The sequence below is a fragment of the Noviherbaspirillum sp. UKPF54 genome (genome assembly GCF_007874125.1).
In the GTDB taxonomy this organism is placed as follows: domain Bacteria; phylum Pseudomonadota; class Gammaproteobacteria; order Burkholderiales; family Burkholderiaceae_D; genus Noviherbaspirillum.
Genome location: NZ_CP040128.1, coordinates 2334040 through 2389967, shown reverse-complemented (window position 1 = coordinate 2389967; position 55928 = coordinate 2334040). Strand labels below are relative to the sequence as shown.

The following is a 55928-nucleotide window of genomic DNA, read 5'->3' as shown; positions in this document are numbered from 1 at the left end:
TTGACCATGCCGCTTCTGCTTTGGGCCGGAGGGTGCGCATGGTCATCGGTTCATGTCCGGCCCTGGAGTTTTCATGGAAGCTTTCCTCGTCTCATCCGGCATCGTCGCCCTGGCCGAAATGGGCGACAAGACGCAACTGCTGTCGCTGCTGCTTGCCGCCAAGTTCCGCCGTCCGATTCCGATCATCCTCGGTATTTTCGTCGCAACAATATTCAACCATGCGTTTGCCGGTGCCGTCGGCAACTGGATCACTGCTTATGTGGGCAAGGATGCCATGCGCTGGGTGCTCGGCCTGTCCTTCCTCGCGATGGCGGCGTGGATGCTGGTGCCGGACGAGCTGGATGATGTGGAAGCCAAGCCGGCGCGCTTCGGCGTGTTCGGCGCGACCGTGATCGCATTCTTCCTCGCGGAAATGGGCGACAAGACGCAGATCGCCACCGTTGCACTGGCGGCGAAATACGAGCAGTTGTGGGCGGTCGTGGCCGGCACCACGTTCGGCATGATGCTCGCTAACGCGCCCGCCGTGCTGCTCGGCAGCAAAATCACGAAGGCTGTTTCGATGAAGCTGGTGCACGCGGTTGCGGCGGCGATTTTCGCGGTGCTGGGCGTGCTCACCCTGCTCAATGTCGGCAGCTTGTTCTAGTTATTCCCGGTAGCCGAGGCGCTGCGACAGCTGCCGCGCATGCGCCCTGGTTTGTTGCGCGACCGGGCCTTCCCACTCATGGTCGATCTGGGCGGCGGAACCGACCACCGTCAGTGCGAAGCGCATCCTGCCCTCGTGGTCGAACACCGGGGCGGAGAAGGCGTTGAAGCCGGCGATCAGGCGTTCCGCGGCACGCGTGCGGCCGGGTGCGCGCGCTGCCGCCGGATCGAGATGGCCGATCATGCGCGCCATCCCGTGCTGCCGCGTTTCCTGCAATAGCGGCGCGAATTCCTGTTCCGATTGCGGCGCATCCAGCTGCTCGCGGCGATTCTGCATCAGTTCGGCGTGCAACAGTTCCTTCGTTTCATCTTTCGGCATGAATGCCGCAAAACACAGCCCGCTGGCGGTGTACGTCATCGGCATCACGCTGCCGATCTGCAGGTTGATTGCGACCGGCCGGCGCGACTGCAGCAAGCGGATATAGGTCGGGCCGAAAGTGCCCCAGGCCGACAAGGCGACCGTCTCGCTGGTGGCATCGCGCAATGCCTCCAGTGTCCGGTCCGCCAGCCGCACCGCATCCAGCCTGCCCAGCGAAACCAACCCCAGTTCGAGCGCGAGCGTCCCAAGGTCGTACAGTCCGCTGGCCGCATCCTGCTCGACCAGGCCGATGCGGATCAGGCTGACCAGATACCGGTGGGCCTTGGCGGCCGGCATGCCGGCGCCTTTCGCCAGCGCGGAGAGCGCAAGCGGGCCGGGCGCCTTGGCCAGCGCCAGGAGCAGCGGGCCGGCCACTTCCACCGACTGGATGCCTTGACGCGCGTTAACGGCGTCGGTTTCGGCTGGCGTGACCGGCGAGAGGGTGGTTGATTTCATGCTGGAGCGGGATTACGATATGGTGAATTAATTTAATAATACGTAATTGTCGCAATGGTAAAGCAGTTTGCCTCTACACGCTACCCTGCGCCACCTTTCAAGGAGACCGGATGAAACTTGCCACACTTAAAGACGGCACCCGCGACGGCCAGCTTGCCGTCGTGTCGCGCGATCTCAAGTCGGCGCATATCGCCGACGGCATCGCGCCGACGCTGCAGCGCGCGCTGGACGACTGGGGCTTCGTCGCGCCGCAACTGGAGCGGATTTACGAACAGCTCAATGCCGGCAAGGCGCCGCGTGCCTTTGACTTCGATCCGAAACGCTGCATGGCGCCGCTGCCGCGCGCCTTCCAGTGGGCCGACGGCTCGGCCTACGTCAACCACGTCGAGTTGGTGCGCAAGGCGCGCAATGCCGAGATGCCGGAATCGTTCTGGCACGATCCGCTGATGTACCAGGGCGGCTCCGACGACTTCATCGGCCCGGCTGACGATATCGTACTGGCGTCGGAAGAGTGGGGCATCGATTTCGAGGGCGAGGTGGCGGTCGTTACCGACGACGTGCCGATGGGGACGACACCGGAACGGGCGTTATCGCACATCAGGCTGCTCATGCTGGTCAACGATGTCTCGCTGCGCAATCTGATTCCGGCGGAGCTGGCGAAGGGCTTCGGCTTCTTCCAGTCCAAGCCGGCTTCGAGCTTTTCGCCGGTTGCGGTCACGCCGGACGAGCTTGGCGAAGCCTGGAAGGAGGGGAAGGTGCACCTGCCGCTGCGCGTGACCTGGAACGGCGCGCTGGTCGGCCAGCCCGATGCCGGCGTCGACATGGTATTCAATTTTCCGCAGCTGATCGCGCATCTGACCAGGACGCGCAACGCGCGCGCCGGAACCATCGTCGGTTCCGGCACGGTGTCGAACAAGGATGCGAAGAAGGGATACAGCTGTATCGCCGAAAAGCGTTGCCTCGAAATGATCGCCGACGGCGCGGCCAAGACGCCGTTCATGAAATTCGGCGACCGGATTCGCATCGAGATGCTCGACGCGAACGGAAAATCGATTTTCGGCGCGATCGACCAGCAGGTTGCGCCGGCTGAGCTAACCCGGAAGTAAGGAGGCGTCATGGACTCGGTAACCACTACCCAGATCGGACTGCCGGCTGCCTTGCCGGCCTCCGTGCCGGTTCACGGACTGCATCATTTCGCCTACCGCTGTCGCGATGCGGAAGAAACGAGGCATTTTTATGAAGACATCCTCGGCCTGCCGCTGTTTCACTACATCCGCTCCGACATCGTGCCGTCGACCGGCGAATACTGCCCGTACGTGCATATCTTCTTCCGCATGACGGACGGTTCCTGTCTCGCGTTCTTCGACCTGGGCGACGACGTGGCGCCCGCGCCATCGCCAAATACGCCGGCCTGGGTGAACCACATTGCGTTGCGCGTCGACACCGTCGAGCAGCTGGAAGCGATGAAGGCGCGGCTGGAAGCGCATGGCATCGAGGTGCTCGGCGTGACCGATCACCGCGTGTTCAAGTCGATCTACTTCTTCGATCCGAACGGCATCCGCCTCGAATTGTGCGCGCAACTGGCGTCCAATTCGCAGATGTTTGCCGAGCAGAAGGGCATTCGCGACAAGCTTGCCGCCTGGTCGAAGGAAAAGGCGGAGCGGCTCGCCAGCAAATAAGCAATCCGTGGCGCGGCGCTTTGCCGCAGGAACGCGGTGTCGAGCCGGAGCGTGAAGCCGGGCGCGCGGTGTGGCATCATCGGCGGGAATGGAAAATTCGGAGAACCGAGATGAGCGAACTGTTCCCTGCATGGCCGCTGATGGCGGCATTTTTCGTGGCGAGCCTCGCGCTTACCCTGACGCCCGGACCCGCCGTGATTTACGTGGTCACGCGCACGCTGGCCCAGGGGCGGCCGGCCGGGCTGGCTTCCGTGGCGGGCGTCGCGCTGGGCAACCTTGGCAATGCCGTCGGGGCCGCGATCGGGCTGGCCGCGCTGTTTGCGATTTCATCGCTGGCATTCACCGTGGTCAAGTACGCCGGCGCGGCATATCTCATTTATCTGGGGATAAAGGCCTGGCGCGCGCCTGCGCAGCAAGCGGCCCAGACGCAATTCGCTCCGGCGCGCCTGACCAGGATTTTTCGTGATGGCTTCGTGGTCGCGCTGTTCAATCCGAAAACCACCATTTTTTTCGCTGCGTTCCTGCCGCAGTTCATGCAGCCGGGGGCTCCGGCCATGCCGCAGAGCGTGCTCCTGGGGGCGATCTTTGTCGTCATCGCGGTGGCGACCGACTCGATTTATGTGCTGGCCGCCAGCATCGTCGGGCCGTTGCTGACGCGGGTGCGCAGCGCAGGAGCGATCGGCCGCTATGTAACGGCCGGCGCTTTCATCGGACTTGGCGTATTTACTGCTGCAGCCGGCGGGCGCGGCGCAAAGTAGGCGGGGTAGCGTCCTGCCGGCATTGGCGGCAGGACGCGCGGGCGCAGATTTATGCAGCCAGCCGGTTGGACATGATCTTGCAGCCGTCCAGCAGGAAGGCGAGGCTGATCACCAGCACCAGTTCGCCTTCGGCGGAACGCGCCGTGCCGTTGACGCCCGGGACTGCCAGCGCGGTCAGCGGCTTGATCACGAGATCGGCCGTGCCGTCCACGCCTTCCACCGCGAGAATGTAGGGGTGCGGCGCGGCGATCACGATCCCGACCTTTTCACGGCACGGTTCGTAGCCGAGGATTTCCGCCAGCGAGCGCACCGCCAGCGGCCGGCCCTGGTCGCGCAGCACCGGCGCGCCGCCGACGGCGGAAAATTCTTCCGGCAGTTCGACCACGCGCTGCACCACTGCCATCGGCATCGCCAGCAGGGCGCCGGAGGTGCGTACCAGCATGGTCGGCACGATCGACAGCTCGATCGGCAGGCGGATCGTGAAGCGGGTGCCTTCGCCCAGCTCGGAATCGATGCGGATGGCGCCGCGGTGCTTTTCCACCGCCGTCTTCACCACGTCCATGCCCACGCCGCGTCCAGAAACGCTGGAAGCGACTTCCTTGGTCGAGAAACCCGGCAGGAAGATCAGCTGCAGCGCCTCTTCCTTGGTCTGCGCCGCGTTGTCGCCGATCAGTCCCTTGGACAGCGCCTTGGTGCGCAGGCGGTCGGGATCCATGCCCTTGCCGTCGTCCGACACCTCGATCATCACGCTGCTGCCTTCCTGCCAGGCTTTCAGGCGGATGGTGGCTTTCGCGGCCTTCGGCGTGGCGGCGCGCTCGTCGGCGGTTTCGATGCCGTGGTCGAGCGCGTTGCGCAGCATGTGCACCAGCGGATCGTACAGGCTGTCGACAACGACGCGATCGACTTCCGTTTCCGCGCCTTCGATCACCAGATCCACGTCCTTGCCGAGATCCTTCGCCAGCTCGCGCACCAGGCGCGGGAATTTCTGGAACAGGCGACCGACCGGCTGCATGCGGGTGGACAGGGTGGCGCGCTGCAGTTCGGTCGAATAGCGCGACGCCCGCGCCAGGGTTTCGGCCAAGGTCGACATGAGCGCGGCGGCCTGGCCTTCGAACTTGAACTGCGCCAGCTTTTCCAGCAGCACGGCGGCCTGGTTCGCGGCCTGCACCGATTCGCCGGCGACTTCCAGCAGGGCGTCGAGCTTGACCGCATCGATGCGGATGGTGTCTTCCTTGACCTGCGCGATGACCGGTTTGGCGCCCTCTTCGGTCGCGGCCTTGGCAATCGGCGTCACGGTCGCCGCCGCAGGTGCGGCCGGCGCCTGCGGGGCGGGCAGCGTGCCTGCCGGGACAACCGCGCGGTACAGCGCTTCCCAGTCCAGCTCGCCGCCGGGCAGGGTGGCAGCCGCTGGCGCGGCCGTGGCCGGGGCGGCCTGCGGCGCTTCGGCCGGTGCCGCTGCGACTGCCGCCGCGGCCTTGCCTTCGATGGCTTGAGTCAGGATATCCTTGAGTGCGTCCGGCATCGCCGGCAACGTTTCCGGCGCGGCGCCGTTGGCCAGCTGTTTCAACTGGTCGCCGACAAACCCGCTGGCCTGCAGGCCGGCTTCGATCGCTGTCGGCGTCACCGGCACCTTGCCGGTGCGCAGGCCGTCGAACAGGTTTTCGGTCAGGTGGCAGGCGGATACGATGGCCGGAAGGTTCATGAAGCCGGCGCCGCCCTTGATGGTGTGGAAGGAGCGGAACAGCGCGTTCAAGGTATCCGTGTCGTTCGGATGCCGTTCCAGCGAGAGCAGGTGCTCTTCCACGTTCGTCGCGAGGTCGAGCGCCTCGACGACGAAATCCTTGAGCATGTCATCCATTAGAACCCCAGATCGGCAAGCAAGCTGTCGACATCGTTTTGCGCCAGCGCCGTCTCCGGCGCCGACGGACCTTGCATCAGTTCGACCGGCTTCTGTTCCGCGATCGCGGCCTTCACCTCCGGCGGCGCATTATCGCGCAGCAGCTGCGCCAGCTCGAGCTCGACGGTGTTCGTGATGGCGATAATCTTCTTGATCAACTGGCCGGTAATGTCCTGGAAATCCTGCGCCATCATGATGTCGAGCAGCCGCGCCTTCTCGGCGTCGCTGGCCGCCAGCACGGCGGTGGCGAACTGTTTCGAATCGCCGGCCAGCACCTTGAATTCGTCGATGCTGAGCTTGCCATCGAACAGCTGCGCCCAGCGGCCTTCCATGTCCGAGGCTTTCTTGCCCAGTTCTTCCTGTTCCGGCATGCAGGTGTCGACCGTGTTGAGCACCTTGTTGGCCGCCTGCTCGGTCAGCGCGGCGATGTGGTCGAGGCGACCCTGCGCATCGCTGATCTGGTCGGCGACGTTCGACAGCGAGCGGTCGTAGCCGAGCTGGCGCAGCGAGTCGTGCAGCATGCGCACGATGCCGCCCAGGCGCTCGTACATCGGCTTGCCCGACTGGTCCTGTACAACGCATGCCGCATCGCCGTCCTGCAGTTCGGCGCTGACGGCGCATGCGACATCGACGGCGACGGGTTCGGCGGCCTGTTCCGCCGCTGCGGGGGCTGGGTCGGGTACTGTCTGCGCGCGCTGTGCGGCTACCTGGTCAAATAGTGCTTCAAGATCATCTGCAGCGTCGGTCATGTCAGTGCTTTCCCAATATGGATGTCGGCGTTGTTCTTACAATCGACCCTGTCGCAGGTCTGTGTCCGGCATTTTGTAACGTTTTGAAACACGATTATCAGTCACGAGTTGACTATTCGCAACTTCGTATTTGCCACATCATAATACTGGCCGTCTGGCACGGCCAAGGACACGCTTTAAATCTGTTGTACCGATGCTTCTTCGCCGGCAGGACGGACGCATCCGGCGTCGGAAAACAGCGCGATGCTGGCTTCATGCAAGGGGTGTCCCGGTGTGGCGAATGCATCGCAGATGGTGAGGTGATTGGCGTCCGGCAGCGCGATATCCGCGCGGTGATTCGCTTGCCAGGCATTTGCGATGAGGCCGGTCTGGCGCTTGAATTCGTCCGATTCGAGGCCGCCGACGGCCGTGATGAACGGCGCCGCATGCGCCTGCGGCATGGCGCTGGGCGACAGGGGCGCGATATCGTCTTCCGTCAGTTTCAGGTCGACGTTGACGAAGCCGGCATGCCGTACCGGCTCCAGATCGTAAATGCCAGACATCAGCACTGCAGCCTTGACCAGGTCCGGCGGCAGTTCCGGATCGAACGTCGGCCATAGCGCCGCGAGCATCATCGCGGTCAGATGGGCGCCGGCCGAATGCCCGGCAACCACGATGCGCTGAGCATCGAAATCGTAGGCGTCGGCGTGCCGGTACAGCCACGCCAGGGCACGCAACTGCTGGCGCACGATCTCGGCGATCGGGACTTCCGGCGCCAGCGAATAATTGGTCAGCGCGACATTGAACCCGGCGCGGGTAAAGGCCGGCGCAATGAACGAGAAATCCGACTTGTCGAGCGAACGCCACCAGCCGCCGTGGATGAATACCAGCAGCGGCGCGCCGCTCTTCGGCGCCGGGAAGAAATCCAGCCGCTCGCCGCTGGCCTCGCCATAGGCAAGGTCGAACAGCGCCGCGTGACTGCGCCGCACGGTCGCCGAATCCTTCAGCCAGCGGGTGAAGATGCGCGGATGATCGGGGATCGCGGCGCGGGCGTTGTATTGCTGGCTATAGTATTCGGCTTGATTTATTGACATGGATATGCGGCATCAATCGGAAAAATGAAGGCGCATAGTTTACTGGTTTGTCATGAGACAGGCCATGTGTTTGTCAGCGCTGTCGCAACGACCGGAGAAGAATTGTTCATTTGACTCGACGTCTTGTGGCACGTAAACTACGCGCGTTTTGGTGCCCGCGCCCATGTTCATGAGCGCAGTTAAACGGGAAACACGAGGCTTGTCATATAGCTAACGTGTGCTGCCCCCGCAACGGTAAACAAGCGTCACCCTGAGGTGACAGGCGATCTCTCGACACCACTGTGCAAGCTGCATGGGAAGGTGGATTGCTTTGGCTTGTTAGCCCGGATACCGGCCAGGACAAGGAGGAAGTGCTGCGACGGGGAGGTTCGCGAACGCGCGCTGGTTTGCCGGCTAAGCCGGTACCGGTTCTGGTTCATTCGTTTTCGATCATCCCGTCGGGACTTCTGTTGAATTCGGTGTGCGGGGAAGCATGCCGAAAGCCTTTTTCGAAAACACCATCATGACTTTTTTCACCTCACGTCCAGTCAACGCGGCATGGACGCCGATCGCGCTCGTTTCCGCATTGACCGTCGCGCCCGTTTACGCTCAGACAGACAGCGAAAAGACGCTGGCTCCGGTCGTAGTGACTGCGTCGCGCACCGAGCAGCTGCAGACCGAAGCGTTGCCGCATACGACGGTGCTGACTGCACAGGAAATCCGCAATTCGCAGGCAGTTGACCTGCCTGCGCTTCTCAAGCGCGAAGCGGGCGTTCAAATAACGCAAAACGGCGGCCCCGGCCAAGCCAGCGGCATGTTCGTGCGCGGCGCTGAAACTCGGCAGACGTTGGTGCTGATTGACGGTGTGCCGCTGACCAAGCAGGACGCTACCGGCACGGTCAGCATCGAGCACCTGATGCTCGACCAGATTGACCGGATCGAGATCGTGCGCGGTAACGTCTCGAGCATTTACGGCTCCGGCGCCATCGGCGGGGTCATTCAAGTCTTCACTAAACGTGGAGAAGGAGCGCCGAGCCTCAACGTCAACGCGGAAGCGGGATCGCGCGGCACGACGCGGGTATCGGCAGGTGTCAATGGCTCATCAGGCGCTACGCGTTATTCGCTTGCAGCTTCCGACTTCCGGACTGACGGATTCTCGGCGCTGAATCATGACCAGATTGCGAGCGCCAACCCCGACAAAGACGGCTACCGGAATACCAGCGTCAGCGGAATGGTTTCCCAGGAGTGGTCGAAGGGGCAGGAGCTGGGCCTGCGCTTTTCAAGCGCGGAGGGTAAATTCGATTTCGACAGCAGCTTCGGCGCCCCGACCGACGTCCATTTCGGCAAGACCAATGTCGACACTTTCACACTGTTTACCCAAAACCGATTTGCCTCGAACTGGTCTTCCCGCGTGATGTACTCCGAGTCCCGCGACAAGAACGCAAATCACTACGATACGGCATTCGGCGTTTCGGATGACCGCTTCGTCAGCAAGACGCGCAGCCTGCAATGGAATAACGAAATCACCTTGTCGCCCACTTGGACCGCAACGGCGGGAGCCGAGCGGCAGTGGCAGGCGCTGGACAGCGACGACGGATTCGGTACCGTGTTTGCAACGAACCGCAATGCCAACAGTATCTTCGCCGGGTTGCAAGGCAGACTGGATGCGCATCAGTGGCAAGTGAACGTGCGGCACGATCAGACCGATAAGGTCGATTCGGCGACCACGGGATATCTCGGTTACGGATTCAATTTCACGAAGGCGTTCAAGGCGACCGCTAGCTTGTCTTCCGGATTCAGCGTGCCTCCGCTCGGTTACCTGTACTCGCCGTTCTTCGGCAATCCGAACCTGAAGCCGGAGCATTCCCGCTCGGCAGAACTCGGTCTGCAGTACGCAACTTCGGCTGCATTGCTGCGCGCGACCCTGTTTAAAACGCGTGTTACCGATCAGCTGCAATACGACCTGGTGGCGAACCGCTTCGAAAATGTTGCGCGTGCCAGCAACGAGGGCCTTGAGCTGAGCGCCAGCGGTACCTGCCTTGATACCGATTTGCGCGCGAGCCTGACCCTTCAGGATCCGCGCGACGATACGACCGGCCAGCGTTCGCGTCGACGCGCACGGACGCTCGCGTCGCTCTCCGCGAACAAGACTTTTGGTCATTGGCAGGTGGGCGGAGATCTGGGCTATACCGGGGTTCGCCAGGATGGAACACGCGAGCTGGGCGCGTATTGGATCGGCAACCTGACTTCAAGGTATGAGATCAAGAAAGGGCTTTCGCTGTTCGGGCGAATCGAAAATCTGTTCGATCGTGATTACCAGACCGCTTACGGCTACAACCAGCCTCCGCGCGGCGTATTCGTCGGCGTAAACTGGCAACCTTTGTAACCTGGTACCGGACAAGACGATGCGACAGGCGAACTTCCTCATGGCTGTGCTGGCCCTGCTGGCCTGTGGCAGCCTATTGTTCGCCAGTGTCGTCGGTTCGGTTGCCACCCCTGTCCCCGATTTAATTGCGGCATTCGGCGAGATCCTGCGCGGCCAACCTTCTTCGCTCACCGCCACTCTCCTGGAGTTGCGCCTGGGCCGCGCCCTGTCCGCCTTCGTCACCGGCGCCGCCCTGTCGCTGGCCGGCGTCATGATGCAGGCATTGCTGCGCAATCCGCTGGCCGATCCCTATGTGCTAGGGGTTTCCGGCGGCGCCGCCGTGGGAGCGCTGGGCGCCATGCTGTTGTTCGGCGCTGCCTGGATCGTCGATGCCGCGGCCTTTGGCGGCGCCGTCGTGGTGGCGCTGCTGCTGTTTCTCCTTGCGCGCCGCGACTTGCGCGGCGGCGCGGAAGGCAGCGCGCCGATGCTGTTGCTGACCGGCGTCATCGTGTCGTCCGGTTGCGCCGCGCTGGTTACCTTGATGTTGTCCATCGCGCCGGAAAACCGCCTGCGCGGCATGGTGTTCTGGCTGATCGGCGACCTGTCTTCGACCCAGCCACGCCTTCTGCCATGGCTGATCTGGCTGGCCGCGCTCGGATTTGCGCTGCGCATGGCGCGCGCGATCAATGTCGTCGCGCTGTATGCGGAAGCGGCGGCGACGCTGGGAATCCGCGTCGATCGATTGCGGAAAGGGCTGTTCCTGTGCGCAGCGCTGCTGACCGCAAGCGCGGTGAGCAGCGCTGGCAGCATCGGCTTCGTCGGCCTGATCGTGCCGCATGCCTGCCGCTTCGCCTGGGGCTCCGATCACCGACTGCTGCTGCCGGCCGCCACCCTGGCCGGCGGAAGCTTCCTGGTGCTGGCCGATACGCTGGCGCGCACCGTCGCGGCGCCGCAGCAACTGCCGGTCGGCGTGATCACCGCGCTGATCGGCGTGCCGGTGTTTCTGTTACAGCTGCATCATGTCCAGAGGAGGGCATGATGCAGGCCGCCGGTTTATCGCTGCGCGTCCGCGGCCGCCTGCTGGTCGATGCGCTGGACTGGCAGGTCCGCCCCGGGGAATGCTGGTGCGTGATCGGCCGCAACGGCGCCGGCAAGAGCACGCTGCTGCGCACGCTGGCCGGCTTGCGCGAGCCGGACGGCGGGCGCGTATGTGTCGGCGGCCGCGATCTGGCCGCGTGGCCATTACTGGAGCTGGCGCGCCAGCGGGCTTATCTGCCGCAGAACCGCAATGACGCGTTCGGTTACCGCGTCATCGAAACCGTGCTGGCTGCGCGACACCCCTATCAGGATGCGCATTACTGGGATGCCGAGCAGGATCACCAGAGAGCGCACGCAGCGCTGCGCGCGCTCGATGTCGATGCCCTGGCGCAGCGCGACATCCGCACGCTGTCCGGCGGCGAGCGGCAGCGCGTCGCGATTGCGGCGGCGCTCGCCCAGGACACGCCGCTGCTGCTGCTGGACGAGCCGGCCAATGCCCTCGACCTGGCGCACCAGGTGGGCGTGATGGAGCTGATGGCGAGCCTGTGCCGCCGCGACAACAAGTCGATCGTCATGGTCAGCCACGACCTGAACCTGGCCCACAGCGCAGCCACCCATGCGCTGCTGTTGATGGGCGACGGACGCTGGATTGCGGCCGATGCCGCCAACGCGATGAAACCGTCGCTGCTGAGCGCCTGCCTCGGGTATCCGATCGAAACCGTCCAGCATGGCGGACGGACCATTTTTATTCCAACGCAGCGCTCCCATCATGAATGAATACGCAAGCGGGCAGGCCTGTTACCGCCGCATCGTCTGCCTGTGCACCGAGGCGGTCGAAACGCTGTACGCGCTCGGCGCGCAAGATGCGATCGCCGGCATTTCCGGGTTCACCACGCGGCCGGCGCGTGCTCGCCGGGAAAAGCCCAAGGTCAGCGGCTTTTCGTCATCGCGCATTGAACGCATCCTGGCGGTCGAGCCCGATCTGGTGATCGGCTTTTCCGACATGCAGGCCGAGATCTGCCGCGATCTGGCTGCGGCGGGTGTGGAAGTGCACTTGTTCAACCAGCGCGATATCGCCGGCATTTTTCATATGGTGCGCGTGTTGGCCATGCTGGTCGACCGGCAGGAGCAGGGGCGGGAACTGCTCGCCGGACTGCAGGCGCACATCGACGCGGCGCGCTTAAGCGCGAGCCGATGGACTGCCCGGCCCAGGGTTTATTTCGAGGAATGGAACGATCCGCTCATCAGCGGCATCGGATGGGTTTCCGAGCTGATTTCTATCGCCGGCGGCGACGATGCGTTTGCCGAGCTTGCCAGCCACGCGGGCGCGAAGGAGCGCATCATCGCCGATCCCTTCGAGGTGGTGCGGCGGGAGCCGGATATCATCATCGGCTCCTGGTGCGGCAAGAAGTTCCAGCCCGACAGCGTGCGCGGACGTCCCGGATGGGACTGCATCCCGGCGGTGCGCAACGGCATGGTTGCGGAGATCAAGTCGGCCGACATCCTGTCGCCGGGACCGTCGGTCATCACTGAAGGATTGCCGCAAATCGCCGCCCTGGTCGAGCGCTGGCAGCGCGCGCAACTATGACGTTCCCGTATCACACCCTGATGGTGCAGGGCACGACCTCGGATGCGGGAAAAAGCACCCTGGTCGCTGCGCTGTGCCGTCTGCTGGCGCGCGAAGACGTAAGGGTTGTACCGTTCAAGCCGCAGAACATGGCCCTCAACAGCGCCGTCACCATCGACGGCGGCGAGATCGGCCGTGCGCAGGCGCTGCAGGCGCAGGCGGCCGGGCTGGCGCCGCATACCGACATGAACCCGGTGCTGCTCAAGCCGTCGAGCGACACCGGTGCGCAGGTGATCATTCACGGCAAGCCGTGCGCCGAGATGGAAGCGTGCGACTACCATCGGTACAAGACCGTGGCGATGCGGGCGGTGCTTGCATCCTATCGACGGCTGTCCTCCGCTTACGATGCCGTGATCGTCGAAGGCGCGGGCAGCCCGGCCGAAATCAACCTGCGCGACCGCGACATCGCTAACATGGGATTTGCGGAAGCGGTCGACTGCCCGGTGATCCTGGTCGCCGACATCGACCGCGGCGGCGTGTTCGCGCATATCGTCGGCACCTTGGACTGCCTGTCCGAAAGCGAACGCAGGCGCATCATCGGCTTCGTCATCAACCGCTTTCGCGGCGACATCCGCTTGCTGGAGCCGGGGCTGGAGTGGCTGGAAAAGCGGACCGGCAAGCCGGTGCTGGCCGTGCTGCCCTACCTGCACGGGCTGCAGCTGGATGCGGAAGACGCGATCGAGCAGGCGCAGGGCGCGCGCGGGACGTTCCGCGTCGTGGTTCCCGTGCCGCCGCGCATCAGCAACCATACCGATTTCGATGCGCTGCGGGCGCAGCCGGAGATCGATCTGCATTTCGTCGGTCCGGGTCGGCCGATTCCGCCGGCCGACCTGATCATCCTCCCCGGCAGCAAGAACACCCGCGCCGATCTCGCCTGGCTGATGGAACGTGGCTGGCGCGACGCGCTGTTCAAGCATCTGCGCTACGGCGGCAAGGTGATCGGCGTGTGCGGCGGCTACCAGATGTTGGGGAAAACCATTACCGATCCATCGGGCGTGGAAGGAAATCCCGGCGTGTCGCAGGGATTCGGCCTGCTTGATATCGACACGGAACTGACGCGGGACAAGCGGCTGGCGCAGGTCGAAGGCCGTTGCGCGTTCGCCGATGCGACGGTGAGCGGATACGAGATCCACATGGGCATCACCCGGGGCTCCGCCACGGCGAATCCCGCCTTCCGTATCGCCGCTCGACCGGAAGGAGCGCGCTCGCCGGATGACCAGATCCTGGGGACTTACCTGCATGGCCTGTTCGACCGTCCGCAGGCGCTTCGCGCATTGCTGAACTGGGCCGGGCTGACGCAGGTGACGCCGGTCGACCTGGCGCAACTGCGCGAGCAAAGCATCGACCGCATCGCCGACGCGGCTGCGCCGGTGCTGCAGGCGCTCCGGAAATAAGGGCGGGCGGCCGCGCCCGCCGCCGATTTTTACGCCGCTTCCTGCGTGCGCCGCTGCAGCACGAAGATCGGCTGCGCCCAGTGCGTGTCCTTTTTCTTCTTGCTCGTAATGAGCGTCAGTTCGGACGGATCGTAGACGTCGGTGTTGTGGGTGAGCGGCGTCGTCATCAGGTACTGCGCATCGGTGTTCTTCAGGAACTCGCCGACCAGCTGGATGTTGCGGATGTCCAGGTGGGCGAACGGCTCGTCGATGAACACGAAGCCGCCGGAGCCGTCGTCCGACTTCAACAGGCCGATCAAGAGGATCAGCGACTTCATCACCTGCTGGCCGCCGGAGGCTTCGCCGTCGTTCAGGCCGATCGGGCCCTTGCCGTCGAACTTGAAGCGCACGTGCAGGCCGGCCTGCGCCAGCTGCACATCGTCGTTTTCCAGCCGCACCGGATCGGTATGCACCTCGATGCCGGCCAGTTCGCCCAGCTCCTTGATGTTGCGGCTGTAGGTCTTGATCGTGTAGCGCAGGCGCTCGATGTAGGCGCCGCGCGCATTCTCGGTCGCTTCGCGCGCACGGTTGTTCTGGTAGCGGCGCTCCTCGGTTTCCGCCTGGCGCCCCTGCAGCAGCGCGGTCAGGCGCACATGCTGATCGACCACGGTGGAGTCGGTTTCCCAGTCGTCGCGCGCCAGGTCGGTGGCCAAGTGTTTCAGGCGCAGCTCGACCTGGTGCGCATTCTGATGTTCTTCCACCAGTTCCAGGCGGCGCGCCGGCTTGCGCCAGGCGTGCGGCAGGTGGCGCCAGGTCTGGCGGATTTCGCGCAAGACCTTGCCATGCGCTTCGCGTTCCTCGCGCTGGCGCTTCTGCGACTGGCGCAGGTTGGCTTCGCCGTCGGCCAGCGCGCGCTTGGCGTTTTGCCAGGCGTTGTCGGCCAGCGTGCGGTCTTCCGTCGCTTTCTTCGTCAGCGGGAACAGCTCGCCCAATCGGCTGCCGACTTCGGTGCGGGCCGCCTTCAGCGGTGCCGCGCCGTGCGTGGCTTCGTCGAACTCCGCCTGGCGCGCCACCAGTTCCTTGGCCGCGTCGACGCCGGCGATGCGCGCCTTCAACGCGCTGACTTCGCCGGCGAGCTTGTTGATCTTCAGCGTGAGCTGGTCTTCCTGCGCTTCCAGCTTGGGCAGCGACTGCAGCAGCGCCGCCAGGCGCTGCGCGCGGCCTGCCTGGCCGAAGCGGTAGCGCGCGGCCTCCACGAACAGCGAACGGCCGCCGCGGCGCTCATGATGATAGGCTTCCGGCGTGATCCATTCGTCGCCGGAGCGCTGCTTCATGCCGGCGTCGACCGAATCGACGCGGGCGATGCGCGCGAGCTGGTCGATCAGCCAGGACGGCGCCGGCGCGGTAAAGCGCACTACCGACAAGAGGCTCTGGTCCTTCACCTCCGGCGCGCGCACGCGGTCGGATACGATGAAGTGGCCGTAGCGCTCCTTCTCGCCGATGCGGTAGGCCGCCGACGCGTCGCGCGCATTTTCCAGCAGCACGACCGAGGTATAGCCGCGCAACACGCCTTCGACCGCGCCTTGCCAGCGCGGATCGGTCACTTCGACGATATCGGGCAGCATTGCATGCTCGATCTTCGCGTCGGCCAAGGCACGGCGCATCGAACGCACATGTTCCGGGTCGGGCAGGGCGGATTTGCCCTCCAGCGCGGCAATCGCGGCGCGCTCGCCTGCTATGCGCGCGGCAAGCTCGTCGCGCGACTGGCGCAGGCGCATGTACTCGGCTTCCTTCTGCTCCAGTTGCGCGGCCACGTCGGCGATGTCGGCGCCTTCATCCGCCGCCAGCTTTTGCAGGCGCGCCTTTTGTTCGAGCAGGCTTTCCAGCGGCTTGAGCTTGGCGTTGAGTTCGCCGAGGCGCTTTTCCAGGACAGACTTTTCCTCTTCCAGCGCCGTCTCTTGCTGATGCGCGGCGGAGAGCGCGTTGGCGCGCTCGGCCAGTTCTGTGCGTCGTTCGGACAGCTGGACATCCTGCTGCGCCATCGACGCCTTCGACTCTCGCAGCATGCGGCTGGTCGCGCTCGCCTTTTCGCGCACTTCGTGGTACTGCAGCGTCGGCAGGATTTCCTCCTGCAGGTCGCGCTGTTCCTTGTTCAGTCCTTCCCATTGGTGGAAGTTGGCCGCGCGCAGGCGCAGCCGCTCCAGGTTGGTCTGCGCCGCTTCCAGCTCGGTCTCGAAGCGCTGCAGCTCGATTTCGGTGTCGTGCTGGTGGCGCTTTGCTTCGTCATAGGCATCGAGCACTTCCTTGTCGCCGAACACCTGGAACACCAGGTCCAGCAGCTGGCGCGGCGCGTATTCGCACAGCTTGTCGGTTTCGCCTTGCTCGAGTGCCAGCACTTTTGCCATCGCGGGCGAGAGACCTGCGTTGGCCAGACGCTTGCGATAGGTTTCCAGGCCCAGCCAGTCGTTCGCTTCCCGCACTTCCTCGATGTCGACCACGCCGCCGCGCATCAGGTACTGGCGCTTCCAGTCGCCGCCGTTCTTCTGGATCTGGCAGAACAGCGTCACCTCGTCTTCGCTGAAGAAACCGGACGAGCGGAACGGTCTATTCGACAGCTGCCGTCCGACAGGGCGGTTGTCGACCACCGCGCGCAGCCAGGAAGTTTGCTGGCCGGCGTGGCGCGCATAGTGCTTGTACGAGCGGCCCATCGAGCAGTCGAGGCCGAACAGGGTGCGCAGCGCGTCCAGGAGCGTGGTCTTGCCCGAGCCGTTCTGGCCGGCGATGGTGATGATCTTCGCGTCCAGCGGAATGTTCTTGACGCGTTGCCAGTAGTCCCAGTGGACCATCTCCAGCGATTTGATATGAAACATGCGTATCCTGTCTGCTTATTGTTCTGCTTGCGGGAATGTGAGGATGGCCGCTTCCTTGGGCGGCGGGCGATGGAAGATGTCGGCTAGCGCGCCGTTGATGATGCGGTCGCGCAGCGTGTCGGTATCCATCATCAGGTCCAAGAGCGGCCCTTCCACGATCATGTCGCCGCGCCGCTCGATGAAGCCGAGCTTGTTCAACTGGCCAAGGTTCATGTCCATGCGCGTCTTCTTGCCCAGCTTGTCGCCGAAATCGGCCAATAGCGCCTTGTAGGAAATGCCCATCGACGCGTCTTCCGCGCGCGGCATCGGTTTCTCCTTGCCGAACATGTCTTCCTGGTCTTCCAGCGCGGCCTGATGCGCTTCCTGGCGCTCGCGCTTGGGCAGGATAATCATCGCCCACAGCACCACCAGCAAGGCGACGCCGTCGCGCGCCAGGCCCATGTTGTTGTTCTGCCAGACTTCGCGCGAGCCGAAGATCTTCGGCTCGATCTCGCGCGCAAGCGCAAGCGTGACGTTGTCCGCGTAGACGTTGTCGACGAACTTCATGCCGCAGGCGGCCAGCCGCGCATCGAGGTCCTGGCGGAACAATTCGTCGGTCAGCGCTCGTTTCACCAGCTTGTTCTCGCGCGCCAGGGTCTGGTGCGTGAGCAGCTGCGCGATCAGGATTTGTGCGTCATCGGTCATTCTGTGTTTCCGTATCTGATGTCGGTGTCAGGGTGGCCATCGAGATGGCCGCCACGTGCGGGTCTTTCAGCTTCACCATGTCGTCCTGCGGCGCGAACTCCAGCGGCAGGCGCGCCATGGTCGCGGTGCCGCCCTGCAGCGCCGCCTCGCTCTCGTCGCCCAGCAATGGCAGAAGCGAAGCGCGGTAGGAAGCGATCGCGAAGGTCGCGGGCAGCAGCGTGTCGTGCACCGTGGAGGCGGAACCGGTGGACGAGGCAAAGGACGTCAGGCGTGTCAGCCAGGTATCGAGTTCCACCGGAATGGCCGCAGCCTCGCTTTGCGTGACGTGCGCATTTTCGCCGGTCGGCAGCACGTCGTCGGCGCGGTTGTTCTTGTCGGCGAAAAGCTCGGCCTCGGCCACGTCGATCATCTCGGACGGCGTGATGAACATCGGCGTGACCGGCAGGGCAACGGCACTGCTGGCAAGTCCCGCCAGGTCTTCGTGCTGCATCAGCCAGGTCTTGATGTCGGTGGTCGACAGGCCCGACTGGCCGAGATGCACGCGCTGGCGCTCGATCTGGTTGAGCGCGCGCGAGAACATGCCCTGCATGTTGAGCAGGGCGCTTTGCGCGCGGCCGATCGCCTGCGCGGCACGGTGCGTGGCCGCGTCGGCATCGGGGTCGGTCGTGATCTGCTGGATGATCTGCGAGCCCTTATCGACCCAGTCGCAGGCGGTGTGCCATTTCTGCTGCGCGGCGCGCAGGCGGAATTCCGACCCGGAGGCGATCGCATCGCGGAATTCCTCGGTCAGGTCGACCATGCGGCCCAGCAGGTGCTGCAGCTGTTCCACCGAGACGCCGCCTACTGCTTGCGACCCGGCCACCTGTGACAGCAGAAAGCCCATTTCCGCATCGTCCTCGTCCTGGCCCAGTCCCAACAGCGCGTCGAGCGCCGCCAGGATATTGCGCGCCATCGGGGTGATGCGGTACACGCCCTGCGCGGCGTCCCACGCCAGCAAGTGGTGCGACCGCAGGCGTGCCAGCACCGTTTCCAGGCTGTCCGGATCGAGGTAGCCGAGCCTGGTGTTGATGTCGGCGCGTGACAGGGACGTCGCCTGTGCATCGGATGCCAGTTCCTGCAACACCAGCAAGCGCACCAGGACGCTGTCCGAGCCGCCATGGAACAGCGCGGTAAATGCCTGCAGCAGCGGCTGCGCCTGTTTCAGGCGAAATACCTGTTCGATATCGTCCGGGGAAATCTGGGGCTTGAAGTAGGCTTGCAGCGAGGTCGGTTGTTCGTCATCCGGCACGGGGCCGGAATTGGTCGATAAGTTTTGCATCCCAGTATTTTAAGGCAGTGCCCCATAGGAAAGAACCTGAAATCGGCCACGGGCGCCTGGAAGCCGAAAATCTGCGTGCTATGCTTGCAAAAATGCTGTTTCCAAATGGAAAATTGATGCCAAAACATTAATTTGAGCGGAGGAGAACATGCCGGTCATCGTCATCGCCAATCCCAAGGGCGGCGTCGGCAAGAGCACGATTGCCACCAATCTTGCCGGTTATTTTGCCCGGCAGGGCCACAAGGTCATGCTGGGAGACGCCGATGCACAACAGTCGTCGCGCGCCTGGCTGGCGCTGCGGGCCGGCAGCCTGCCGCCGATCGCGGCATGGGAAATTGACAACGGTTCTGTGGCGCGCCCGCCCAAGGGAACCACGCACATCGTGCTCGACACGCCGGCCGGGCTGGGCGGCGCGCGCCTGGAAGAAGTGCTGCGCATCGCCGACAAGGTGATCGTGCCGCTGCAGGCATCGATGTTCGACATTCTGGCGACCCAGGCCTTCCTGGAGGGGGTGAAGGCAAGGCACGGCGCCCGCAACATCGGCGTGCTTGGCATGCGGGTCAACGTGCGCACCCGCGCCGCCGACCAGCTTGCGCATTATGTCAGTAATCTTGGTGTGCCGGTCCTGGGATATCTGCGCGAGACGCAGAATTACGTGCAACTGGCCGCGCATGGCGCGACCTTGTGGGACGTGGCCCAATCACGCGTGGAAAAGGATGTCGAGCAGTGGGGCGCGCTGGTGCGGTGGGCGCAGCTGTAATGCCTACCGGTTGCAGACCGGATGCTTGTTTTCGTCCAGCACCGGGGTGAGGACTAGTTGCGCGGACAGGTACTGGAACATGTAGGCGCAGCCATAGGGGTCTTTCACGAACATGCCGTGCACCACGGTTTTGGCGTTCGCCAGCTTTTGTCCCCTGGCGACAGCCGGCGATACGAAATTTTCGCCTTCAGACGCCGCCGCACTGGAGATCGGCTGGCCGATCATGCGAGCGACCCGTTCATATGCCGACGGGAAGAAAGTCAGTGCAAAAAGCGCGCAGGACGCGGCTCCGGCCAGCATGATCAGGGCACGCTGCCATAGCGGCTTGCGGGAGATGTTGACGGCGGATTTTTCGTTCAGATTGCTCATACGTGTCCACTGAATCAGCGATGCGGCAAAAAACGGACTCTGGCGCCCGGCGTCGAACAAACCGGATGTTTCGGCGAGAAAGCGTGTCATGCCCCGCAAGAGCCATCGATTATATGAACAGAAAGAATGCGGTCAATCCCATAAATAAGTGTTGATTTTGGGCAATAAAAAGACGCGACGGCATTGATGTCGCGGCGCGGCTGCGGCGATTCGGGGCTGGGCCGAGGCGGGATTAACGCTTGTTGCGCACGGCGTCGAGCTGCCGGCACAGTGTTTCGGCGCCATCGAGAATGCGCGGGCCGGAACGGTTCAATATGCCGCCGTCGACCAGCAGCATGTTTCCGCGCGCAACGGCTTTCAGTTGCGGGAACCGGCGCCAGGTGCCGAATACGTCATCCTGTTCTCCGATGCTTGCAATGACGACGTCGGGATCGGCTTTTAGCACGGCTTCGATGCTTACCGTCGGCGCAAGCTGCGGCAGTCCACCGAAAATGTTTTCGGCGCCGCAAAGGCGCAATACCGCCGCCGGTGTCGTTGCGTCGTTCAGGGTCATCAGCGGCGAACGCCAGATCTGGTAGAACACCTTGAGCCTGGAGCGCTGCCGATAGGCTGCATCGAGGCCTTGCAGGCGGGCGCGGAAGGAAGCGGCGGCGGCATGCCCGGCGGCGTCAGTGCCGGCCAGGTGCGCCAGACGCTCGAGCGACGTGGCGATGGCGGAAAAGCCATGCGGCTCGCTCCTGAAGACAGGGATGCCGAGCGCGTCGAGTTTTGCCAGCTGTGCCGCGGCACTGCCGTTGTTCCAGCCCACGATCAGGTCGGGCTTGAGCTGGAGAATGCGTTCCAGGTCGAGGGAAATGCCGCTGCCGACCGACGCGATGCGCTTCGCCTCGGGCGGATAGTCGCTGTACTCGGTCACGCCGACCACATGGGAACCTGCGCCGGCGGCGAACAGCATTTCGGTGGTATGCGGCGCCAGGCTGACGATGCGGCGCGCCGGGCCGGGCAGGGTGACGGTGCGCTGCGTATCATCGACGGCCGAGACAGAGGCCACGGCAGGCTGGGCTGCCGCACATAGCAGCGCCACAGCCGCCAGCGCGCATGCCGGCAACAATCGTAAAGTCACGGCGTGCCCGACCGCGGCAATCAGATTTCGAGATTGTCGATCAGGCGCGTCGTGCCGAGCTTGGCGGCGGCCAACACGACCAGCGGCGCACCCTGGGCCAAGTCGCCCGCGGACGGCGGCTGCAGGTCGGCGCGTTTGCGGATCGAGATATAGTCCGGCTTCCAGCCGCGCGTTGCCAGCTTGGCCATAGCTTGGCGCTCCAGCTCGAACATGTCGAGGTGGCCGCCTCGTACTTCATCGGCGACTTCGTTAAGCAGGCGGTACAAAGCAGGCGCTTCCGCACGTTCCTGTTCCGACAGGTAGCCGTTACGCGAAGACAGCGCCAGGCCGTCCTCGGCGCGCCAGGTCTCCGCCGCGATGATTTCGGTCGGCAGTGCGAATTGCCGCGCCATGTTCCGCACGATCATCAACTGCTGATAGTCCTTCTTGCCGAACACTGCCACGCGCGGCTGCACGCAGGAGAACAGCTTCAGCACCACGGTGGTCACGCCGGTAAAAAATCCGGGGCGGAATTCGCCTTCCAGGATATTGCCGAGATCGTCCGGCGGCCGCACGCGGTATTCCTGCGGTTCGGGATACAAGTCCTTCTCCGTCGGCGCGAACAGCACGTAGACGCCTTCCTTTTCCAGCTTCTCGACGTCGGCCTGGAAAGTGCGCGGATACTTGTCGAAATCCTCGTTCGGGCCGAACTGCAGGCGATTGACGAAGATCGATGCGACCACCGGGTCGCCATGCTTGCGGGCCAGCCGCATCAGCGACAGGTGCCCTTCGTGCAGGTTGCCCATGGTGGGCACGAAAGCGGTGCGTAGTTGTCCGCGCAACTGGTCGCGCAGCTCGTCGATGGAAGAAATGATTTTCATGGCAGACCTTGCTACATCAAAATGCCGGAATAGTGGAATATGCGGCGCGGGGTAAAAAATCAGGTCGGAGAATAAGCCAGGCGAACGTAGATCGGCGCAAAGGCTTCGGCCTGCGTGATCTCGATCAAGGTTTCCTTCGCCAGTTCAAGCAGTGCGATGAAGTTGACCACGACCACAGGCACGCCGCGCGACGGGTCGAACAAGTCGGCGAACTCGACGAATCTTGTCGTCTGCAAGCGACGCAGGATCGCGGTCATGTGCTCGCGCACGGACAGTTCCTCGCGGGTGATGGTGTGATGCGCGGTGAGTTTGGCGCGTTTCAGAATATCGCCCCAGACCGCCTGCAGCTCGCTGATGCTGACATCGGGCCAGCGCGTGACCATGCTCTGCTCGATGTGGATCTGGGCGCGCACATAATCGCGCCCCAATTGCGGCAGGGTGTCGAGCTGCTGCGCGGCGAGCTTCATCTGCTCGTATTCCAGCAGGCGGCGCACCAGTTCGGCGCGCGGATCTTCGGCTTCCTCGCCATTCTCGTTCTTCTTTACCGGCAGCAGCATGCGCGACTTGATCTCGATGAGCATCGCTGCCATCAGCAGATATTCTGCCGCCAGCTCCAGATTGTGCGAGCGGATTTGCTCGACATATTCCAGATACTGCAGCGTAACCTGCGCCATCGGAATATCGAGGATGTTGAAGTTTTGCTTGCGGATCAGGTACAGCAGCAGGTCGAGCGGCCCCTGGAACGCTTCCAGGAAAACCTCGAGCGCGTCCGGCGGAATGTACAAGTCGTTGGGCAGCTTGAACAGCGGTTCGCCATACAGCTTGGCCCGCGCCACGCCGTCGACCACGTCCGGCGTGGAATCCGGATGACTTGCGAGCGCTTGCTCGGGGGCGTCGGCCGGCAGGTGCATCAGCAGCGCGTCCTGCGGTGTGCTCACACTCAGTGTTTGGTCTGGTAGACGTAAGGCTGTTGCTTGATGCGCGACGCTTCGGCGCGCTGGCGGGCGTCAAGGTCTAGCGGCGCCTTGTCCCACAGCAGGGCACGGCCTTCGCGCTGCTTCTGTTCCAGCGTCGGATCTTTCTGCTTGAGTTCCTTCAGGAATTTCGTGAATTCGGATTCGTAACGCGTATCTTGCTTGCTGAATTTCATGGTGTCTTCAATCACAATGGAAAGGCAGGCGGTATTTTACATCGGGTTGACATGCTTGCCGCCAAACAAATATTTTTGTGAATGCATGTCGCTTTGGCAAGCATTGCATCCGGCTGCGCCATGTCGTGTTCAGGCTGCGGCCGCTTTCGCTCCTGCCAGGAAATTGGCCCGGTCCAGAGCATGGGATAGATCGGCGACACAGTTTTCCGCCCCGAGCCGGTCGAGAAAGCCGGTCCGCGTCATCAGGCTGAGCGGCTGGTGATTCGGTCCCGCCAGGATCAGCTGGCAGCCGCGCGCAAGCAGTGTCTTGTTCAGCGTCTCCAGCGCATCGAGGCCGGTGGTGTCGAGATTGATCAGTTGCTGCAGCTTGAGGACCATCGCAGCGCCGGGAGCGGCTTGCGGGTCGAGCAGCGCCTCCATCTTGCCGACCGCGCCGAAAAACAGCGAACCGAAAATCGAATAGACGGCCACGCCGGGAAGCGGCGGGTGGGGCAGGGATTCCGGTGCCAGGCGCTCGATGCGCGTTAGGCTCGAAACGCGGTAAATGAAGAACACGCACGCCAGCACCAGGCCGACTTCCACCGCCGCCGTCAGGTCGATGATCACCGTCAGCAGGAAGGTCGACAGCAACAGGATGCGGTAGTTGAGCGAAAAATGGACAAGGCGGACGAATTCATGCCATTCGCCCATGTTGTAGGCGACGTGCAGCAGGATTGCCGCCAGCGCGGCCAGCGGAATATTCTTTGCGAGCGGTGCTGCCACCAGCACGATCGCGACCAGGGTGAGCGCGTGCACCATGCCGGCAATCGGCGAGCTGGCGCCGGTGCGGATATTGGTGACGGTGCGGGCTACCGTGCCGGTCGCGGGCAGGCCGCCGAAGAAGGGCGTAACGACATTGGCAATGCCCTGCGCCATCAGTTCCTGGTTTGGATCGTGCCGGTCGCCGGTCAGGTTGTCCGATACGCGGGCGCACAGCAGTGATTCGATCGCACCCAGCAGGGCGATGGTGACGGTCGGCGCGATGAGCTGCTTGACCAGGATCCAGGAAAACTGGGGCAGCTGAAATTGCGGCAAGCCCTGCGGAATGCCGCCGAATTTGGTGCCGATGGTTTCCACCGAAAGATCAAGCACTGTCACGGCTAGCGTGCTCAATATCAGCACGATGATCGGGCTTGGCAATGGCTTGAGCAATTGCACCAGGCGCGGATGCCGGTAAAGCATGCTGCGCGTACCATCCTGCCGGGCACGGAACACCGCCGGCCAGCTGAACATGATCACGAGCGATGCTCCGGCCAGCGCAAGCGTCGTGAGGTCCAGCGTGTGCGCGTTCAGTGCCAATATCCGGATCTGCTCAAAAAAATCCCCGGGCATCTTGTCGATCTTCAGTCCGAGGAAGTCTTTCAGCTGCGACAAGGCGACCAGCACCGCGATGCCGTTGGTGAAGCCGATCACGATCGGCACCGGAATGTACCGGATCAGCGAACCCAGCCGGAACACGCCCATCGCAAACAGCAGCATGCCGGCGAAAATGGTGGAGATCAGCAGGTTGGCCAGACCGTATTTTTCGATGATGCCATAGATGATCACGATGAACGCACCGGCAGGGCCGCCGATCTGCACGCGCGAACCGCCCAGCGAGGAAATCAGGAAGCCGGCGATGATCGCGGTGAAGATGCCGGCTTCCGGCTTGGCGCCGGAAGCAATCGCGAATGCCATCGCCAGCGGCAGCGCAACCACGCCCACGGTCAGGCCGGCGTTGATGTCCGCCATCAGGTGCGTGCGGTCGTAATCTTTCAGGGAATCGAGCAGGCGGGGGCGAAAACCGATGCTGGGCAGGTTCATGCAATCGTGCTCCTCAGGACAGGCGGGCGCGACGGGAATGCAATTCAGGCGTCGGCCACAGGTGCAAGTATTTTGCACCTGCGGTAACAGGTACGCCAAGCATTTACATCAAACTGCACGCCGGTGTGGCTATTCCATCAGTAGCCCAGCAGTCGGCGCATCACCGTTGGCGCGGGTTCGGCCGGATTGGCATGGGTGTATTCGAGTTCGGGCGCGAATTCAAAGCCGAACGCCGCGTACAGGTCCAGCAGGCGCGGCTGATCGGCGCGCACCGCAAGGCGAAGCTCTTCAATGTCGGCCACCTGTGCCCGATGGATCACCGCTTCCAGCAAGTGCTCGGACAGATGCTCGCCACGATATGCCGGCAGCACACCCATGCGCAGGATTTCCCAGACGTTCGCTTCGCCGTCGAGGGGCACCCAGCGTACCGAGCCGACCGGCAGGTCGTTCTTCAGCAGGATGAAGCCGCCACCCTGCAGCAGGTGTACTGTGACCCGCTCCGCCGTTTCGCGATGCCCGCTCGAGGTGGCGGCGACCTTGCCGAACCAGGCGGCGCGGGTCAGTTCCGCGATCAGCGGCGCGTCGTCGAGGACGGCTTCGCGAACGACGACGCTCATCGCCCCCTCTGGCAACTGCCGCCCATATCCTCGCAAGGCATGGTCAGCGCACCCGCATGCCTGGTTCGGCGCCCGGCCAGGGATTCAGGACGTAAATGCCCGGGGTGGATTTTTCGTCGGCGGCGGATGCGGCCAGCACCATGCCTTCCGAAATCCCGAACTTCATCTTGCGCGGCGCCAGGTTAGCCACCATTACCGTCAGCTTGCCGATCAGGTCTTCCGGCTGGTAAGCCGACTTGATACCGGAGAAGACGTTGCGCATGCGGCCTTCGCCCACGTCGAGCGTCAGGCGCAGCAGTTTGTCGGAGCCTTCGACATGCTCGCAATTGACGATCTTCGCGATGCGCAGATCAACCTTGGCAAAATCGTCGATCTTGATTTCCGGAGCAATCGGCTCAATCGTCGCGGAGCCAGCGTCTTGCGCTGCCTCGGCAGGCTTCGCAGCCGCAGGCTGCTCCGGCGCTTCGAACAGCGCATCCAGCATCTTCGGGTCGACCCGCGTCATCAGGTGCTCGAAGGTGCCGATCGAATGCGGCATCGTCTGAAGATCTGCCCAGGTCAGGTCGTGTTCGATGCCGAACAGTGCCGACACCTTGCGCGCCAGCGCCGGCAGGATCGGCGCGAGGTAGATCGTCAGGCAGTAGAACGAGCGCAACAGGTTGCTGCAGACATCCTGCAGTTCCTGGTTGTTGGCCGGATCCTTCGCCAGTTCCCACGGCTTTTTGGTGTCGACGTACTGGTTGACCTCGTCGGCCAGCGCCATGATCTGGCGGATCGCCTTGCCGTACTCGCGCGCTTCGAACGCTTCCCGGATTGCGGCTTCGTGTTCGCCGAAGCGCAGGCGCCAGGTCATGGCGGCATCGCCGGTCACCTCGTCGGAGAGCTTGCCGCCGAAACGCTTGGTGATGAAGCCGGCCGCGCGGCTGGCGATGTTGACGTACTTGCCGATCAGGTCGGAGTTTACGCGCGATACGAAATCATCCGGGTTGAAGTCGACGTCTTCCACCTTGGCGTTGAGCTTGGCGGCGATGTAATAGCGCAGCCATTCCGGATTCATGCCGAGTTCCAGGTAGCGCAGCGGCGAAATGCCGGTGCCGCGCGACTTCGACATCTTTTCGCCGGAAACCGTGATGAAGCCGTGCACAAATACATTGGTGGGCACCTTCAGTCCGGAGAACTTCAGCATGGCCGGCCAGAACAGCGTATGGAAGTAGATGATGTCCTTGCCGATGAAGTGGTACTGCTCGGTCGATGCATCGTTCATGAAGGCGGTGAAGTCGCGCCCGGTCTTGTCGAAGTAATTCTTCAGCGATGCGAGATAGCCAACCGGCGCATCCAGCCACACATAGAAATACTTGCCCGGCGCATCGGGAATCTCGATGCCGAAATAGGGCGCGTCGCGGCTGATGTCCCAGTCGCCCAGGCCTTCGTCGCCTTCCAGCCATTCCTTGGCCTTGTTCACGACTTCCGGTTGCAGACGGTTCGGCGTCTGTGTCCATTCGCGCAGGAATTCGACGCACTTCGCATCGGACAACTGGAAGAAGTAGTGTTCGGATGACTTCAATACCGGCGTCGCACCCGACAGCGTCGAATACGGGTTCTTCAGGTCGGTCGGCGCATAGACCGCGCTGCATACTTCGCAGGAATCGCCGTACTGGTCCTTGGCGCCGCATTTCGGGCATTCGCCCTTGATGTAGCGGTCCGGCAGGAACATGTTCTTGACCGGGTCGAAGAACTGTTCGATGGTCTTGGTCGTGATTAATTTCGCATGGTCGCGCAGACGGCGGTAGATGTCCTGCGATAATTCATGGTTTTCCGGCGCATCGGTCGAGTGCCAGTTGTCGAAGCTGATGTGGAAGCCGTCGAGGTACTGTGCGCGGCCGGCGGCGATCTTCGCGACGAATTCCTGCGGCGTCACGCCGGCTTTTTCGGCCGCGATCATGATCGGCGCGCCATGGGCATCGTCCGCGCCGACGAAATGCACCTCGTTGCCTTGCATTCGCTGGAAGCGCACCCAGATGTCAGCCTGGATGTATTCCATGATATGGCCGATGTGGAACGCGCCGTTGGCGTAGGGCAGGGCGGTGGTGACAAACAGCTTGCGGTGCGGTGTGGTGCTCATTTGGCAATGCTTGTTGAAGGAAAAACTGCCATTTTAGCAGTGCGGGAGTGCCGAGGTGGCGCTAATGGCAGGATTGCGCTGTCAAATAACGAGCGTCGACCGGTGACTTGTCTGGACCGGGAATTCGTTTAGACTTATTGCAACAAATTTCAGGAGAAGTAATGAGCATCAACGTTGAAGCCATCAAGGCGGCGCTTTCCGGCGTAGTCGATCCGAATACCGGCAAGGACTTGGTGGCCGGCAAATCCGCCAAAAACATCCAGGTAAACGGCGCCGACGTCACCCTCGACGTGGAACTCGGCTATCCGGCCAAGAGCCAGTTCGCTCCGATCCGCCAAGCGGCGACCGACGCCATTCGAGCCATTCCGGGCGTCGGCAGCGTTACGGTAAACGTGTCGTCGAAGATCGTCGCACACTCGGTGCAGCGCGGCGTCAAGCTGTTGTCGAACGTAAAGAATATTATCGCTGTCGCGTCGGGCAAGGGCGGCGTCGGCAAGTCCACCACTGCTGTCAATCTGGCGCTGGCGCTGGCAGCCGAAGGCGCGTCGGTCGGCATTCTCGATGCCGACATCTATGGCCCGTCGCAGCCGATGATGATGGGTATTTCCGGGCAGCCAGAATCGCTCGATGGCAAGACCATGGAGCCGCTGGAAAACTACGGCCTGCAGGTATCGTCGATCGGCTTCATGATCGATCCCGACCAGCCGATGGTCTGGCGTGGCCCGATGGTCACGCAGGCACTGCAGCAACTGCTGGAACAGACCAACTGGCGCAACCTCGATTATTTGATCGTTGACATGCCGCCTGGCACCGGCGACATCCAGCTCACGCTATCGCAAAAGGTGCCGGTCACCGGCGCCGTAATCGTCACCACGCCGCAGGACATCGCGCTGCTCGACGCGCGCAAGGGCCTCAAAATGTTCGAGAAGGTCGACATTCCGATTCTCGGCATCGTCGAGAACATGAGCGTGCACATCTGCTCGAACTGCGGCCATGCGGAGCCGATCTTCGGGCAGGGGGGCGGACAGAAGATGTGCGCGGATTACGGCGTCGATTTCCTTGGTGCGCTGCCTCTGACCATGTCGATTCGCGAACAGACCGACTCCGGCAAGCCTACTGTGGTGGCTGACCCGGACGGGCAAGTGGCAAAGATCTACATGGAAATTGCGCGCAAGGTGGCGGTAAAGGTTGCGGAAAAAGCGAAGGACATGACCAGCAAGTTCCCCAACATCGTGATCAAGAACGATTGAGTGCATTTGGCGCGCGTTTCACCCCTGTTGCCGACAAGGTAAAATAGCGCATTCTTTATCTTTCTCTAACACGGCTTTGGCGCCCCAAGGCCGTTTTTATTTGCCATGACTGTCCGTACCCCTGTTCGTACCCGCTTTGCTCCCAGCCCGACTGGCTATCTCCATCTCGGCGGCGCGCGCACCGCGCTGTTTTCCTGGGCCTTCGCACGTCATTTCGGCGGCACCTTCATCCTGCGCATCGAAGACACCGACCTGGAGCGTTCCACGCCGGAAGCGGTGCAGGCGATTTTGGATGGCATGAACTGGCTCGGCCTGCATCACGACGAAGGCCCGTTCTACCAGATGAAGCGCATGGACCGCTACCGCGATGTGGTCGCGCAGATGCTGGAAGCGGGCACTGCCTACTATTGCTATTCGTCGCCGGAAGAAGTCGAGGCGATGCGCGAGCGCATGCGTGCCGCGGGCGAGAAGCCGCGCTACGACGGCACATGGCGTCCGGAGCCGGGAAAGACCTTGCCAGCCATCCCCGAAGGCCGCAAGCCGGTGGTGCGCTTCAAGAATCCGCTCGACGGCGACGTGACCTGGGACGATATGGTGAAGGGCTCGATCACGATCTCCAACCGTGAACTGGACGACCTGGTGATCGCGCGTCCAGATGGTACGCCGACCTACAACTTCTGTGTCGCGATCGACGACTGGGACATGAAGATGACCCACGTGATCCGCGGCGATGACCATGTGAACAACACGCCGCGCCAGATCAATATTCTGCGCGCACTGGGGGCGCCGCTGCCGCAATATGGCCACGTGCCAATGATTCTTGGCGCCGACGGCGAGAAGCTGTCCAAGCGCCACGGCGCGGTGAGCGTGATGGATTACCCGGCGCAGGGTTATCTGCCGGAAGCGATGCTGAACTATCTGGCGCGCCTCGGCTGGAGCCATGGCGACGACGAGATTTTCTCGATGGAGCAGTTCTGCCAGTGGTTCGACGTCGACCATCTGTCGAAGTCGCCCGCGCAATTCAATCCGGAAAAGCTGGCTTGGCTGAACAACCACTACATCAAGCAATCCGACAATGCGCGCTTGGAAGGGCTGGTGCGCCCGCTGATGGAGCAGGATGGTGCGCAGTTCGACGGCGCGCCGAATCTCCAATCGGCAATTGCACTCCTGAAGGAACGCGCGAACACGATCAACGAGTTGGCCGAGGCCGCCATGCTGTTCTATCGACAGCCATCTCCTGATCCTGCGCTGATTGCGCAGCATGTGACGGAAGCAGTGAAACCTGCGCTGGAACGTTTCTCGGTCGTGTGCGAAACGGTGGAATGGAGTAAGGCGGCGCTCTCCGGCGCAATGAAGGAGGTGCTTGCCGCGCACAAGCTGAAGACGCCGCAGCTGGCCATGCCGTTGCGCCTGCTGGTGACCGGCCAGTTGCAGACGCCGTCGATCGACGCGGTGCTGGAATTGTTTGGCCGTGAAACGGTCTTGGCGCGTCTGAAAAAATTTATCGGGTAATCGTCGAAAGAGGATTTACACGGGAGAAAAAACTTTGCTATACTCTCGTTTCTTCGCAAGGGGGGTATAGCTCAGCTGGGAGAGCGCTTGCATGGCATGCAAGAGGTCAGCGGTTCGATCCCGCTTACCTCCACCACTTCAAGAGGTCATTGAAGGTTACGAAGAACGGCTTCAGTCCCCATCGTCTAGAGGCCTAGGACACCGCCCTTTCACGGCGATAACCGGGGTTCGAATCCCCGTGGGGACGCCAGGATATTCTGGCTAAAAAGACCCGGCAGACTTGCCGGGTCTTTTTGTTTTAGAGTGAGTGCTTCAAGTTGTTGGAGTGGCGCTCACGCGTTTTCTGCTTTGATCGGAAAACATGCCGCAAAGAAATGTGCTATAATTGCAGGATTGGTAGGCCGCAGTAACGACAGATTTCTGTCCCCATCGTCTAGAGGCCTAGGACACCGCCCTTTCACGGCGATAACCGGGGTTCGAATCCCCGTGGGGACGCCAGATAAAACGCCACGCAATCGCGTGGCGTTTTGCTTTTTTCGGCCGCTTCGGTAGCATTCCAAGCATGAATGCGCCGGGCAAGCGCGGGTGTGCTTTCATGCTGCCGCAGCATGTGCCATCGACAGCGCGGGCCTGCGCCAAGTAGCTGCCTGCACCGTCAAATATGTCATCCAATAAAACCTCCGTTATATCTCTTGCCTTGTTCTGCAAGGTGGTCGACAACTATGGCGACATCGGCATCTGCTGGCGCCTGGCAAGGCAGTTGCGTCAGGAGCATGGCATTGCCGTCGTTTTGTGGGTGGACGATCTGCGCAGTTTTCGGCGGATTTGTCCGCAGGTCGTAGTCGATGCCGAAGCGCAGGAAGTTTTCGGTGTGACAGTGCGGTACTGGCGCGATCAGGAGGGGGTGTTTTCCGTCGATGAAGTTGCTGACATTGTCATCGAATTTTTTGGCTGCGATATCCCTCCCGGCTATATCTCTGCGATGGCTGAACGCCATCCGCGTCCGGTGTGGCTCAACCTCGAAGGCTTGAGCGCCGAGGAGTGGGTCGAGGGCTGTCATACCTTGCCTTCATCGCATCCGCGCTTGCCGTTGACGAAACATTTTTTTTTCCCGGGCTTCACGAGCAAAACGGGTGGCCTGCTGCATGAATCTGGCCTAGAGCAGCAGCGCCAGCAATTTCAGGCGGACCGGGCGGCGAAGGGGGAATTTCTTGCGCGGCTAGGTCTAACGGCGGCAGAAATGGATGCGCTGAAGGTGTCGTTATTCTGTTATCCGCATGCGCCGGTTTCCGCGCTGTTTGAAGCATGGCAGGGCGGTAGCGCACCGGTTACCTGCCTTGTGCCCGAAGGGGTGGCGGCCGATGCGGTAAAATCGTTCTTCGCGGGCGAGGCTGCATCGGGCGCCGCAATGACCCGCGGCGCGCTTACGGTGCGAATCATGCCCTTTGTCGCGCAGCCCGACTACGACAGGCTGCTATGGGCTTGCGACCTGAATTTCGTGCGCGGCGAGGATTCCTTCGTGCGCGCGCAATGGGCCGGCAAGCCTTTCATCTGGCACATTTACCCGCAGGACAAGAACCTGCATCACGTGAAATTACGCGCGTTCCTGCAACGATATTCCCCTGATATGAGCAGCGTGAATGCACTCTCCCTGCGCTGGAACGGCGCGACGAGCGGAGATGTGGAGGGGCAGCCCGGATGGCCCGATTTGTGGAAGCAATTTCAAGCCGACATTCCAATGATTACGCGCAGAACTGAGGAATGGCGGCGGCAGGTACTTGCAAATGGGGATTTGGCCGCCAATTTACTGAAGTTCGCCGCGTCGCTTCGTTCGGTTGCCCCGAAAAACGAGGTATAATGCGCGGTTAATCTAAATCGTTTGATTGCGGTCAAACGTAGGCTAAGCGCCGTTGGCCATGACCATGAAGCGGCAGATTTTTACGCAACTTATTTTTTACGTACACTCACTATGAAACCTGCAAAAGAAGTTCGTGTTGGCAACATCATTATGGTTGACGGCAAGCCTTTTATCGTGCTGCGTTCCGACGTCAACGGTTCGAGCCGCACCGGCTTCACCTATAAGTGGAAGATGAAGAATCTTCTGACCAACGCTCCGCTGGAAAACGTGTTCCGCGGCGACGACAAGTTCGACGTCGTTGTCCTCGACAAGAAGCCGGTGACTTTCTCGTATTTCGCCGATCCGCTGTATGTATTCATGGACGAAGAATACAACCAGTATGAAATCGAAGAGGAAAACCTGGGCGATGCATTGCATTACCTGAAAGACGGCATGGAATGCGAAGCCGTTTTCTATGATGGCAAGGCGATTTCCGTCGAACTGCCGATCACGATCGCCCGCAAGGTGGTGTATTCCGAGCCGGCAGTCAAGGGCAATACCTCCGGCAACGTCCTGAAGGAAGCCAAGATCGAAAACGCTATCGAAGCGCATTGCCACATCGTTCAAGTGCCGCTGTTTGTCAGCACCGACGACGTGATCGAAATCGATACCCGCACCAACGAGTACAAGCGCGTCGTGCGTAACTAAGCCGCCGTGCTTCAAGAAAACGCTGCCTGCACGGCAGCGTTTTTTTTTTGCCCTCCAAAACTGGGCTTTGCACGATCGATTCCGTACGGTATACACTTGCCGGCTGTAATGCGAGACCGGAATGGCGCATGACATCGGCACGTGTAGCGAAGTGTGAAGGAGCCAAAAAATGATGAAATCAAAAATCCATTTTCTTGTGCTGGCGGCGTCGGCATGGGTGGCCGGTTGTTCATTCATGCCAGCGAGCGGAGACAATGCGTCGCAGGCCGCACAGGCAGCAGCGGGGACCGGGCAGACGAGGCAAGGCAATGCCGCAACCGCATCCGCCTATCGCATGGTCGTCGAAGACAACGGCGGGCGTGTCGAAGTTGAGAAGGTCGCATTCCGCCCAGGCGTTTCATCGGCCAGCGTGGAGCGGCTCGCGAAGCAGCATGATTGTGCCGGCAGCGCCGGCGCCGGACTGCTCACAGTAAAGGGGCCGGTCGAGGTGTACCGCATGCAGTGCGACAACGGCACGGTGTTCATGGCGCGATGCGAACTGCGCCAGTGCCGGCCAATGCATTGACATGAAAAAAGCCCCTTCCCGAACGGGCAAGGGGCAAACCATGAGACGATGATACTGATTTAATACAGGGCTTATTCGTCCTTGGCGACTTGCAGCACCAGCTTGCCGAAGTTTTTGCCTTCGAACAGCATCAAGAGCGCTTCCGGGAAGTTTTCCAATCCCTCGACGATATCCTCGCGCGTCTTGAACGTGCCTTCCTTCATCCATTTGGCCATTTCGGCAACGCCAAGGTGGTAACGGTCCGCGTAATCGAACACCACGATGCCTTCCATGCGCGCGCGGTTCACCAGCAGCGACAGGTAATTGGCCGGGCCTTTCACCGGCGTGGTGTTGTTGTACTGCGAGATGGCGCCGCAGATCACGATACGCGCCTTCATCGCGAGTCGCGCCAGTACGTCGTCCAGGATGTCGCCGCCGACGTTGTCGAAATAGACATCGACGCCATTCGGGCAATGCTTCTTCAAGCCTTCGCGCACCGATTCATTCTTGTAGTCGATGCAGGCGTCGAAGCCGAGTTCGTTGACCACGAAATCGCACTTGTCCTTGCCGCCGGCGATGCCGACCACGCGGCATCCCTTGTGCTTGGCGACTTGGCCGACGGTCTGGCCGACCGCGCCGGCGGCGCCCGACACCACCACGGTTTCGCCTGCTTTCGGCTGGCCGACCTCGAGCAGGCCAAAGTAGGCGGTCATGCCGGGCATGCCGAGCGCATTCAGATAAGTTGGCAGCGGCGCGGCTGTCGCATCGATCTTGTAAAACGCCGCGCTCTTGTCGTCCGCCGGGCCTACCCAGTACTGCTGCACGCCGATGCCGCCCGATACATAATCGCCGACCGCAAATCGGGGCGATTTCGAAGCCACTATCTTGCCGATGCCGCCGGCGCGCATGACCTCGTCGATTGCCACCGGACGGATGTACGACTTTCCTTCATTCATCCAGCCGCGCATGGCCGGATCGAGCGACAGGTATAGCGTCTTGACGACGATCTCGCCGTCGGCGATGTCGCGTACCGGTTCAGACGTGAATTTCCAGTCGCTGCGCTTGGGCATGCCGACCGGGCGGGCGGCCAGACGGATCTGTTTGTTACTCAAGTTTGTTGTGCTCATCATGTCTCCAGTGAGGTGTGGGGCCTCGATAAATATACATGAAATTGAACGATCGTGCTTTTTTGGTAAAAAATGTAACGTGGGAAAAAATTTCGGAACTTTCCCTGCGGCATAAGGACCAAGCAGGGAGCCGCGACGTTGCTGCGACTCAAGAGGTGGGGAGATTGCTTCCTGCAGCGCAAACGCAAGTTGAGCGTTGCCTCGTTTTCGACAGGGAATGCCGCGTGCGTCGTTTCCATGTCATCGCAAAAGTCACGTTCTACTACGCAATTCATTTTCAGGAGATCACATGCTTCGTTCCGAAACGCTTTTTGGCAAACGCGAATCCAACACGCCAAATTCCCCTCTCAACACCGCCAGCGGCATCGTCCCCGCCGGAACCGGCATGAACAAGACCATGGCATCGGTCACCAGCCCGCTCGGTTCTTCCGGCAGCGAGTCGACGTCGTCGACCTCCTCCAGCACCGCAGAAGGCGGCAGCAAGCTGATCGTCGGCCCCAATATCAAGCTCAAGGGCGTTGAAATCACCGACTGCGACACGTTGGTGGTGGAAGGCCGCGTTGAGGCGACAATCGACTCGCGCGTGATCCAGATTTCCGAGCGCGGCGCATTCAAGGGCTCTGCTGAAATCGATATCGCTGAAATCCACGGCGACTTCGACGGCGACCTGACCGTGCGTCAAAAACTGGTCATTTATTCGACCGGCAAGGTCTCCGGCAAGGTCCGTTACGGCAAGGTCGTGATCGAAGAAGGTGGCCAGCTGTCCGGTGACATTCAGGTCGGCACTGCCGCTGCATCCAAGGGCCTGTCCGTCGCCAAGGTTGGCTAAGCCCTGACGCTGTTGAAGAAAACGCGCTGCCATGCTCGGCGGCGCGCAGACCCGGACGCGCATCACGCGATCCGGGTTTTTTGTTTCTGGTAAGCCATGCGACAATAGCCATCTTTGACTCGCGCTATTTTCAATCGGTCATCATGACTCACCCGGAATACATTCTCACCCTGTCTTGCCCCGACCATCGCGGTATCGTCCACCGCGTATCGGGTTTTCTGGCCGAGCACGGCTGCAACATCATCGACTCCGCGCAGTTCGGCGACGCGCAATCCCAGCTGTTTTTCATGCGCGTGCATTTCGCCGCGGAAGACCGGACGGTGAGCGACGCAACCTTGCGCGCCGATTTCGCGCAGGTGGCGGCCGAATTGAATATGGATGCGCAACTGCATGACGCGCACAAGAAGCCGCGCATGATGCTGATGGTATCGAAGATCGGCCACTGCCTGAACGACCTGCTGTTCCGCTACAAGAGCGGTCTGCTGCCGGTCGAGATCCCGGCGATCGTATCGAACCACACCGATTTCTACCAGCTCTCGGCGAGCTACAACATTCCGTTCCACCATTTGCCGCTGGCCGCCGGCGCTTCGGCGGAAGCCAAGCGCGCGCAGGAAGAGCGAGTGATGGAAATCGTGCGCAACAACGACATCGACCTGGTGGTGCTGGCGCGCTACATGCAGATCCTGTCACCGGAAATGTGCACTGCCCTGAAAGGCCGGGCGATCAATATCCACCACTCGTTCCTGCCCAGCTTCAAGGGCGCCAAGCCGTATTACCAGGCGCACGAGCGCGGCGTGAAGCTGATCGGCGCGACTGCGCATTTCGTCACCGGCGACCTCGACGAAGGGCCGATCATCGAGCAGGACGTGGAACGCGTCGACCATGCGATGGAGCCGGACACGCTCACGGCGATCGGGCGCGACGTCGAATGCGTGGTGCTGGCGCGCGCCGTGAAGTGGTTTGTCGAGCACCGCATCCTGCTGAACGGCCACAAGACCGTCGTATTCAAGTAAGTTCCGCTTGCCCGGCCAGGCCGGGCGCATTCCCTCCTTAGGCTGCCTGCGCACGCTGGGCGGATGACCGTGCCCGCAGGTTCGACGTGTAAATGTTGTCACGTTCAAGCTGGCTGTCGGCCTGTACTGCTGCAAGCCATTCGTCGGTCGTGGCTACCGCTGCAAAACTCGAATGAAACACGACGCTGAACGCGCGATGGATTTCTTCTGCGCTGGCTTTGCCGGCCGCGTTTTCGTAGGGAAGCGAGCCACTTGCATCGCTCAGGAATTCCACCTTCAATCCGGCATGCGCGGCATGCAGGATCGTCGACGCGTCGCAGTTGTGCGTCATGTAGCCGGCCACGGCCAGCGTGTCGATTTCGTGCTCGTTCAACCATTGCGCAAGATCGGTGCCGGCGAAAGCGCTCGCCATGGTCTTGTTGACGAGGTGGTCGTGTGCGCGCTCGGCAACGACCGCGTGCAGCTGCCATCCGGCTGAACCTTTCGCGAACAGCGGCGCCGCTTCCGGCGAATCGTGCTGCACGACGATGACCGGTACGCCGGCTGCGCGCGCGGCATCCATCGCACGCCCGATATTGGGTAGCGAGGTCTGGATCGGCGGATATTCGATCGGCAGGTTGCCGGTCACGTATTCGTTCTGGACGTCGATGACGATCAATGCGCGGCGCGGTGCGTTGCTCATGTTGTTCTCCTGTTTAAAAAGGGCGTCAATTGCCCGATGAGCAGCATTGTCGATCTTTCCTGAATGGGGTAAAAGTGGCCTGAAGGTCAACGAGCGATATAATCGGGCCATGATCCGTTCCAACTCTTCTCAACCGGCCCTGCAGCGCATGACGCTTGCCGTCGTCGCCTTCGACGGCATTAGCCCGTTTCATCTGTCCGTGCCGTGGCTGGTATTCGGGGAAAACCGAAGCGGTCTTGGAATTCCCGATTTCAATGTGCTGACATGCGCTGCCGAGCCCGGCTCGTTACGCACTGCGTCTGGCTTTGACATTGCCGTGGCTCACGGGCTGGAGGTATTGCGCGACGCCGATATCGTGATCGTGCCTTCCTGGACAGATGATTGCGCTGCTGCGCCGCCGGCGTTGCTCGACGCCTTGCGGCAGGCGCACCGGCGCGGCGCACGTATCGTCGGCTTGTGCCTCGGCGCGTTCGTGCTTGCCGAAGCCGGCTTGCTCAACGGTAAAACGGCGACCACGCACTGGTACTGCGCGCAGGCGCTGGCCGAACGGTATCCCGCGGTGCGGGTCGATCGCGACGTGCTGTATGTGGATGAGGGAAGCGTGTTGACCTCGGCCGGAGTTGCTGCCGGCCTCGACTGCTGCTTGTACCTGCTGCGCCAGCTGTGCGGCGCGGAAGCCGCCAATCGGGTCGCGCGCCGTCTGGTGATTGCGCCGCACCGGCAGGGCGGGCAGGCACAATTCATTGAAAAGCCGCTGCCTGTGTCGCACGGCGACGATCGCCTGTCCAAGGTGCTGGAATGGGTGGCAAGCCATCTCGACCAGCCGCACAGTATCGATACGCTTGCCCGGCGCGCCGCGATGAGCCGCCGCAGCTTTACCCGGCACTTCCGGCAGGCGACCGGCACCACGGTTGTGCAATGGCTGCTGAACCAGCGCCTGGCACGCGCGCAGCGCATGCTGGAAACGGGAGAGCAGCCGATCGAGGCGATCGCACAGCAGGTCGGTTTCGGATCCGCGCTATCGCTGCGCCAGCATTTTCGCCTCGCGCTCAATACGTCGCCGTCGGCCTACCGTAAACAATTCGGCAAGCTGGCGCCGCGCGACGCGGCTTGATACTCAGGCCAGAATGCGCTTGAGCCACACGCCGATGTCGTCGAGCTCTTCCTCGCAGACCGAATGCGGCATCAGGTATTCATGCCATTCGACTTGGTGGCCAAGTGCCTTCAGCATGTCGCGCGATTTTCGCGCCAGGTCGATCCGGACGATCGGGTCATCGACGCCGTGGGCGAAGAAAATCGGCGTGTCGTGGTTGGCGCCGTGGCGCTCGTCCGGAACGGTCGCATGTATCGGCAGGTAGCCCGACAGGCATAGCAGGCCGGCCAGCTTTTCGGGGTGGCGCAGGCCGGTTTGCAGCGTCATCGCGCAGCCTTGCGAAAAGCCGGCGAGGATGATGCTGGAGGCGGGAATGCCGCGCGACTTTTCCCGCGCGATCAGCTGTTCGACCAATGCCTGCGACTTGCGCAGGCCGGCTTCGTCCTCTTGCTGGCTGAGATCGGTGCCGAGGATGTCGTACCAGGCGCGCATCATGTAGCCGGCGTTGACGGTCACCGGCATTACCGGCGCATGCGGGAAGACGAAACGGATCGGCGGGCAGCCGGACAGGTCGAGTTCGCGCACGATCGGCACGAAATCGTTGCCGTCGGCGCCGAGGCCGTGCAGCCAGATGACGGCCACGGTCGGGTTGGGCGCGGTTTCGATCTCGATGGCTTCGAGCGGGAGGTTGTTTTTCGTCATGATGCGGATCGGAGCGTGACGTTTGTGCGGCAAGCCGCTTATTTTTGGCGAATCGCCGATTTCGGGCGGAAAGCCTTGCATACCGCGTCGTTGGTGTCGACATACGGCCCGCCGATGAGGTCGATGCAGTAAGGAACGGCCGCAAAGATGCCGGGAACGACTTGTTTGCCGTCGGCGTCCTTCAATCCTTCCAGCGTTTCCCTGATCGATTTCGGCTGTCCCGGCAGGTTCATGATCAGCGCCGCATGATCGGCCGTTTCTCGGATCACCGCGACCTGGCGCGACAGGATCGCGGTCGGCACGAACTTCAGGCTGATCTGGCGCATCTGCTCGCCGAAACCCGGCATTTCCTTGGTGGCTACCGCCAGTGTCGCTTCCGGCGTGACGTCGCGTCGCGCCGGGCCGGTGCCACCGGTGGTGAGGACGAGGTCGCAGCCGGCGTCGTCGACCAGCTCGATCAGCGTCTTTTCGATTTGCGCGCGTTCGTCGGGAATCAGCCGGGTTTCCATTTGCCACGGACTGGACAGCGCGGCACCGAACCAGTCGCGCAGCGCCGGGATGCCCTGGTCTTCATACACGCCGGACGAAGCGCGGTCCGAGATCGACACCAGGCCGATCAGCAATTCGTCGGGATTATTCCTCTTCAGCTTCGTCATGCTCATCCTGCTCCGGGGAAGTAGACGGCGCCTGCAGTCCCTTCAGAATCTGGAAGATCTCGCGGTAGGCCTTGGGAGGCTTGTTTTCCGCCTGCTCCTTGCGGGCGTTGCGGATCAGCGCGCGCAACTGCTGGGCATCCGCTTGCGAATGCTGCGCCAGCAGGGCTGTCAGCGCCTTGTCGTCGGCCAGCAGCTTTTCACGCTGGCGCTCCAGCGCGTGCATGGCGGCGGTTTCCGACTTGGACGCACCTTTCCAGCTGTCGAGCACCTTCTGGATCGCCGCGACTTCTTCCTCTTCGAGGCTGCGCATCTTCTTGCCGACGTACTGCATCTGGCGGCGCCGGCCTTCGTGGTCCTTGATCTTCTGGCATTCGAGGATGACCTCGCGCACGTCTTCCGGCATCGGCACGCGCATGACGCGGTCCTTCGGTTGCGCTACCAGTTCTTCGCCGAGCTTTTGCAGGGCAGTCATTTCGCGCTTGAGCTGCGATTTGGAGGGGCGGTCGTATTGCTGTTCAAATTCGTCGGAACGGAAGCCGACGGCACCGCGATTGGGATTAACCATGATTCAATTTCAGAAAAGGGCAAGGCGCCGTTTGAAAATCTACTGCTCGGACTGCTTTTCAAGCGGACGCAAGGTCATTCGGTAAACGACTGCTATGATAACTGTTTTAACCGACTTCCTAGAAAAACAAGCTCATGAGCAATCCCGTATTTACCCATAGCCAGGACCAGTTGCAGCAGCTCGCGCAGGATGTGCTGCGTTTCGCCAAGGAAAAGGGTGCGTCCGACGCGTCGGTCGAGATCAGCGAAGGTAATGGCCTGTCGGTAACGGTGCGCAAGGGGCAGATCGAAACCATCGAGCAAAACAAGGATAAAGGGATTGGCGTGACCGTCTACCTGGGCGAGGGACGTCATGTCCGCCGAGGTAATGCCAGCACCTCCGATTTTTCGCAGCAGTCGCTCAAGGATACCGTCGAGGCGGCGTACGATATCGCGCGCTTCACCGCCGAGGACGACTGCGCCGGCCTGCCGGACGCCGATACGCTGGAAATGCACCCGCGCGACTTGCGGCTGTGCTATCCGTGGCTGATCTCCACCGAGGAAGCGGTCGAGATCGCCAAGCGCTGCGAAGCGGCGGCCTTCGCCGTCGACAAGCGCATCACCAACAGCGAAGGCGCCAGCGTCTATGCGCAGCAGTCGCACTTTGTGTCGGCGAACACGCGCGGCTTCATGGGCGGCTACCCGTATTCGCGCCACACGATTTCGGTGGCGCCGATCGCCGGCAAGGGCAGTAACATGCAGCGCGACGACTGGTATTCGTCCACGCGCGACCCGAACCTGCTGGCCAGGCCGGAAGATGTCGGCCGTTATGCCTCCGAGCGCGCTCTGGCTCGCCTGAATGCCCGCAAGCTCGATACGCGCAAGTGCCCGGTGCTGTTCGAAGCCCCGCTGGCGGCCGGCCTGCTCGGCTCCTTCGTGCAGGCGGTGTCGGGCGGCGCGCTGTACCGCAAGTCGACCTTCCTGCTCGATTCGCTCGGCAAGCAGGTATTCGCGCCGCATATTCAAGTGGTGGAAGACCCGCACGTCATCGGCGCCGTTGGTTCCTCGCCGTTCGACGAGGAGGGCGTGAAGACCAGCCGGCGCGACGTGGTGAAGGATGGCGTGGTACAGGGGTATTTCCTGTCCACTTATTCTGCGCGCAAGCTCGGCATGAAAACGACCGGCAATGCCGGCGGCTCGCACAACCTGACTCTGACGTCGCTGCTGACCACGCCGGACGACGATTTCGTGGCGATGCTCAAAAAGCTCGGCACCGGCCTGCTGGTGACCGAGTTGATGGGGCAGGGCGTGAATTATGTGACCGGCGATTATTCGCGCGGCGCATCAGGTTACTGGGTGGAGAACGGCGTGATCCAGTATCCGGTGGAGGAAATCACGATCGCGGGCAACATGAAGGACATGTTCCAGCAGATCGTCGCGGTCGGCGCCGACACCCTCGTTCGCGGTACCAAGGAGGTCGGTTCAATTCTTATTGAAAGCATGACGGTTGCCGGCAACTGACGGCATCGGCATTACATCGCCGTAAAATGAAACAGCCCGCGCAATGGCGGGCTGTTTTTTTTGGGGCGAGATTGCGCCGATCGCGCAATCGCAGCTTTCCATCTGACGCTCAGGCGACTTTCTTCGCCTTCGCCGGTGAATGCACTTCCACCGGCTTGAGTGCCGGCGCCGCTGCGCCGGACTCGCCGTCCGCGCCATTGTTCAACTGTTGCTGCAGCTTCGCGACATCGAGGTCGCCGGTCCACTTGCCAACCACAACGGTAGCCACACCATTGCCGACCAGGTTGGTCAGCGCGCGGGCTTCAGACATGAAGCGGTCGATGCCGAGGATCAGTGCGAGGCCGGCAACCGGCACGCCGCCTACCGCCGACAAGGTCGCCGCCAACACGATGAAGCCGCTGCCGGTAATGCCCGCCGCGCCCTTGGAGGTCAGCAGCAGCACCGCGAGCAGGGTCAGCTGCTGCATCAGTGTCATCGGGGTGTCGGTGGCCTGCGCGATGAAGACCGCGGCCATCGTCAGGTAGATCGAGGTGCCGTCGAGGTTGAACGAGTAACCGGTCGGAATTACCAGGCCGACCACCGATTTCTTCACGCCGAGGTTTTCCAGCTTGGTCATCATGCGCGGCAGCACGGACTCGGACGAGGAGGTGCCCAGCACGATGAACAGCTCTTCCTTGATGTACTTGACGAATTTCCAGATCGAGAAGCCGTGCAGCGCCGAGATGGTACCCAGCACCACGAAGACGAACACCAGGCAGGTCAGGTAGAACGTGCCCATCAGCTTGCCCAGCGAGAGCAGGCTGCCGACACCGTACTTGCCGATGGTGAACGCCATCGCGCCGAACGCGCCGATCGGGGCGGCCTTCATGATGATGCCGACGATACCGAACAGGACATGCGAGGTCTTTTCGACGAAATCGAACACCAGGGTGCCGCGGCCGCCGAACTTGTGCAGCGCAAAGCCGAACAGCACCGAGAACAGCAGCACCTGCAGGATGTCGCCCTTGGCGAATGCATCCACCACGCTGGTCGGGATGATGTTCATCAGAAATTCGGTCGTGCCCTGCATCTTGCCGGGAGCGGTGAAGGCGGCGATGGACTTGGTGTCGAGCGAGTGCGGATCGACATGCATGCCAGCGCCCGGCTGGAGCACGTTCACGATGATCAGGCCGACGATCAGTGCGATGGTGCTGACCACTTCAAAATAGATCAGCGCCAGCCCGCCGGTCTTGCCGACCTTTTTCATATCTTCCATGCCGGCGATGCCGATTACGACGGTGCAGAAGATGATCGGGGCGATGATCATCTTGATCAGCTTGATGAAGCCGTCGCCGAGTGGCTTCATGTCGGCGCCGAGGCTCGGATAGAAGTGGCCCAGCAGCACGCCGATGACGATTGCCGTCAGTACCTGGACGTACAGAGACTTGTAGATCGGTTTGTTTCCCATGTGATTCTCCGTGATATGCAAGCAGCCCTGCCACCCAGTCGTTTTCCACCGGCCCGCTGCGGCGGACCTGTGGCGATGTGGCATAGATGAGGCATTGTCCTTGTGCTCAGTAGGGGTAGCAATTGTGGACATCCACACTGAACGGGGTGGAATGGGGAGGAAATGCTTGATTTACAAGATTGATTTTTCGAGTTGACTGGGATAAATACTCGCATCAAGTCTCGCGCATGATTTATATTGCAACTTGTTCTACGCGATATTACCTACGCGGTTTTACTTTGCCATGGGTTTTGTATTGCCGTACTCGCAAGTGGACGCCTAGAATCAGTGGGTTACTACGTAGGCTAGCCGTCTTATGTGGTGGTCCCGGACAATTTTCATGCCGCACTATAAAAGGAGACAAAATAATGGAGCGCCGTTCCTTTCTAAAAAAAGCAGCAGCTGGAGCATCCGTTGGCGCCGTGGCAGCGCCCGCGCTGGCACAAGCCCAGCCGACATTCAACTGGCGCCTAGCCTCGAGCTTCCCCAAGTCGCTCGATACGCTTTACGGAACTGCTGAAATCTTTAGCAAGCGCGTGTCGCAGCTGACCGGCGGCAAGCTGAACATCCGCGTGTTCGCGGGCGGCGAAATCGTTCCGCCCTTGCAGGTGGTCGACGCGGTCCAGAACGGCACCGTCGAAATGGGACATACCGCGCCTTACTACTACTTCGGCAAGGATGCGACTTTCGCATTCGATTGTGCGGTGCCTTTCGGCATGACCTCGCGCCAGCAGACGGCATGGTTCGAGCAGGGGGGCGGCAAGCAACTGTTGCGCGAGTTTTACAAGGATTACGGCATCATCAATTTCCTCGGCGGGAATACCGGCACGCAGATGGGCGGCTGGTTCCGCAAGGAGATCAAGACGGTGAAGGATCTGCAGGGCCTGAAGATGCGCATTTCCGCATTTGCCGGCAAGGTGCTGCAGCCGCTGGGACTGGTGCCGCAGCAGCTGGCCGGCGCCGATATCTATCCCGCGCTGGAAAAAGGCGCGCTCGATGCGGTCGAGTGGACCACGCCCTACGACGATGAGAAGCTCGGCTTCTACAAGGTTGCGCCGTATTACTATGCTCCGGGATGGTGGGAGGCCGGCGCGCAGTTGTCCTTCTATGTCGGCATCAAGGAGTGGGAAAAACTGCCCAAGGAATACCAGGCGGCCATCGAGGTGGCAAGCTACGAAGCGCACGTCTTCATGCAGGCTGAATACGATGCAAAGAACCCGGCTGCGCTGGCGCGCCTAATCAAGAATGGTGCCAAGCTGCGTTTCTTCTCCAAGGAAATCATGGAAGCCTGTTACAAGGCAGCGGTGACCACCATGGATGAAGAGGCTGCCAAGAACGCCAAGTTCAAGAAGATTTACGAACACTACAAGCGCTTCCAGCGCGACGAAAACCAGTGGTTCTCGGTAGCAGAGGCCCCGATGCAAAACTTCATGACCACGCATGGCAAGTAATGAAACAGGCTGGCCCAGTTTGTTGATTTATTTTTAGCTATGCCGGCCGGAATTGCACCCGATGCTTCGTCCGGACAGGGGGAAATGCATGACTTACGCCCTGCTTGATTCGGACGTTAATAATTTTCATCCGGGTGCATTTGCACGAATCCCAGATATTTTTTGGGTGGCAAGAGGCTCCATACAATCCACAGCAAAACTTGGCAGTGTTGCCATGTGCAAGTTCGGAATCGTATGGTTTTGATGTTCAATTCAAGGAGACAAAATGGAACGTCGTTCATTTCTGAAGAAGGCGGCAGCAGGTGCGTCGGCAGGCGCTTTGGCCGCTCCCGCGTTAGCGCAATCGCAGCCTACGCTTAACTGGCGTTTGGCATCGAGCTTTCCGAAAACGTTGGAAACCGTGTTCGGCGCCGCCGAAGTGTTCAGCAAGCGCGTGGCGCAGCTGACCGGCGGTAAATTCAATATCCGTGTATTTGCTGGCGGTGAAATTGTGCCGGCGCTGCAGGTGATGGATGCGGTTCAGGCCGGCACCATCGAGATGGGCCACACCGCGCCGTACTACTTCTTCGGCAAGGATCCGACTTTCGCATTCGACTGCGCGGTACCGTTCGGCATGAATTCGCGCCAGCAGACAGCGTGGTACGAGCAGGGCGGCGGCAAGCAGCTGATGCGCGAGTTTTACAAGGACTACGGCATCATCAACTTCATTGGCGGCAATAGCGGTGCGCAGATGGGCGGCTGGTTCCGCAAGGAGATCAAGAGCCTGAAAGATCTGCAGGGCCTGAAGATGCGCATCGGCGGCTACGGTGGTCGCGTGCTGCAGAAGCTCGGCCTGGTGCCGCAGCAGATCGCCGCCGGCGACATTTATCCGGCGCTGGAAAAGGGCACGATCGACGCCGCCGAATGGATTGCGCCGGTCGACGACGAGCGCCTCGGCTTGTACAAGGTCGCTCCGCACTACTATGCGCCGGGATGGTGGGAGCCCAGCACGCAGTTCTCGTTCTATGTCGGCATCAAGGAGTGGGAAAAGCTGCCCAAGGAATACCAGGCGGCCATCGAGGCGGCAAGCTACGAAGCGCACGTGTACATGCAGGCCGAATACGATGCAAAGAACCCGGCTGCGCTGGCACGTTTGCTGAAGAATGGCGTGAAGCTGCATTCCTTCTCGAAAGAAATCATGGAAGCCTGCTACAAGGCCGCCAATGAAGTCAACGAGGAAGAAGCCAGCAAGAACGCGAAGTTCAAGAAGATCTACGAACCATGGAAGCGTTTCCGCCACGATGCCAACCAATGGTTCTCGGTGGCAGAGGCCCCAATGCAGAACTTCATGATTACGCACAAGTAATCTGCAGTAAGTCACTGCAGCCCGCGCCGCCTATGCGACGCGGGCTTTTTTATTCTCTCGCTTTTTCAAGGGGATCGTCGCATGCGATTCTGCGGCCGTCCACATATCGCCGGCACCATCGCCATGCCATAGTGTCAGAAGCGGGACCATCGAATTGCATGGTCGATCCGATCGCCAGCCATAAACAGGAAGTGGGAATTGCACGTGCCCGTCCGCCCGCAATGCGCGAGATATGCGGGTTTTTTGTCATGTTATTGCCGCAGTAAAAAACCCCGCGCGGCGAACCGGGCGGGGTTGGCGGGAGGCCGGGAGGTTTATTTCTTGTCTTCTTCAGTCGAGAAATTCAACTGCGGAGCCTCATCACCCTGGCCGCTGCCCGGGGTCGAGAAATCGAGCTGAGGCGTGCCTTCGCCGTAACCCTGGCCGGCCGGGACGTCGATCTTCAATTCGATCTTTTCCTTCATGTCCGTTTTCTTTTCGATCGACACGATGCGCGGGAAGACGATGATCAGCGCCACCATGATTACCTGGATCAGCACGAAAGGCACGGCGCCCCAGTAAATGTCGGAGGTCTTGACTTCCTTGGGGGCGACCGAGCGCAGGTAGAACAACGCGAAGCCGAACGGCGGGTGCATGAACGAGGTCTGCATGTTCACGCCCAGCAGCACGCCGAACCAGATCAGGTCGATACCCATTTTCTCGGCCACCGGGCCCACCAGCGGCACCAGGATGAAGGCCAGTTCGAAGAAGTCGAGGAAGAACGCCAGCCCGAAGAACAGCAGGTTCACCACGATCAGGAAGCCACCCGTGCCGCCCGGCAGCGAAGTCAGCAGGTGCTCCACCCACAGGTCGCCGTTTACGCCGCGGAACACCAGCGAGAACACGGAAGAACCGATCAGGATGAACACCACGAAACAGGAGAGGCGGGTGGTCGAGTTCATCGCCTGCTTGAGCAGGTCCATCGACAGGCGGCGGTTCATGATCGCGAGGATCAGCGCACCGAGCGCGCCCATGCCGCCGCCTTCGGTCGGTGTGGCGATGCCGACGAAAATCGTGCCCAGCACCAGGAAGATCAGCGCCAGCGGCGGAATCAGGACGAACACGACTTTCTCGGCCATGCGCGACAGCAGGCCGATCTTCAGCCTGCGGTTGATCACGGCCAGCACGAACGCGCCGACGATGCCCACGCCGGCCGAATAGATGCCGACTTCGTCCGCGGGCGCGTTCGGATGCGTCGACCCGTAATACGAAGCGAATGCGAACGAGGCGCCAACCGCGAGCGCCAGCAGCGCCAGCAGGGAGACGACGCCGCTCCTGCCGTTCGGCTCGCGCAGGTTGCGCGCTTCCGGCGGCAGGGCCGGCACCGTCGCCGGCTTGAAGATCGACAGCGCGAGCACGTAGCCGGCATACATCGCGGTCAGCAACAGGCCGGGCACGAACGCCGCCTTGTACATGTCGCCGACGGAGCGGCCGAGCTGGTCGGCCATCACGATCAGCACCAGCGACGGCGGGATGATCTGCGCCAGCGTGCCGGAAGCGGCAATCACGCCCGAAGCCAGTTTCTTGTCATAGCCGTAGCGCAGCATTACCGGCAGCGAAATCAGGCCCATCGAAATCACCGAAGCGGCCACCACGCCGGTGGTCGCCGCCAGCAGGGCGCCGACGAAAATGACCGCGTAGGCGACGCCGCCGCGAATCGGTCCGAACAGTTGGCCGATAGTGTCGAGCAAGTCTTCCGCCATGCCCGAGCGCTCCAGGATCAGGCCCATGAAGGTGAAGAACGGAATCGCCAGCAGCGTGTCGTTGGCCATGATGCCGAACAGGCGGTTCGGCAGCGCCTGCAGCAGTTCGGGCTTCAACAGGCCGAACTCGATGCCGAGGAAACCGAAGAACAGGCCATTGGCGGCCAGCGCGAACGCCACCGGGAAGCCCGACAGCAGGAAGACGACCAGGGCGCCGAACATTACCGGCGCCATGTTTGTGATCAGAAATTGCTCCATTGCTTAGTCTCCGGACGATCAGTTGAGTTTGTTTGCGGCTTTGATCGCCTCGATTTCTTCTTCGGGGGTGCTGCCATGCTTTTCGAACTCGCTCGCGTCGACCAGGCCCATCAGGAAGCCGATGCGCTTGATCAGTTCGGAAAGGCCCTGCAAGCTCAGCAGGAAGAAGCCGGCCGGAATCAGCGCCTTCGCGGGCCACACGATGAGGCCGCCGGCATTGCTCGACACTTCCTGATTCTGGATCGAAAGCAGGGCGTACGGCACGGCGTAGTACAGGATGATCAGCGTCATCGGCAGCAGGAAGACCAGGAAGCCGAACAGGTCGATCCAGACCTGGGCGCGCTTGGACAGGCGTCCGGCGATGACGTCGATGCGCACATGCTCGTTGCGGCGCAGCGTGTAGGAGCTCGCCAGCAGGAAGATCGCCGCGAACAGATACCACTGGATTTCCAGCCAGGCGTTCGAGCTGGTGTTCAGGGAATAGCGCACAAGCGCATTGCCGGCGCAGATCAGTACTGCCAGAAGAAGAGCCCAGCTGACGCCGAGTCCGATTTTTTCATTGATTTTGTCAATGAGTCTCGATAGCGAGAGAAGAAAAGACATGGTTTGTCTCCGTTGATAAAAGTGCCTTGAACCGGACCGCGTGATTTTTATGTGCAGCCCTCGCCGCGTTGCGCGGCAGCGCTTACGGTCCGGGGCAGTATATGTCATTTCATCTGTCAAGCGAACACTTCAAATACATGTTCGAACTTCTTTTCATGCTGCGATGCGAAAGCCGGAAAAAACGACGCGCCGCCGCGCCCGCACTTACGTGGAGCGCGTAAGTAGAAGTACGCATGGAGTGCGCATTGCGCGGTGCGGCAGGCGGAGATAGACGAAAGTGCGCTGGATGGCAGGAGGGAAAGAGGGCGGATGGCGTTGCGCGCATCCGCCCGAGACTGCTTGGATCAGCCGAGCAGTGCGCGCACGTGCGCGATGGCCGCGCGCACCTGTTCCGGCGCCGTGCCGCCGATGTGATTGCGCGCCGCCACCGAGCCTTCCAGCGTGAGCACGTTGAAGACGTCGGCTTCGATCAGCGCGGAGAATGCGCGCAGCTCGTCGAGCGACAGGTCGGTGAGGTCGCAGCCGCGGCCCTCGCAGGCGCGCACCGCGTGCGCCACCGCTTCGTGCGCGTCGCGGAACGGCAGTCCCTTCTTGACCAGGTAGTCGGCCAGGTCGGTGGCGGTCGCATAGCCCTGCAAGGCCGCTGCGCGCATCGCGTCGGGTTTCACCGTGATGCCGCGCGCCATGTCGGCAAAAATGCGCAGCGTGTCGGTGACGGTGTCGACGGTGTCGAACAGCGGCTCCTTGTCTTCCTGGTTGTCCTTGTTGTAGGCCAGCGGCTGGCCCTTCATCAGGGTCAGCAGGCCGATCAGGTGGCCGTTGACGCGGCCGGTCTTGCCGCGCGCCAGTTCCGGCACGTCCGGGTTCTTCTTTTGCGGCATGATCGACGAGCCGGTGCAGAAGCGGTCGGCGATATCGATGAAGCCCACGCGCGGGCTCATCCAGATCACCAGTTCTTCCGACATGCGCGAGATGTGCGTCATGACCAGCGCGGCGGCGGCGCAGAATTCGATCGCGAAGTCGCGGTCGGACACCGCGTCCAGCGAGTTGCGGCACACGTCATCGAAGCCGAGCGTCCTGGCCACGCGCTCGCGGTCGATCGGGAAGGTGGTCCCGGCCAGCGCGGCCGCGCCGAGCGGCAGGCGGTTGACGCGCTTGCGGCAGTCGGCCATGCGTTCGGCGTCGCGCCCGAACATCTCGACATAGGCCAGCATGTGATGGCCGAAGGTGATCGGCTGCGCCACCTGCATATGGGTGAAGCCGGGGAGGATGGTGTCGGCGTGCTTTTCGGCGAGGTCGAGCAGCGCCACGCGCAGTTCGCGCAGCAGGCCGGAAATGTCGTCGATGGCGCCGCGCATGTACAGGCGGATGTCGGTGGCGACCTGGTCGTTGCGCGAGCGTCCGGTATGCAGGCGCTTGCCGGCGTCGCCCACCAGTTCAGTCAGGCGCTTCTCGATGTTCAGGTGCACGTCTTCCAGGTCGAGCAGCCACTCGAACCTGCCGTCGGCGATTTCGCCCCGGATCTGCGCCATGCCGCGCTCGATATCGGCGCGGTCCTGCGCGCTGATGATGCCCTGGTGCGCCAGCATCTCGGCGTGCGCGAGCGAGCCCTGGATGTCGGCTTCGGCCAGGCGCTTGTCAAAAAATACAGAGGCGGTGTAACGCTTGACCAGGTCGGAGACCGGTTCGGAAAAGCGGGCCGACCAGGCCTCGCTTTTTTTGGAAAGTTGTGCTGTCATAATTGTGCTCTCAGTGAATACGTGATTATAAAACAAGCCTTACTGCCTATGCCGCCATCCACCACATCCGTCAGCGCGCCGACCGAGGTCGTCATGCCGGACTGTTGCAATATCGGCGTCGTCTATCGCTCGCTGCTGGCAGTCAATGCCGTCGTCCTGGTCGGCATCCTGCTGCGGGCCGGCAGCGTGACACAGGGGCTGCAGGAATTCGTCGAGGCGTCGATGGTGGTGGAATTGTCCTGCCTGTGGTCGCTGTTTGGAATGTGCGTGTTGCGGCGCATGTTGTTGCGCGCCGGCGGCATGGGAGCGCTTTCGGCGGTCGGGCAGCGCATCTTCTGCGCGCTGGTGCCGGCGGCTGCGACGGCGGTCGTGATTCGTTTCCTGGCCTCCTTCGTATGGTTTTCAGGCAGCTTTGCCTACCTGACGCCGCAAAAGGGCGCTTTCGCGGCCGCCTTGCTCGGGCTGTCGTTCCAGCATTATTTCGAGCTGCGTACGCGCGCCTATTCGCCGGCGCTGGTCGAGGCGCGCCTGCAAGCCTTGCAAGCGCGCATACGTCCGCATTTCCTGTTCAACAGCCTGAACGCGGTGCTGTCGCTGATCCGCAGCGAACCGCGCCGTGCCGAGACGGCGCTGGAAGATTTGGCGGACCTGTTTCGCGTGCTGATGAGCGATCCGCGCAGCATGACGACGCTGGAGGAAGAGATCCGGCTATGCAGGCAGTACCTGTCGATCGAGCAGATCCGACTGGGCGAACGCTTGCAGGTGCAATGGGAGTTGGACAGTGTCGGCCCGGAGGTGTTGCACCGCGCGCAGGTGCCGGTGCTGTTGCTGCAGCCGCTGCTCGAAAACGCGGTGCACTACGGCGTCGAGCCGGCCGCGGCGCCGGTATGCATACAGGTGCAGGTGAGCCGCTCGATCGACCGCATCCAGATCGTCGTCCTCAATCCGTATCAGGAGGGCGCCGTGGCGCCGGCGGGCAACCACATGGCATTGAGTAACATCCGCGAACGCCTTGAATTGTTGTACGACGTGGAGGCACAGTTGATCACGCATATCGCGAACGGATTCTTTGAAGTGCGCCTGCGGTTTCCCTACGCGACGGGGCCGGTATGACGCCGCGGCTGTTCATCGTGGATGACGAGGCGCCGGCGCGCGCGCGGCTCAAGACCCTGTTGTCGGATATCGCAGCGGAATGCCCGCACGAACTGGCGGGCGAAGCGGGCTGCGCGCAACAGGCGCTCGACGGCATCGCGCAATCCAGGCCCGACATCGTCCTGCTGGACGTGCAAATGCCGGGCATGAGCGGCATCAAGCTGGCTTCGCACCTGTCGCGCGCCGTCGACCCGGCGCCGGCCATCATCTTCGTCACCGCGTACGACGAATATGCGCTCAAGGCATTCGAGGTGCGCGCGCTCGACTACCTGCTCAAGCCGGTGCGCGCCGCGCGCCTGGCGGATGCGATCCGGCGCGCCGCCGCGTTGCGTGCCCAGGCCTCGCCGCAGCACGCCGCGATCGGTGCGGCGGCCTCGGTCATGTCATCGAAGCGCCAGCATTTTTCGGTGCAGGAGCGCGGCCGGGTGCTGCTGGTGCCGGTCAGCGAGGTCATCTACCTGAAGGCGGAACTGAAGTACGTGACGCTGCGCACCAGGCTGCAGGAATACCTGATCGAAGAGTCGCTGACCTCGATCGAGGAGGAATTGGGCTCATCGTTCGTGCGCGTGCACCGCAATGCGCTGGTGGCGCGCCATGCCATCCTCGGCGTCGAGCGCGGCGCGCAGCCGGTCGATGCCGACGGTGAGGCGGACAAGTCGTCGGAGCAATGGCAGGTGATTCTGCGCGACGTCGACGAGCGCCTGCCGATCTCGCGCCGGCAGTGGCCCGTGGCGAAGGCGCTGGTGCGCTGATCGCTCGCGGCCGCCGCCTGGTTAACCGGTATTGCGCAAGCCGGCCGCAATACCGTTGATTGACATATGGATGCCGCGCCGCACCCGTTCGTCTAGCTTGCGGCCTTCGGCGGACGCCGCGCGGTGCCGCTTGATCAGTTCGACCTGCAGGTGGTTCAGCGGATCGAGATAGGCGAAGCGGTTCTTGATCGAACGCGCCAGCAAGGGGTTGTTCGCCAGCCTTTCCTTCGTGCCGGTGATCAGTGACAGGCACTCGATGGTGCGCTGATGTTCGGCGAGGATGCGCTTGAAGATGCTGTTGCGCAGCTTCTTGTCGCCGACCAGTTCCGCATAGCGCGACGCCACCGCCAGATCCGTCTTCGACAACACCATGTCCATGTTCGACAGCAGCGTGGCGAAGAACGGCCATTCCTTGACCATCGCGCGCAGGAGCGTCAGCCGCTTCTTGTGTTGCGCCGCATCGCCTTCCAGCAGCCACGATGACACCGCGCTGCCGAAGCCGTACCAGCCGGGCAGCAGCAGGCGGCACTGCCCCCAGGAAAAGCCCCATGGGATGGCGCGCAAGTCCTCGATGCGGCGCGTGGACTTGCGCGACGCCGGGCGCGAGCCGATATTCAATTCCGCGATTTCGGCGATCGGCGTCGACGCGAAGAAGTAGTCGGTGAATCCCGGCGTGTCGTACACCAGGTCGCGGTAGCCGCGATAGGCGCGCTCCGACAATTCCTCCATGGCGCGCTCGAATCCGGCCAGCTTCTTGGCCTGCCTGCCTTCTTCCGCGTGCGGCGCGAGACTGGCCTCCAGCGTGGCGGCCACCAGCAGCTCCAGGTTGCGGTGGCCGATTTCCGGGTTGGAGAATTTCGACGCGATGATTTCGCCTTGCTCCGTCAAGCGGATCTGACCGTTCACCGTGCCCGGCGGTTGCGCCAGGATCGCGTCGTAGCTCGGTCCGCCGCCGCGCCCGACGGTGCCGCCGCGACCGTGGAACAGGCGCAGCTTCACGCCGGCGCGCTCGAACAGGTCGACCAGGCGCGTTTCCGCCTTATACAGCTCCCAGTTGGACGTGAGGAAGCCGCCGTCCTTGTTGGAGTCCGAGTAGCCGAGCATGACTTCCTGCAGGTCACCTTGCCTTGCGATCAGGCGTCGTACCTGCGGCAGCGCCATGAACTCGTCCATGATCTGCGGCGCATTGCGCAGGTCCGGGATGGTCTCGAACAAGGGGATGACCATCAATTCCTGCCGCGCGTCCGCGATCTGGCCGGACGCGTTGTCCCATTCCATGCGCAGCAGGCCGGTTTCCTTTTGCAGCAGCAGTACTTCCAGCAGGTCGGAAACGGTTTCCGTGTGCGAGATGATGTAGTTGCGGATGGCGCGCTCGCCGTAGCGCCGGCGGATGTCGCGCGCGGCGCGCAGGATAGCCAGTTCCGAATCGGTTTCCGCGGAGTAGGGCAGATAGGGCGAATGCAGCAGGCGCGGCTTGCCCAGTTCGTCAAGCAGCAGTTCGACCTTGCGCTCTTCCGCCAGGGCGGCGTAGTCCGGTTCCACCCGCGCGCACGAAAACAGTTCGGCCAGCACCCGTTCGTGCACGTCCGAGCTTTGCCGCATGTCGAGCGTGGCGAGATGGAATCCGAAGATTTCCGATGCGCGCTTGAGCGCCGCCAGGCGCGGGCGCACGAGCGCCGCGCCGTGATGCGCCTTGAGCGAATCCTCCAGCACCCGCAAGTCGCGCGTGAAGTCGGCAGCGCTTGCATAGGGCGCGGCCGCGCCGACTTCCTGGCGCAGCACATGCGCGGCGCCCAGCGCGCGCGCGGTCGCGGCCAGCCGGGCGTACAGGCCGATTAGCGCGCGCCGGTAGGGTTCGTCCATGCGATGCTCGGAATGGTCGGGCGAGGCTGCGGCGAGCGCTTCCAGTTCCGGGTTGACGCCCACCAGCAGGGTGGAAATCGACAGCTCGGCGCCGAGCGCGTGCACTTCTTCCAGATAAAAATCGAAGATCGCGGTCGACTGCCGCACCAGCGCATGCTGCATGGTGCCGGCGTTGACGTTGGGGTTGCCGTCGCGGTCGCCGCCGATCCAGCTCCCCATCTGCACGAAGGGCGGCAGATCGAGTTCGGCGGACGCATGCCGCTGCGGGAAGTGCGTCGCGACTTCCTGTTCGATGTCCGCGTACAGCGCAGGCAGTTCGCGCAGGAAAGTGATGCGGTAGTACGACAGCGCGTTCTCGATTTCGTCGGCGACCGTGAGCTTGGTGTAGCGCAGCATGCGGGTCTGCCACAGCGTGGCCACGCGCGCATGCAGCAGCTGCGTGTTTTGCGCCAGCTCCTTCGGCGTCAGCGGGCGGTCGCGCTCGGCCAGCAGCCGCGCGATTTCGCGTTCCGCGTCGAGGATGCTCTTGCGCTGCACTTCGGTCGGGTGCGCGGTCAGCACCGGGGAAATCAGCGCTTCCTTGAAGAAGTCGCGCACCGCGGAACCCGGCACTCCGGCGTCGTCCAGCCTGGACAGCGCGTAGGCGATGCTGCCCTGCTGCGGCGCGGAGCCGGCCAGCAGGTGGGCGCGGCGGCGGCGATTGTGATGCTGATCTTCCGCGATATTGGCCAGGTGCGAGAAATACGAAAACGCGCGCACCACAGAGATGGTCTGGTCGCGCGTCAGCTTCTTCAGCAGCTTGTTCAGTTCGGCGCCCGATTGCGCGTCGGATTCGCGCCGAAAGCGCACAGCCGTCTGGCGGATGGTTTCGACTACCTGAAACACCGCGTCGCCTTCCTGTTCGCGCAGCACGTTGCCGAGCAGGCGGCCCAGCAGGCGGATGTCTTCTTTCAATGGAGCGTCTTTGTCTGCCGCCGCCTTGCTGGCGCCGGAAGGCATATTCGGTTGTTTAGCCATGTTAAATGAGTGCAATCAGCTAGGGAGAGTGGCTTTTGGCCACGGTTGCGCATGATAAAATCGCCGCTTCGATGCGATCGGCATCAATGATTCGAAAGAGCCCGCTGTGAAAGTATCTCCTCCCTCCAAGTTAGTGATCGCATCGCGCGAAAGCCGCCTGGCGATGTGGCAAGCGGAGCATGTCCGCGCAAGGTTGTCTGAATTATATCCGCAGTGCAGCATCGAGATTCTTGGCATGACCACGCAGGGCGACCAGATTCTCGACCGCGCCTTGTCCAAGGTCGGCGGCAAGGGGCTGTTTGTCAAGGAACTGGAAGTCGCGATGTCCGAGCGCCGCGCCGATCTCGCCGTGCATTCGCTCAAGGACGTGCCGATGGTGCTGCCGGAGGGTTTTGCGCTGGCCGCCGTGCTGGAGCGCGAGGATCCGCGCGACGCCTTCGTGTCGAACCAGTATGCCTCGCTCGACGAACTGCCCGACGGCGCCGTGGTCGGCACCAGCAGCCTGCGCCGCCAGGCGCTGATCGCCGCGCGTTTTCCAAAACTGGTGATCAAGCCGCTGCGCGGCAACCTCGATACGCGGCTTGGCAAGCTCGACCGCGGCGAATACGCGGCCATCATCCTGGCAGCGGCGGGCCTGAAGCGGCTCGGTATGTCGCAGCGCATCCGCGGCCTGATCGAGCCGGAACAAAGCCTGCCAGCGCCGGGACAGGGCGCCATGGCCATCGAAATCCTCG

The 55928-nt window shown here is 62.1% G+C and carries 50 protein-coding genes, 3 tRNA genes and 2 riboswitches (2 of these 55 only partly in view); of the genes, 28 read left to right on the top strand and 25 right to left on the bottom strand.

Annotated elements, in window-relative coordinates; all coding sequences use genetic code 11:
• Positions 1–70: riboswitch (yybP-ykoY riboswitch) on the top strand (it extends 110 nt beyond the left edge of the window).
• A gap of 3 nt (positions 71–73) precedes the next feature.
• Entirely contained in the window at positions 74–643 is a 570-nt protein-coding gene (locus tag FAY22_RS11060; RefSeq protein WP_146330250.1) for a TMEM165/GDT1 family protein, read from the top strand.
• Here the strand turns inward: FAY22_RS11060 and FAY22_RS11055 are convergent, their stop codons facing one another.
• Positions 644–1516, bottom strand: coding sequence for an IclR family transcriptional regulator (locus tag FAY22_RS11055; protein ID WP_146330249.1), 873 nt, complete (start codon positions 1514–1516; stop codon positions 644–646).
• 110 nt (positions 1517–1626) lie between these two features.
• On the opposite strand from FAY22_RS11055, the gene FAY22_RS11050 reads away from it, so the two are divergent.
• The 3 genes from FAY22_RS11050 to FAY22_RS11040 all read left to right on the top strand — a co-directional run bounded on the left by FAY22_RS11050 (position 1627) and on the right by FAY22_RS11040 (position 3953).
• On the top strand, positions 1627–2622 hold the full coding sequence (locus FAY22_RS11050; protein WP_146330248.1) for a fumarylacetoacetate hydrolase family protein: 996 nt from the start codon (positions 1627–1629) through the stop codon (positions 2620–2622).
• 9 nt (positions 2623–2631) lie between these two features.
• A complete protein-coding gene (locus FAY22_RS11045; RefSeq protein WP_146330247.1) occupies positions 2632–3195 on the top strand; it encodes a VOC family protein in 564 nt (187 codons plus the stop codon).
• A gap of 110 nt (positions 3196–3305) precedes the next feature.
• Positions 3306–3953, top strand: a complete 648-nt coding sequence (locus tag FAY22_RS11040) for a LysE family translocator (protein ID WP_146330246.1) — start codon at positions 3306–3308, stop codon at positions 3951–3953.
• Positions 3954–4002: 49 nt separating this feature from the next.
• On the opposite strand, the gene FAY22_RS11035 is transcribed toward FAY22_RS11040, so the two are convergent.
• From FAY22_RS11035 to FAY22_RS11025, 3 genes are all read right to left on the bottom strand, one after another.
• Entirely contained in the window at positions 4003–5811 is a 1809-nt protein-coding gene (locus FAY22_RS11035) for a chemotaxis protein CheA (RefSeq protein WP_146330245.1), read from the bottom strand.
• The gene (locus tag FAY22_RS11030; RefSeq protein ID WP_146330244.1) at positions 5811–6599 is read right to left on the bottom strand and encodes a protein phosphatase CheZ; all 789 of its coding nucleotides are present in this window, start codon (positions 6597–6599) and stop codon (positions 5811–5813) included. The genes FAY22_RS11035 and FAY22_RS11030 overlap by 1 nt, the downstream gene beginning before the upstream one ends.
• 176 nt (positions 6600–6775) lie before the next feature.
• Positions 6776–7672, bottom strand: a complete 897-nt coding sequence (locus FAY22_RS11025; RefSeq protein ID WP_146330243.1) for an alpha/beta hydrolase — start codon at positions 7670–7672, stop codon at positions 6776–6778.
• Positions 7673–7804: 132 nt separating this feature from the next.
• Positions 7805–8026, top strand: a riboswitch (cobalamin riboswitch).
• Between the two features lie 118 nt (positions 8027–8144).
• On the opposite strand from FAY22_RS11025, the gene FAY22_RS11020 reads away from it, so the two are divergent.
• Genes FAY22_RS11020 through FAY22_RS11000 form a run of 5 tightly spaced genes read left to right on the top strand, consistent with a single transcriptional unit; the run spans position 8145 to position 14075 of the window.
• A complete protein-coding gene (locus FAY22_RS11020) occupies positions 8145–10037 on the top strand; it encodes a TonB-dependent receptor domain-containing protein (RefSeq protein WP_246860484.1) in 1893 nt (630 codons plus the stop codon).
• 19 nt (positions 10038–10056) lie between these two features.
• Positions 10057–11055 (top strand): iron ABC transporter permease, encoded by a 999-nt coding sequence (locus tag FAY22_RS11015; protein WP_146330242.1) that lies wholly within the window; start codon positions 10057–10059, stop codon positions 11053–11055.
• Positions 11052–11831 (top strand): ABC transporter ATP-binding protein, encoded by a 780-nt coding sequence (locus FAY22_RS11010; protein ID WP_146330241.1) that lies wholly within the window; start codon positions 11052–11054, stop codon positions 11829–11831. Before FAY22_RS11015 ends, FAY22_RS11010 begins: the two co-directional genes overlap by 4 nt.
• Positions 11824–12642: an ABC transporter substrate-binding protein gene (locus FAY22_RS11005; protein WP_146330240.1), complete on the top strand. Its 819-nt coding sequence runs from the start codon at positions 11824–11826 to the stop codon at positions 12640–12642. The genes FAY22_RS11010 and FAY22_RS11005 overlap by 8 nt, the downstream gene beginning before the upstream one ends.
• On the top strand, positions 12639–14075 hold the full coding sequence (locus FAY22_RS11000; RefSeq protein ID WP_146330239.1) for a cobyric acid synthase: 1437 nt from the start codon (positions 12639–12641) through the stop codon (positions 14073–14075). Before FAY22_RS11005 ends, FAY22_RS11000 begins: the two co-directional genes overlap by 4 nt.
• Before the next feature lie 29 nt (positions 14076–14104).
• Here FAY22_RS11000 and FAY22_RS10995 read toward each other — a convergent pair whose 3' ends face one another.
• From FAY22_RS10995 to FAY22_RS10985, 3 genes are read right to left on the bottom strand one after another with little or no spacing between them, the layout of a single operon-like run.
• Positions 14105–16924, bottom strand: coding sequence for an AAA family ATPase (locus FAY22_RS10995; RefSeq protein ID WP_146330238.1), 2820 nt, complete (start codon positions 16922–16924; stop codon positions 14105–14107).
• A 15-nt stretch (positions 16925–16939) separates the two neighbouring features.
• Entirely contained in the window at positions 16940–17608 is a 669-nt protein-coding gene (locus FAY22_RS10990; protein WP_146330237.1) for a hypothetical protein, read from the bottom strand.
• Positions 17598–18926 (bottom strand): hypothetical protein, encoded by a 1329-nt coding sequence (locus FAY22_RS10985; RefSeq protein ID WP_146330236.1) that lies wholly within the window; start codon positions 18924–18926, stop codon positions 17598–17600. Before FAY22_RS10985 ends, FAY22_RS10990 begins: the two co-directional genes overlap by 11 nt.
• 148 nt (positions 18927–19074) lie before the next feature.
• On the opposite strand from FAY22_RS10985, the gene FAY22_RS10980 reads away from it, so the two are divergent.
• A complete protein-coding gene (locus FAY22_RS10980; protein ID WP_146330235.1) occupies positions 19075–19686 on the top strand; it encodes a ParA family protein in 612 nt (203 codons plus the stop codon).
• A 3-nt stretch (positions 19687–19689) separates the two neighbouring features.
• Here the strand turns inward: FAY22_RS10980 and FAY22_RS10975 are convergent, their stop codons facing one another.
• The 8 genes from FAY22_RS10975 to metG all read right to left on the bottom strand — a co-directional run bounded on the left by FAY22_RS10975 (position 19690) and on the right by metG (position 27769).
• The gene (locus FAY22_RS10975) at positions 19690–20055 is read right to left on the bottom strand and encodes a hypothetical protein (RefSeq protein WP_146330234.1); all 366 of its coding nucleotides are present in this window, start codon (positions 20053–20055) and stop codon (positions 19690–19692) included.
• Positions 20056–20287: 232 nt separating this feature from the next.
• Positions 20288–21178 (bottom strand): cobalamin-binding protein, encoded by an 891-nt coding sequence (locus FAY22_RS10970; protein WP_210411813.1) that lies wholly within the window; start codon positions 21176–21178, stop codon positions 20288–20290.
• Positions 21179–21198: 20 nt separating this feature from the next.
• The gene (gene panC / locus FAY22_RS10965) at positions 21199–22038 is read right to left on the bottom strand and encodes a pantoate--beta-alanine ligase (RefSeq protein ID WP_146330232.1); all 840 of its coding nucleotides are present in this window, start codon (positions 22036–22038) and stop codon (positions 21199–21201) included.
• Positions 22039–22097: 59 nt separating this feature from the next.
• The gene (locus FAY22_RS10960; protein WP_146333409.1) at positions 22098–22949 is read right to left on the bottom strand and encodes a ScpA family protein; all 852 of its coding nucleotides are present in this window, start codon (positions 22947–22949) and stop codon (positions 22098–22100) included.
• 29 nt (positions 22950–22978) lie between these two features.
• Positions 22979–23188 carry a DUF3460 family protein gene (locus tag FAY22_RS10955; RefSeq protein WP_146330231.1) on the bottom strand — a complete coding sequence of 70 codons (210 nt, stop codon included), beginning with the start codon at positions 23186–23188 and terminating at the stop codon, positions 22979–22981.
• Between the two features lie 129 nt (positions 23189–23317).
• Positions 23318–25030 carry a SulP family inorganic anion transporter gene (locus FAY22_RS10950; RefSeq protein ID WP_146330230.1) on the bottom strand — a complete coding sequence of 571 codons (1713 nt, stop codon included), beginning with the start codon at positions 25028–25030 and terminating at the stop codon, positions 23318–23320.
• A gap of 137 nt (positions 25031–25167) precedes the next feature.
• Positions 25168–25647, bottom strand: coding sequence for a GNAT family N-acetyltransferase (locus FAY22_RS10945; RefSeq protein WP_146330229.1), 480 nt, complete (start codon positions 25645–25647; stop codon positions 25168–25170).
• Positions 25648–25690: 43 nt separating this feature from the next.
• The gene (metG, locus tag FAY22_RS10940) at positions 25691–27769 is read right to left on the bottom strand and encodes a methionine--tRNA ligase (RefSeq protein ID WP_146330228.1); all 2079 of its coding nucleotides are present in this window, start codon (positions 27767–27769) and stop codon (positions 25691–25693) included.
• Positions 27770–27930: 161 nt separating this feature from the next.
• Between metG and apbC the strand changes: the two genes are divergently transcribed.
• The 8 genes from apbC (at position 27931) to FAY22_RS10900 (ending at position 33641) form a co-directional block, all read left to right on the top strand.
• Entirely contained in the window at positions 27931–29019 is a 1089-nt protein-coding gene (gene apbC, locus FAY22_RS10935; protein ID WP_146330227.1) for an iron-sulfur cluster carrier protein ApbC, read from the top strand.
• A gap of 105 nt (positions 29020–29124) precedes the next feature.
• Positions 29125–30531 carry a glutamate--tRNA ligase gene (gene gltX / locus FAY22_RS10930; protein WP_146330226.1) on the top strand — a complete coding sequence of 469 codons (1407 nt, stop codon included), beginning with the start codon at positions 29125–29127 and terminating at the stop codon, positions 30529–30531.
• 60 nt (positions 30532–30591) lie between these two features.
• Positions 30592–30667: transfer RNA gene (locus tag FAY22_RS10925), tRNA-Ala, on the top strand.
• A 38-nt stretch (positions 30668–30705) separates the two neighbouring features.
• Positions 30706–30781 (top strand) — tRNA-Glu (locus tag FAY22_RS10920).
• A 172-nt stretch (positions 30782–30953) separates the two neighbouring features.
• Positions 30954–31029 (top strand) — tRNA-Glu (locus tag FAY22_RS10915).
• A 163-nt stretch (positions 31030–31192) separates the two neighbouring features.
• Positions 31193–32389, top strand: a complete 1197-nt coding sequence (earP, locus tag FAY22_RS10910; RefSeq protein WP_146330225.1) for an elongation factor P maturation arginine rhamnosyltransferase EarP — start codon at positions 31193–31195, stop codon at positions 32387–32389.
• A 111-nt stretch (positions 32390–32500) separates the two neighbouring features.
• Positions 32501–33076, top strand: coding sequence for an elongation factor P (locus tag FAY22_RS10905; protein WP_146330224.1), 576 nt, complete (start codon positions 32501–32503; stop codon positions 33074–33076).
• 169 nt (positions 33077–33245) lie between these two features.
• A complete protein-coding gene (locus FAY22_RS10900) occupies positions 33246–33641 on the top strand; it encodes a hypothetical protein (protein WP_246860734.1) in 396 nt (131 codons plus the stop codon).
• Between the two features lie 71 nt (positions 33642–33712).
• Here the strand turns inward: FAY22_RS10900 and FAY22_RS10895 are convergent, their stop codons facing one another.
• The gene (locus FAY22_RS10895; RefSeq protein ID WP_146330223.1) at positions 33713–34747 is read right to left on the bottom strand and encodes an NADP-dependent oxidoreductase; all 1035 of its coding nucleotides are present in this window, start codon (positions 34745–34747) and stop codon (positions 33713–33715) included.
• Positions 34748–34785: 38 nt separating this feature from the next.
• Between FAY22_RS10895 and FAY22_RS21990 the strand changes: the two genes are divergently transcribed.
• From FAY22_RS21990 to purU, 3 genes are all read left to right on the top strand, one after another.
• Positions 34786–35136, top strand: a complete 351-nt coding sequence (locus FAY22_RS21990) for a hypothetical protein (protein WP_168204717.1) — start codon at positions 34786–34788, stop codon at positions 35134–35136.
• On the top strand, positions 35037–35576 hold the full coding sequence (locus tag FAY22_RS10890; protein ID WP_146330222.1) for a polymer-forming cytoskeletal protein: 540 nt from the start codon (positions 35037–35039) through the stop codon (positions 35574–35576). Before FAY22_RS21990 ends, FAY22_RS10890 begins: the two co-directional genes overlap by 100 nt.
• Before the next feature lie 143 nt (positions 35577–35719).
• The gene (gene purU, locus FAY22_RS10885; protein ID WP_146330221.1) at positions 35720–36589 is read left to right on the top strand and encodes a formyltetrahydrofolate deformylase; all 870 of its coding nucleotides are present in this window, start codon (positions 35720–35722) and stop codon (positions 36587–36589) included.
• Between the two features lie 37 nt (positions 36590–36626).
• On the opposite strand, the gene FAY22_RS10880 is transcribed toward purU, so the two are convergent.
• Positions 36627–37271, bottom strand: a complete 645-nt coding sequence (locus FAY22_RS10880; RefSeq protein ID WP_146330220.1) for a cysteine hydrolase family protein — start codon at positions 37269–37271, stop codon at positions 36627–36629.
• 109 nt (positions 37272–37380) lie between these two features.
• On the opposite strand from FAY22_RS10880, the gene FAY22_RS10875 reads away from it, so the two are divergent.
• On the top strand, positions 37381–38385 hold the full coding sequence (locus FAY22_RS10875) for a GlxA family transcriptional regulator (protein ID WP_246860733.1): 1005 nt from the start codon (positions 37381–37383) through the stop codon (positions 38383–38385).
• Between the two features lie 3 nt (positions 38386–38388).
• Here the strand turns inward: FAY22_RS10875 and FAY22_RS10870 are convergent, their stop codons facing one another.
• From FAY22_RS10870 to yjgA, 3 genes are read right to left on the bottom strand one after another with little or no spacing between them, the layout of a single operon-like run.
• Positions 38389–39066, bottom strand: coding sequence for an alpha/beta hydrolase (locus tag FAY22_RS10870; protein WP_146330219.1), 678 nt, complete (start codon positions 39064–39066; stop codon positions 38389–38391).
• A 38-nt stretch (positions 39067–39104) separates the two neighbouring features.
• On the bottom strand, positions 39105–39722 hold the full coding sequence (gene mog, locus FAY22_RS10865; RefSeq protein ID WP_146330218.1) for a molybdopterin adenylyltransferase: 618 nt from the start codon (positions 39720–39722) through the stop codon (positions 39105–39107).
• Positions 39700–40287 carry a ribosome biogenesis factor YjgA gene (gene yjgA, locus FAY22_RS10860; RefSeq protein WP_146330217.1) on the bottom strand — a complete coding sequence of 196 codons (588 nt, stop codon included), beginning with the start codon at positions 40285–40287 and terminating at the stop codon, positions 39700–39702. The genes mog and yjgA overlap by 23 nt, the downstream gene beginning before the upstream one ends.
• Before the next feature lie 134 nt (positions 40288–40421).
• On the opposite strand from yjgA, the gene pmbA reads away from it, so the two are divergent.
• Entirely contained in the window at positions 40422–41786 is a 1365-nt protein-coding gene (gene pmbA, locus FAY22_RS10855) for a metalloprotease PmbA (RefSeq protein ID WP_146330216.1), read from the top strand.
• Positions 41787–41895: 109 nt separating this feature from the next.
• Here pmbA and FAY22_RS10850 read toward each other — a convergent pair whose 3' ends face one another.
• A complete protein-coding gene (locus tag FAY22_RS10850; RefSeq protein WP_146330215.1) occupies positions 41896–43233 on the bottom strand; it encodes a dicarboxylate/amino acid:cation symporter in 1338 nt (445 codons plus the stop codon).
• Between the two features lie 407 nt (positions 43234–43640).
• Here FAY22_RS10850 and FAY22_RS10845 point away from each other — a divergent pair, with 407 nt between their 5' ends.
• Entirely contained in the window at positions 43641–44723 is a 1083-nt protein-coding gene (locus tag FAY22_RS10845) for a TRAP transporter substrate-binding protein (RefSeq protein WP_146330214.1), read from the top strand.
• A gap of 265 nt (positions 44724–44988) precedes the next feature.
• Entirely contained in the window at positions 44989–46068 is a 1080-nt protein-coding gene (locus FAY22_RS10840; protein WP_146330213.1) for a TRAP transporter substrate-binding protein, read from the top strand.
• 314 nt (positions 46069–46382) lie between these two features.
• On the opposite strand, the gene FAY22_RS10835 is transcribed toward FAY22_RS10840, so the two are convergent.
• From FAY22_RS10835 to argH, 3 genes are all read right to left on the bottom strand, one after another.
• A complete protein-coding gene (locus FAY22_RS10835) occupies positions 46383–48068 on the bottom strand; it encodes a TRAP transporter large permease subunit (RefSeq protein WP_146330212.1) in 1686 nt (561 codons plus the stop codon).
• 18 nt (positions 48069–48086) lie between these two features.
• Positions 48087–48671, bottom strand: a complete 585-nt coding sequence (locus FAY22_RS10830) for a TRAP transporter small permease subunit (protein ID WP_146330211.1) — start codon at positions 48669–48671, stop codon at positions 48087–48089.
• Between the two features lie 344 nt (positions 48672–49015).
• The gene (argH, locus tag FAY22_RS10825) at positions 49016–50410 is read right to left on the bottom strand and encodes an argininosuccinate lyase (RefSeq protein WP_146330210.1); all 1395 of its coding nucleotides are present in this window, start codon (positions 50408–50410) and stop codon (positions 49016–49018) included.
• 48 nt (positions 50411–50458) lie between these two features.
• On the opposite strand from argH, the gene FAY22_RS10820 reads away from it, so the two are divergent.
• Positions 50459–51523, top strand: a complete 1065-nt coding sequence (locus FAY22_RS10820; protein ID WP_146330209.1) for a sensor histidine kinase — start codon at positions 50459–50461, stop codon at positions 51521–51523.
• Positions 51520–52314, top strand: coding sequence for a LytTR family DNA-binding domain-containing protein (locus FAY22_RS10815; RefSeq protein ID WP_146330208.1), 795 nt, complete (start codon positions 51520–51522; stop codon positions 52312–52314). The genes FAY22_RS10820 and FAY22_RS10815 overlap by 4 nt, the downstream gene beginning before the upstream one ends.
• A 21-nt stretch (positions 52315–52335) precedes the next feature.
• Here FAY22_RS10815 and ppc read toward each other — a convergent pair whose 3' ends face one another.
• On the bottom strand, positions 52336–55194 hold the full coding sequence (gene ppc, locus FAY22_RS10810; protein ID WP_146330207.1) for a phosphoenolpyruvate carboxylase: 2859 nt from the start codon (positions 55192–55194) through the stop codon (positions 52336–52338).
• Positions 55195–55300: 106 nt separating this feature from the next.
• On the opposite strand from ppc, the gene hemC reads away from it, so the two are divergent.
• Positions 55301–55928, top strand: the 5' portion of a protein-coding gene (gene hemC, locus FAY22_RS10805; RefSeq protein WP_146330206.1) for a hydroxymethylbilane synthase. 317 nt of this gene lie beyond the right edge of the window; only the first 628 of its 945 coding nucleotides appear in the window; the start codon lies at positions 55301–55303; its stop codon lies off the right edge, out of view.

Bases quoted from the DNA above. Each gene is read 5' to 3' on its own strand.
- FAY22_RS11055 (WP_146330249.1), bottom strand. From the start codon at position 1,516: ATGAAATCAACCACCCTCTCGCCGGTCACGCCAGCCGAAACCGACGCC.
- FAY22_RS11030 (WP_146330244.1), bottom strand. From the start codon at position 6,599: ATGACCGACGCTGCAGATGATCTTGAAGCACTATTTGACCAGGTAGCC.
- yjgA (WP_146330217.1), bottom strand. From the start codon at position 40,287: ATGGTTAATCCCAATCGCGGTGCCGTCGGCTTCCGTTCCGACGAATTT.
- FAY22_RS10985 (WP_146330236.1), bottom strand. From the start codon at position 18,926: ATGCAAAACTTATCGACCAATTCCGGCCCCGTGCCGGATGACGAACAA.
- FAY22_RS10990 (WP_146330237.1), bottom strand. From the start codon at position 17,608: ATGACCGATGACGCACAAATCCTGATCGCGCAGCTGCTCACGCACCAG.
- FAY22_RS10960 (WP_146333409.1), bottom strand. From the start codon at position 22,949: ATGCACCTGCCGGCCGACGCCCCCGAGCAAGCGCTCGCAAGTCATCCG.
- FAY22_RS10905 (WP_146330224.1), top strand. From the start codon at position 32,501: ATGAAACCTGCAAAAGAAGTTCGTGTTGGCAACATCATTATGGTTGAC.
- FAY22_RS10890 (WP_146330222.1), top strand. From the start codon at position 35,037: ATGCTTCGTTCCGAAACGCTTTTTGGCAAACGCGAATCCAACACGCCA.
- argH (WP_146330210.1), bottom strand. From the start codon at position 50,410: ATGACAGCACAACTTTCCAAAAAAAGCGAGGCCTGGTCGGCCCGCTTT.
- FAY22_RS10870 (WP_146330219.1), bottom strand. From the start codon at position 39,066: ATGACGAAAAACAACCTCCCGCTCGAAGCCATCGAGATCGAAACCGCG.
- apbC (WP_146330227.1), top strand. From the start codon at position 27,931: ATGAGCATCAACGTTGAAGCCATCAAGGCGGCGCTTTCCGGCGTAGTC.
- FAY22_RS10955 (WP_146330231.1), bottom strand. From the start codon at position 23,188: ATGAAATTCAGCAAGCAAGATACGCGTTACGAATCCGAATTCACGAAA.
- FAY22_RS10830 (WP_146330211.1), bottom strand. From the start codon at position 48,671: ATGTCTTTTCTTCTCTCGCTATCGAGACTCATTGACAAAATCAATGAA.
- metG (WP_146330228.1), bottom strand. From the start codon at position 27,769: ATGAGCACCACACCGCACCGCAAGCTGTTTGTCACCACCGCCCTGCCC.
- ppc (WP_146330207.1), bottom strand. From the start codon at position 55,194: ATGGCTAAACAACCGAATATGCCTTCCGGCGCCAGCAAGGCGGCGGCA.
- pmbA (WP_146330216.1), top strand. From the start codon at position 40,422: ATGAGCAATCCCGTATTTACCCATAGCCAGGACCAGTTGCAGCAGCTC.
- FAY22_RS11005 (WP_146330240.1), top strand. From the start codon at position 11,824: ATGAATGAATACGCAAGCGGGCAGGCCTGTTACCGCCGCATCGTCTGC.
- panC (WP_146330232.1), bottom strand. From the start codon at position 22,038: ATGAAAATCATTTCTTCCATCGACGAGCTGCGCGACCAGTTGCGCGGA.
- gltX (WP_146330226.1), top strand. From the start codon at position 29,125: ATGACTGTCCGTACCCCTGTTCGTACCCGCTTTGCTCCCAGCCCGACT.
- FAY22_RS11060 (WP_146330250.1), top strand. From the start codon at position 74: ATGGAAGCTTTCCTCGTCTCATCCGGCATCGTCGCCCTGGCCGAAATG.
- FAY22_RS10835 (WP_146330212.1), bottom strand. From the start codon at position 48,068: ATGGAGCAATTTCTGATCACAAACATGGCGCCGGTAATGTTCGGCGCC.
- FAY22_RS10900 (WP_246860734.1), top strand. From the start codon at position 33,246: ATGATGAAATCAAAAATCCATTTTCTTGTGCTGGCGGCGTCGGCATGG.
- purU (WP_146330221.1), top strand. From the start codon at position 35,720: ATGACTCACCCGGAATACATTCTCACCCTGTCTTGCCCCGACCATCGC.
- earP (WP_146330225.1), top strand. From the start codon at position 31,193: ATGTCATCCAATAAAACCTCCGTTATATCTCTTGCCTTGTTCTGCAAG.
- FAY22_RS11035 (WP_146330245.1), bottom strand. From the start codon at position 5,811: ATGGATGACATGCTCAAGGATTTCGTCGTCGAGGCGCTCGACCTCGCG.
- FAY22_RS10850 (WP_146330215.1), bottom strand. From the start codon at position 43,233: ATGGGAAACAAACCGATCTACAAGTCTCTGTACGTCCAGGTACTGACG.
- FAY22_RS11000 (WP_146330239.1), top strand. From the start codon at position 12,639: ATGACGTTCCCGTATCACACCCTGATGGTGCAGGGCACGACCTCGGAT.
- FAY22_RS10815 (WP_146330208.1), top strand. From the start codon at position 51,520: ATGACGCCGCGGCTGTTCATCGTGGATGACGAGGCGCCGGCGCGCGCG.
- FAY22_RS10945 (WP_146330229.1), bottom strand. From the start codon at position 25,647: ATGAGCGTCGTCGTTCGCGAAGCCGTCCTCGACGACGCGCCGCTGATC.
- FAY22_RS11010 (WP_146330241.1), top strand. From the start codon at position 11,052: ATGATGCAGGCCGCCGGTTTATCGCTGCGCGTCCGCGGCCGCCTGCTG.
- FAY22_RS10880 (WP_146330220.1), bottom strand. From the start codon at position 37,271: ATGAGCAACGCACCGCGCCGCGCATTGATCGTCATCGACGTCCAGAAC.
- FAY22_RS21990 (WP_168204717.1), top strand. From the start codon at position 34,786: ATGAAATTGAACGATCGTGCTTTTTTGGTAAAAAATGTAACGTGGGAA.
- mog (WP_146330218.1), bottom strand. From the start codon at position 39,722: ATGACGAAGCTGAAGAGGAATAATCCCGACGAATTGCTGATCGGCCTG.
- FAY22_RS10820 (WP_146330209.1), top strand. From the start codon at position 50,459: ATGCCGCCATCCACCACATCCGTCAGCGCGCCGACCGAGGTCGTCATG.
- FAY22_RS10840 (WP_146330213.1), top strand. From the start codon at position 44,989: ATGGAACGTCGTTCATTTCTGAAGAAGGCGGCAGCAGGTGCGTCGGCA.
- FAY22_RS10975 (WP_146330234.1), bottom strand. From the start codon at position 20,055: ATGAGCAATCTGAACGAAAAATCCGCCGTCAACATCTCCCGCAAGCCG.
- FAY22_RS10980 (WP_146330235.1), top strand. From the start codon at position 19,075: ATGCCGGTCATCGTCATCGCCAATCCCAAGGGCGGCGTCGGCAAGAGC.
- FAY22_RS11045 (WP_146330247.1), top strand. From the start codon at position 2,632: ATGGACTCGGTAACCACTACCCAGATCGGACTGCCGGCTGCCTTGCCG.
- FAY22_RS11015 (WP_146330242.1), top strand. From the start codon at position 10,057: ATGCGACAGGCGAACTTCCTCATGGCTGTGCTGGCCCTGCTGGCCTGT.
- FAY22_RS11050 (WP_146330248.1), top strand. From the start codon at position 1,627: ATGAAACTTGCCACACTTAAAGACGGCACCCGCGACGGCCAGCTTGCC.
- FAY22_RS10995 (WP_146330238.1), bottom strand. From the start codon at position 16,924: ATGTTTCATATCAAATCGCTGGAGATGGTCCACTGGGACTACTGGCAA.
- FAY22_RS10950 (WP_146330230.1), bottom strand. From the start codon at position 25,030: ATGAACCTGCCCAGCATCGGTTTTCGCCCCCGCCTGCTCGATTCCCTG.
- FAY22_RS10845 (WP_146330214.1), top strand. From the start codon at position 43,641: ATGGAGCGCCGTTCCTTTCTAAAAAAAGCAGCAGCTGGAGCATCCGTT.
- FAY22_RS11040 (WP_146330246.1), top strand. From the start codon at position 3,306: ATGAGCGAACTGTTCCCTGCATGGCCGCTGATGGCGGCATTTTTCGTG.
- FAY22_RS11025 (WP_146330243.1), bottom strand. From the start codon at position 7,672: ATGTCAATAAATCAAGCCGAATACTATAGCCAGCAATACAACGCCCGC.
- FAY22_RS10875 (WP_246860733.1), top strand. From the start codon at position 37,381: ATGATCCGTTCCAACTCTTCTCAACCGGCCCTGCAGCGCATGACGCTT.
- FAY22_RS11020 (WP_246860484.1), top strand. From the start codon at position 8,145: ATGCCGAAAGCCTTTTTCGAAAACACCATCATGACTTTTTTCACCTCA.
- FAY22_RS10895 (WP_146330223.1), bottom strand. From the start codon at position 34,747: ATGAGCACAACAAACTTGAGTAACAAACAGATCCGTCTGGCCGCCCGC.